The following is a 54,140-nucleotide window of genomic DNA, read 5'->3' as shown; positions in this document are numbered from 1 at the left end:
AGTGCTATGGCGGCCAGATTTTTGGCATAGGCTCGGCGCTGACGGAGGAACTGGTCATCGACCCGCGCACCGGCCTCATCGTCAACCACGATCTGGCGGAATACCACGTGCCGGTGAATGCCGACGTTCCGCAGCTGGAAGTGGTTCTCCTGCCGGAGCGTGATCTGGCGGCCAGCCCGCTCGCCTCCAAGGGCATCGGCGAACTGGCGCTGTCCGGAGTCGGCGCGGCGATCAGCAACGCCATCTACAATGCCACGGGCGTGCGCCTGCGGGACTATCCGATGACCTTGGACAAGGTCCTCGCGGGCTGGGCAGCGGCGCAGAAAGCCGCCTGACACGCGGCGATCGGATCAGTGAGAAGGGCGGTGGGGGCAACCTCGCCGCCCTTTTCTTTGCCATGGGGCCGGGCCGCTCTGCCTCAGCCGTGCAGCTTCAGCGCCGGGCCTCTTGTCGGCGAGATCACGTCGGCCAGAATGGCGACGGAGCCGCGCAAGGCTCCGAGCACCTGCCATTGGTGGCGGCGCTGCAGAGCGTGATAGGCGGCCTTGGCGAACTGGCCGTCGACGAAGAAATCATTGCGGGAAATGCCGACGAGCCCGACGGTGCCGGCCCCGCCCAGCGAGACGAGCTTGCCCTTGTCCTTGAAGCGGAAGGGTTTGGCAGCGCGGTCCGCGAGACTCCTGGCGAGATAGGCCGCCTCCTGGCTGGCGATCTGCGCGGTGGGCGGCAGCGGCTGCGGCGCCCCTTCCGGCGTCAGGCTGGCGGCGTCGCCGAGGACATAGACGGTGGGGTCGACCGTGCTGCGCAGGAAGGCGTCGACCACGATGCGGCCCTTGCGGTCGATGGCAAAATCGCCGAGCGTCGCCAGCACGGGGAGGCCGACGAGGCCGGCGGCCCAGACCGTGACATCGGCGCGCCAGCTCTCGCCGGAGGCGGCGCGAACGGCGTCCGGCTCGACGGCGGTGATCCGGGCGCTGGTGACGACGGTGACGTCCAGTTCGGCAAGGCGCCGCACGACGCCCGCGCGCAGCTCTTCATCAGCGCCGGGCATGACCTCCGGCGCCGCTTCCAGGAGCGTGAGATCGAGCAGTCGCGGCTGATCGGCTGTCTCCGGGCGGTCGAAAAAGGCCGTCTCGGCCAGGCGCAGATGGGCGGCGAGTTCCGTCCCGGTGGCCCCGGAGCCGACGATGACGACATGGGCGGGCACGCGCGTCTGCCGGGCATTGATCAGGAGCGCGACGAACCGGTCGCGAAAACCGTCGGCGTCGAGCTTGGCATCGAGGCGGACGGCATGTTCGCGCACCCCGGGAATGCCGAAGTCGGCGGTGATGCCGCCCAAGGCGACGACGCAGGTATCGTAGCCGATCCGGCGCTCCGAACCGGCCGCGCCGGGAACGTCCGGGGGCGCCAGGCGCACCTCCCGCGCGGCCCGGTCGATGCCGGTGACGCTTCCCTGCTCGAAGCGAAACCCGCGCATCCGCGCCAGCATGTAGAAGCTGATTTCCGAAAGCGTCGAGGTCACAGTTCCCGCGGCGAACTCGTGCAGGCGCGGCTTCCAGATATGGGCACCGACCCGGTCGACGAGCGTGACGTCGAGGCCCGGGCGATGCGCCAGGGCCGAGGCGAGCTCGAGCCCGCCGGCCCCGCCGCCGAGAATGACGATTCGTGTCGTGGCCATGCTGTCCCTTCCTGCGCTCGCTCGCGGCGCCGTCGGCCGAGACACGCGGCGCCGTCCCGGGTCTCGGCCTTCGAAGCCTCGGGCATGATCTTGAACGGTTTTCCCTCGGAAAGGATCAGGCGAAAGCCGGGAGCCAAAGCGGGATGGCGATGCGGGGAAAGCCCCGCGTCAGCCGAGATTGTTGAGCGCGCCGCTTCCCAGAAGGCCCGTGATGCCGATGAAGATGAGGTAGATCGCCACGATGATGTTCAGGAGGCGGGGCATGACGAGGATGAGGACGCCGGCGATGAGCGCGACGACCGGCTGGATGGTGATGATTTCCATGAAACTCTCCTGATGCGAAGGCTTACGCCATGTGCCAGCCGTGGCTGACGAGGATCGACTGGCCGGTCAGGGCGTTGGAGCCGAAGCCGGCGAGGAAGACGGCGACGTCGGCGACGTCCTTGATGGTGGTGAATTCCTGGTCGACGGTGTCGCCCAGCATGATTCGAGCGACGACTTCTTCTTCGGAAATGCCGAGACTGCGGGCTTGTTCCGGAATCTGCTTCTCGACCAGCGGCGTCTTGACGAAGCCGGGGCAGATCACGTTGGACCGCACGCCGTGCTTGGCGCCCTCCTTGGCCATGACGCGGCCGAGCCCGAGCAGGGCGTGCTTGGCCGCGACATAGGCGCTCTTCAGCGGCGAGGCCTCGTGGCTGTGGGCCGACCCCATATAGATCAGGGCGCCGGACTTCTGCGCATACATGTATTTGACGCAGGCCTTGGTGAGGAGAAAGCCGCCGCCGACATGGATGTCCATGACTTTGCGGAAGTCCGCATAGGGAAAGTCCTCGATTGGATGGACGATCTGGACCCCGGCATTGGAGATCATGGTGTCGATGCGGCCGAAGCGGGCGAACGCCTTGTCGACGCCGGCATTGACCGCCGCCTCGTCGGTGACGTCCATCTCGATGGCGATCGCGGAGCCCCCGGCCGCCTCGATCTCGGCGACGGTGTCGTGGGCGCCCTGCATGTTGATGTCGCAGATCGCGACCTTCGCGCCCGCGCGGCAGAATTCCAGCGCGATCTCCCGGCCGATGCCCGAGCCGGCGCCGGTGATGACGGCGACATTGTCCTTGAGTTTCATGGCGTGTGTCCCGAAGTTCTGGCAGCGCCGGATGGCGCCTGACGCGGCGCACTATCGTTCGGGAGACGGGTCGGCGGCAAGCGGCGGCCGGGCGGCCAGCGCCGGGGGGCGGGTTCGGCTAGGCAGCCGGCCCCTGCGGCCGGCCGCTTGGGCCACGTTCCGCCGCGGCGTCAGGCGCCCTCGGGCGGGAGATCGTTGCCCCCGTCCCCTGAACGGGGACGGGGCGCCGGGAGGCTCAGAATTCCTCCCAGCCCTCGGCGGCGGCGGTCGGGCGCGGGGCGGCGCCGCCCTGGCCGGTGGTGCGCAGCTGCGTCACCGGGCGGGCCGGGGCCCGCGGCGCCGGGCGGAATGCGCGGGCGGGCTGGTGGCGGACTGTCGGGGCGGCATGGCCGCTGGCCGCATGGCCGGTGTTGGTGGTGAAGCGTTCGACCATGGCGGCGAGCTCGTCGGTCTCGTCGGACAGCGTCTGGGCGGCCGCGGTGGCTTCCTCGACCATGGCGGCGTTCTGCTGCGTGACCTTGTCCATCTGGTCGGCCGCGCCCGAGACTTCGCGCAAGGACACCGCCTGCTCGCGGGCGCTCCTGGCGATCTCGGCGACCACCGCCGACATCTCGCCGACCTGCGCGACGATTTCCTCCAGCGACTTGCCCGAGGCCGTCACCAGCTCGACGCCCTCGCCGACCTGTTTCGACGAGGTCGAGATCAGGTTCTTGATCTCCTTGGCCGCTTCCGCCGAGCGCTGGGCGAGCCCGCGCACTTCCTGCGCCACCACCGCGAAGCCACGGCCGGCTTCACCGGCCCGTGCCGCCTCGACGCCGGCATTCAGCGCCAGGAGGTTGGTCTGGAAGGCGATCTCGTCGATGACGCCGATGATCTTGCCGATCTCTTCCGAGGAATGCTCGATCTCGGCCATCGCGGCGACGGCCCGGGCGACGATCTCGCCGCCCTTTTCCGCGTTCTTCTGCGCCGCGCTGGCGCCGACCTGCGCGCGGGCCGCGCCCTCGGCCGTCTGGTTCACGCCGGTGGTCACTTCCGAGAGCGCTGCGACCGTCTGCTCAAGGCTCGCCGCCTGCTGCTCGGTGCGCTGGGCGAGGTCGTTGGACGCGACGGAGATTTCGGCAAGGCCTGTGCGAAGGGTCGCGACGCCGCCGGCGACGCCGGAGATCGCGGCCTCGAGCTCGGCGACGCTGGCATTGAACTTCTGCCGGATCGGTTCGAATTCCGGCGCCACCGCCTGGTCCATGCGCACCGTCAGATCGCCCGCCGACAGCGCGTCAAAGCTCTGTTCCACCGCCTCGACGAAGGCCCGGAGATCCTCCTCCTTGGAATGATCCAGCGCCGACTGCCTCTCCCGCTGGCTGGCCTGCGCCGCCCGCGCGGCTTCCGCCTCCGATTCCAGGCGGTCCTGGTCGATCGCCGCCTGCTTGAAGGCTTCGACGGCGCCGGCCATCAGGCCGATCTCGTCGCCGCGCCCGGTGGCGGGAACGTCGATGCTCTTGTCGCCCGCCGCCAGGCGCCGCATGGCCTCGGTCATGGCGACGACCGGCGTCGCGATGCCGCGCGCCAGCAGCCAGCCCAGGGCGACCGAGAACAGGATGAGAAAGCCGATGCCGCCCACCAGCGCCGTCACCGACGTGGCATTCGCCTCGACCTCGATCGCCCAGGCCTCGGCCACCGCGGCCTGCTCCGACGTCACGATCGCATCGATGGCGTTCTCGGCATCTTCGATCGCCTTGTCGGCCACGTCGCTGGCGAAGAGCGCGAGCGCCTGGGGCAAGGTGGCCGGGTCGCGCGACAGGGTGACGATGGGCGCCGCGATATTGCCGCGCCAGGCGGCGACGCCGGCCGTGACCGCGTCCAGATCTCCCGCGAGATCCGGCGCCAGGGCCCGGATCTTGTCGACATCGGCGGCGATCGCCGCGGCGCGCTTGTCCATGGCCAGGGTATAGCGGTCGTTGCGCGTCAGCATGAAGGCCCGCAGGGCCGCCTCCATCCGCGACAGGCCGAGCCGCGTCGCGGTGCTGATCGCGGTGATTTCCGTGTGGTGCTTGATGTTGTCGGTCGCCGCGCTCATCTGGCCGAGCTGCGCGTAGACGATGCCGCCCATGCCGGCCGCGGCCAGGACAAGGCAGACGAACGCCGCCGAAATCTTCTGCGAAATCTTCAGATTGGACAAAAACATCATTCTACCCCGCCGTGATGATGCTCCGCCTGCTACGATGCATCGCTGAGCTTCCGTAGGGCAAAGAAGCTAAGGCTTTCTTGCTGATGAATGGAAGATCCCGGGCCGGAGCGCATGCCGTGGCGACCGCGCGGCGGCCGGCGTCGCAGCGGTGCGAGCCGGCAACGCGTCGACCGACCGCCGGCAAGCCTGCGGTCGGTCGAAATGTCTGCGCCGGCCCGGACGGGATCGGCAAGCGCCGCGGTCGTCCTGTCTGCCGGGCAAAAGCGCTCAGAATTCCGACCAGTTGTCCTCTTGCGGCGAAGCCTGCGGCGCGACGCCCTGACGGCCGCTGTGGCGCAACTGGGCGACCGGGCGCGCTGCGGCCGGCCGCTTGGACACCGGACCGCTTGGACCCCTGGCGTGCGTCGCGGTGGCGCGGGTCGAAAACCGCCCGATCAGCGCCGCCAGATCCTCGGTCTCGTCGGAAAGGTTCTGCGCGGCGGCCGTCGTCTCCTCGACCATCGCTGCGTTCTGCTGGGCGACGATTTCCTGCAGCGACTTGCCGGACGCAGTGACGAGGTCGACGCCCTCGCCGACCTGTTTCGAGGAGGTCGAGATCAGGTCCTTGATCTCCTTGGCCGCCTCGGCCGAGCGCTGCGCGAGCCCGCGCACTTCCTGCGCCACCACCGCGAAGCCACGGCCGGCTTCACCGGCCCGTGCCGCCTCAACGCCAGCGTTCAGGGCGAGAAGGTTGGTCTGGAAGGCGATCTCGTCGATGACGCCGATGATCTTGCCGATCTTGTCGGAGGAGTCCTCGATCTGGCTCATCGCCGCGACGGCGCGGGCGACGATATCGCCACCCTTTTCGGCGTTCTTCTGCGCTGCCGTGGCGCCGATCTGGGCACGCGCGGCGCCCTCGGCCGTCTGGTTGACGCCGCTGGCGACCTGGCTCAGGGCTGCCACGGTCTCTTCCAGGCTCGCCGCCTGCTGCTCGGTGCGCTGGGCGAGGTCGTTGGAGGCGACGGTGATTTCGGTGAGGCCGGTACGGATGGCGGTGATCGACTGGACAACCGATCCCATCGCTTCCTCGAGCTTGCCGACGCTGTCGTTGAACAATTCGCGCATGCCCTCGTAGTCGGCGGAGAAGGGCCGGTCGAGGCGGGTGAGGAGATCGCCCGCGGCCAGCCGCTGGAAGCCGGTGGTGACCTCGCTCATGAAGAAGGCGTGCGCGGCGACGTAGCCCTCGCCGAGGCTTTCCTGCTCCAGGCGCTCGGCTTCTCTCGCCGCCACGGTCGCCGCCTGCTCTTCCTTCAGCCGCTTCTGCTCGATCATCGCATGGCGCAGATGCTCGACCGATCCGGCCATGCGGCCGATCTCGTCGCCGCGATGCCGGCCGACGACCTCGACATCGGTCTCGCCGTCGGCGACCGCCGCGACGGTCTTGGCCAGGCTTTCCAGCGGCGCGAACATGCGGCGGGCGAGCCAGAGCGCGACGAGACCGATAACGAGCGCGGCCAGGGCCGAAAGGACGCCCATGCGCCACTGGAGATCGTTGATGGACGAGACGAATTCGGCCTTGGGGATGCCGACATAGAGGACGCCGATGGTCTTGCCGGCGGCATCCTTGATCGGATCGTAGGCGGTGTAGAAGGGGGTGCCGAGAATCTCGGCCTCGCCGCGGAAGGGCTGGCCGGCGACGAACAGGGCGTCGTGCACGGGGCCGGGGGCGAGCTTGGTGCCGACTGCCCGGCTGCCATCCGGCTTCTTGACGTTGGTGGCGATGCGGGTATCGCCCATGAACACCGTGGCGGTGCCGCCGACCAGTTCCTTCACCTTGTCCACTGGCTCGAAGAAGTCGTTGAGCTTCTGCCGGCCGGCGTACAGGCTGTCCCCCTCAATGCGGAAATCCCGGCCATAGGTCGTCAGCACCTGCCAGGCGACGCCCATATTGGTCATCTGGCGGGCCGCGGCCCGATCGGCGCCTTCGCCGCGCAGGAGAAGACTGCCGCCGATGCCGAACAGCAGCGTCAGGATCGCCAAGGATCCGACGACCATCAGCGAGACCTTGGCGGACAGAGAGAGCTTGCGCATGTCGGGGGCCCTGGAGCTGTGCCGTCGCTAATCATGACGCGATCGCGGCAGGTCAGAAGAAGTCAGCCGCAGCCGAGGTCTTTCTCCTCACGCAACGGTCATTTAACCTGTAGTGATGGTCGAAACACCTTAAGATTGTCCTTGTGCCCGCCCCCTCGAGCGGCAGCCAAGCGGAGGCGACGGCTTCGGGCGACCCTGTCGCGGAAGGTCTGCGACCGCCGGATGCCGCGTTTGCGCGCCCGCCCCTCGCGCTTTCGTGGAACATGCCGCTATACAGGCGGACGGCCGAAGGGAGACCCTCATGACGACAGCGACGCGGATCGACGGCAAGGCGATGGCCGCCGGCATCATCGAGACGGTGAAGGCGGCGACGGCCGCGCTGGCGCCGCACACCGTTCCGGGCCTCGCCGTGGTGATCGTCGGCGAGGATCCGGCCAGCCAGGTCTATGTCGGTTCCAAGGCGCGGATGGCCGAGGATTGCGGCTTTCACTCGGTCAAGCACGTGCTGCCGGCCGAGACGGCCGAGGCCGACCTTCTCGCCCTCATCGCCGACCTCAATGCCGACGCGGCAATCCACGGGATTTTGGTGCAGCTGCCGTTGCCGCCGCAGATCGACGCCAACCGGGTGATCCAGACCATCGACGCCGATAAGGACGTCGACGGCTTCCACCTGCTCAATGTCGGGCGGCTGGGCACCGGCGCCATCGACGCGGCCTTCGTGCCCTGCACGCCGGCCGGATCGATGCTCATGCTGCGCAAAATCCTCGGCGACGACCTGTCGGGCAAGACGGCGGTCGTCGTCGGGCGCTCCAACATCGTGGGCAAGCCGATGGCGCAGTTGCTGCTCGCCGCCAACGCCACGGTGACCATCGCCCATTCCCGCACAAAGGATCTCGCCGCCGTCTGCCGGGGCGCCGACATCCTCGTCGCCGCCGTCGGCCGCCCGGAAATGATCCGCGGCGACTGGGTGAAGGAGGGGGCGGTGGTCATCGACGTCGGCATCAACCGCGTCGACGCGCCCGAGCGCGGCACCGGCAAGACGCGGCTCGTCGGCGACGTCGCTTACGAAGAAGCCGCGGCGCGGGCGGCGGCGATCACGCCGGTCCCCGGCGGCGTCGGACCGATGACCATCGCCATGCTGATGGCCAACACGGTGACGGCCGCGTATCGCGCGGCGGGGAAGGCAGCGCCGCGGATCTGAGGGAGCTGCACCCCCGTCTCAGATCGTCATCCTCGGGCTCTGACCCGAGGACCCATGCCGAAGCGGTCGAACGCCGCTCTGGATCAGGATCCCGTCTATTCCCATCCTGCTGAGGGACGATCGGTTTCCCCGTCACGGCATGGGTTCTCGGGTCAAGCCCGAGAATGACTATCGTCACAGGGCGGCGCCTTTCGGAGGGTGCCGCCGCTGCTCAATGCGAGTTCAGAGTGGAGCGGCACCTCCGTCTCAGATTAGTCATCCTCGGGCTTGACCCGAGGACCCATGCCGAAGCGGTCGAACGCCGCTCCGGATCAGGATGCCGTCCATTCCCATCCTGCTAAGGGACTACCGCTTCCCAGTCACGGCATGGGTTCTCGGGTCAAGCCCGAGAATGACTATCGCCAGAGGTCGGCACCTTTCGCAGGGCGCCTTCCAGCAGCGGCGCGGGCGTTCGCCTGCTTCAACCGCGCGGCTGGCCTCAGGCGGCGCCGTCGGTCTCGTCGGCCGGCTTCGGCTCCGCCGCGACTTTCGGGCCTCCCTTGGCGACGCCGACCATGGCCGGGCGCAGCACGCGGTCGCCGATGGCATAGCCGTCCTGCACGACCTGAACGACGGTGTTGTTCGGCACTTCCGCGTTCGGAACCTCGAACATCGCCTGGTGGAAATTCGGGTCGAAGCGCTGGCCCTCGGGGTCGAGCTTTTTGACGCCGAATTTTTCCAGCGTCGCCAGCATGCCCCGCTCGGTCAGCTCGACGCCGTCGAGCAGCGTGCCGAGGCCGGTCTCGCCGCCCTCGCGGGCGCCCTCGGGCACGGCGGCGATGGTGCGGCGCAGATTGTCCATGACCGACAGCATCTCGCGGGCAAAGCCGGTGACGGCGTAGGTGCGCGCGTCCTTGACCTCGCGCTCGGTGCGCCGGCGCAGATTCTCCATATCGGCGGCGAGCCGCAGCATGCGGTCCTTGAGATCGGCGTTCTCGCTCTCGAGGCCCTCGATCCGCTCGGCCGCGACGCTGGCGATGAACGCTTCGGCCTCGTCCTCGGAATAGTCCGGGCGGTCGAACGGCGAGCGCTCGCGGGCGCCTTGCGATGCGGCCTCCGTCGCCGGGTCGAAATCGGTCTCGTTGCCGCGGTCTTCGGTGTCGCTCGTCATGATGCTCAAGGTCCTCGCGTTTCGCACCCCTTCCGCCGATGCTCGTCAGAGGATCGGGAGTGAAGGGATCGTTGCATGTGCTGTGCCGCGGATATCGAATGCGGCGAGCGGAAAATCAAGGCTTGCGGCGATTCCATCGGGCCGCGCCGCGCTGTCGCGGGCCCTCCCCGGGTGCCGGATCAGGTCACGAGCGCCGCGCCGCGGCGCCTTGGGCCAGGAGACGCGAGACGAGGCGGGCGGTGTAGTCGACCATCGGCACGATGCGGCGATAGTTCAGCCGCGTCGGTCCGATCACCCCGACGGCGCCGATGATCTTCTGCTCGCCGTCGCTGTAGGGCGCGACGACGAGCGAGGAGCCCGACAGCGAGAACAGCTTGTTCTCCGAGCCGATGAAGATTCGGACGCCATTGCCGGTTTCGGCGAGATCCAAGAGTTCGATGATGCCGCTCTTGGTCTCCAGCTCGTCGAACAGGAGCCGCAGCCGTTCGAGGTCGTCCGACGCCGTGACGTTTTCGAGGAGATTGGCGCGGCCGCGCACGATGAGGCGCGCCGGCTGGCCGGCGGCGGCGCCCGACCAGACCGCGAGGCCCTTTTCCACCAGGCCCTGGCTGAGGATGTCGAGCGCCGTCGCCGCCTCGTCCTTCAGCGCCTGCACCCGGTCGCGCGCCTCGCCGAGGGTGCGGCCGACGACATGGGCGTTGAGAAAGTTCGAGGCTTCGACGATCTGCGCGGCAGTGACGCCCGAGGGCAGGTCGATGACGCGGTTCTCGACGTCGCCGTTCTCGCCGACGAGGACGGCCAGCGCCTTCGTCGCCTCCAGGCGGATGAACTCGATGTGCTTCAGCCGCATGTCGGCCTTGGCCGTCAGAACCAGGCCGGCGCCGCGCGACAGGCCCGACAACAGCTGGCTCGCCTCGGTAAGGAGCGAGTCGAAGGGCCGGAGGTCGCCGGTCGCCTTGACCTTTTCCTCGATCGCCTCGCGCTCGCCCTGCGGCAGGTCGCCGACCTCGAGAAAGGCGTCGACGAAGAAGCGCAGGCCGAGTTCGGTCGGCATGCGGCCAGCGCTGACATGGGGCGAGTAGATGAGGCCGAGCGTCTCCAGATCGCTCATCACGTTGCGCACCGAGGCCGGCGACAGGGCCGTCGTCAGCAGCTTCGACAAAGCGCGCGAGCCGACGGGTTCGCCGAGGTCGAGATAGGATTCGACGATCAGGCGAAAGATGTGCCGCGACCGCTCGTCCAGCATCGCGGGGAAATCCGGTGCGGGAAGTCTGAACTCGTTCATCGGTCGTTCTCTCAACATCGCCCATCACTATACGGGGGTTGAAGAAACTGTCCAAGGCCGACGATGCGGAAAGCCGGCGTCGCCGTGCGGCGGCCCCAAGCGGGAGGGGCCGTCACCCGCTTTCAGGATCCTGTTGCCGGAATTATTTTGCGCCACCCCCTCCGGCGTGGTTAAAGGCCGGTTCGATGGGAATCGCACGAGCCAAGCGCCCACACGGCATATCGACGACAGGATCTGAACCATGCGGCCTTCCAAACGCGCCAATGACGAATTGCGCGCCGTCTCGCTCGAACGCGGCGTCTCGCTTCACGCGGAAGGCTCGTGCCTCGTCAAGTTCGGCAACACGCACGTCCTGTGCATGGCCAGCCTCGAGGAGCGCGTGCCGCCCTTCCTGAAGAATTCCGGCAAGGGCTGGGTGACGGCCGAATACGGCATGCTGCCGCGCGCCACCGGCGACCGCATGCGGCGCGAGGCCTCGAGCGGCAAGCAGTCCGGCCGCACGCAGGAGATCCAGCGGCTGATCGGCCGCTCGATGCGCGCCGTCGTCGACCTCGAAGCGCTCGGCGAGCGCCAGATCACCATCGACTGCGACGTCATCCAGGCCGATGGCGGCACCCGCACGGCCGGCATCACCGGCGCCTTCGTCGCCCTCAACGACTGCCTCGCCTGGATGGAGGGTCGCGGCATGGTCACGCGTTCCAAGGTCCTGAAGGACCACATCGCGGCGATCTCCTGCGGCATCTACAAGGGCGAGCCGGTGCTCGACCTCGATTATCTCGAGGATTCGGCGGCCGACACCGACGCCAATTTCGTCATGACCGGTCGCGGCGGCATCGTCGAGATCCAGGGCACCGCCGAGAAGGAGCCGTTCAGCGAAGCGGAGCTGGCGAGCCTGCTCGCGCTCGCCAAGGGCGGCATCGGCACGCTGGTGGAACTGCAGCGCCAGGCGATCGCCTGAGGGATTTTGAGATGCGCAGGATCGACGGCAATAGGCTTCTCGTCGCCAGCCACAACAAGGGCAAGATCCGCGAACTCGACTTCCTGTTCGGGGGCCTTGCCATCGAACTCGTGACCGCCGGCGAGCTCGGCCTGCCCGAGCCCGAGGAGACCGGCACGACCTTCGTCGAGAACGCCCGCATCAAGGCTCTGGCCTCGGCGACGGCCGCCGGCGAGGTGGCGCTCGCTGACGATTCCGGCCTCTGCGTCGATGCGCTGGGCGGGGAACCCGGCGTCTATACGGCCGACTGGGCCGGTCCCAATCGTGACTGGTCGATGGCCATGCGCCTCGTCGAGGAGAAGCTGCAGCAGGCCGGCGCGACCCGCTCCGACCAGCGCGGCGCGACCTTCGTCTCGCTGCTCTGCCTCGCCTGGCCCGACGGCCACACCCAGGAATATCTCGGCGAGCGCCGGGGCACGCTGGTCTGGCCGGGACGGCACGGCGAGATGTCCTATGGCTACGATCCTGTGTTCATGCCGGACGGCGAGACGCGCACCTATGGCGAAATGACCGCGGCGGAGAAGCATGGCTCGATCTGGACCGCGCCGGGGCCGCTGTCGCACCGCGCCCGCTCGGTGCAGAAGCTCGTGACCAAAGCCTTTCCCGAGGGAATTCGCCCTGCTGCTCTTCCGGCCGGATGAGCGTGGGATGACCGAGTTTCCCGCCCCGCCGCCGGCCCTTGCTGCCCCGACCGCGACGGTCCGCAGCTTTCCGCCCGTGGCGCGCGAGCCGGGTTTCGGCGTCTACGTGCACTGGCCGTTCTGCGCGGCCAAATGTCCGTACTGCGACTTCAACAGCCATGTCCGCCACCAGGCGATCGACCAGGAACGCTATGCCGCGGCGTTTACGCGCGAGATCGCGGAGATGGCGAAGCGCTCGCCCGGCGAACGGGTGACCTCGATCTTCCTCGGCGGCGGCACGCCCTCGCTGATGCAGCCGCGCACCGTCGGCGCCATCCTCGACGCGATCGCCGCCGCCTGGACGGTCGACGCGAATGCCGAGATCACGCTGGAGGCCAATCCGTCCAGCGTCGAGGCCGAGCGTTTCCGAGGCTATCGCGCCGCCGGCGTCAACCGCGTCTCGCTCGGCGTCCAGGCGCTGAACGACCGGGACCTCAAATTCCTCGGCCGGCTGCACAATGTCGACCAGGCGAAACAGGCGATTGGCCTTGCCCGCGAGATCTTTCCGCGCCTGTCCTTCGACCTGATTTACGCCCGTCCCGGCCAGACCGTCGAGGCCTGGGAGACCGAGCTGACCCAGGCGATCGACATGGCCGCCGACCATCTGTCGCTCTACCAGCTGACCATCGAGGAGGGCACGCCCTTCTACGCCCTGCGCAAGGCCGGCAAGCTGCCGGTGCCGGACGGCGAGCTGTCGGCCGCGCTCTACGAAGCGACGCAGACTTTGACCGCCGCGCGCGGACTGCCGGCCTACGAGATTTCCAACCATGCGGTGCCGGGTGCGGAATCGCGCCACAACCTCACCTACTGGCGCTACGGCCTCTATGCCGGCGTCGGCCCAGGCGCGCATGGGCGGCTGATGGGCCCGGACGGGCGCCAGGCGATCGCCACCGAGCGCCATCCCGAAACCTGGCTGAAAATGGTCGAGGACTGGGACCACGGCATCGTCACCGACGACACGCTGTCGCCATCCGAGGAAGCGGACGAGCTGCTGCTGATGGGGCTGCGCCTCAGCGAGGGCATCGACCTCGCCCGCTGGCGCCGGCTCACCGGCCGCGACATCGACCCGGTCAGCGAGGCCGATCTGAAGGCGCACGGCATGGTCGAGCGCCTCGGCCCCGATCGCCTTCGCGCCACGCCCGCCGGCATGCTGGTGCTGGACGCCGTCGTCGCCGATCTCTGCTAGAACAGGGCATGAGCGACATTTCTGACGACGCCGACCCGGCGGAAATTCCCGACAGGCCCGAGATCGACGCGATCCCCGCGGGCGGCGATGCCAGCCTCGGCTTTCGCGTCCGCGACCGCGAATTTTCCGGGCACCGGCCGGAGCCCGCGCTCTATCTCGTGGCGACGCCCATCGGCCATCTCTCCGACATCACGCTGCGGGCGCTGGAAGTGATCGGGGGCGCCGACCGGCTCGCCTGTGAGGACACGCGCGTCACCGCGACGCTTTTGTCGCGCTACGGCATCAAGCGGCGGATGACGCCCTATCACGAGCACAATGCCGAGGAATCGGGCGCGGGCCTTCTCGCCGAACTCGTCGCCGGAAAAAGTGTCGCGCTGGTCTCCGACGCCGGCACGCCGCTCGTCTCCGATCCCGGCTTCCGGCTCGTCGGCCAGGCGATCGAGGCCGGTATCCCGGTGATCCCGATTCCCGGGGCCTCGGCGGTGATGGCGGCGCTTCTGGCCTCCGGCCTGCCGTCCGATGCCTTCTTCTTTGCCGGCTTCACCCCGCAGAAGCAGGGCGCGCGGCGGGCGCGGCTGACGGAACTGACGCGCATTCCCGGCACGCTCGTCCTGTTCGAGGCGCCGCACCGCATTGCGGACGCGCTCGCCGACATGGCCACCGTCTTCGGCGCCGACCGCCCGGCCGCCGTCTGCCGCGAGCTGACGAAGGCCTATGAGACGATCTACCGCGGCACGCTGTCGGCGCTGGCGGCGGAGTTCGCGGCGATGGAGCGGGTGCGCGGCGAGATCGTCGTCTGCATCGCGCCGCCGCCGGCGGAGGCGGCCGCGAGTTTTGAAGACACCGACGCTATTCTGACCGGGCTGCTCCAGGAGATGAAGCCGACGCAGGCGGCGCAGGAGGCCGCGCGCCTCACCGGCCTGCCGCGCCGCGACCTCTACGCCAGAGCCCTGGCTCTGAAGGCGCCGCGTTAGCGCCATGGCGCGGCCGGCGGCGCCTCGAGGACCGGAGGAACGCCGCCGGCGCTTCGCCCGCGGCCATCGCGGCGAGTTTTTCGCCGCCTGGGCGCTTCGCCTGAAGGGCTTTCGCATCCTCGCGGTCCGCCATCGCACGCGGCTCGGCGAGATCGACCTCATCGCCCGCCGCGGCGACCTCGTCGCCATCGTCGAGGTGAAGGCGCGCCCGACGCTGGAAGAAGCGATGGACGCCGTCGGGCCGGACACGCAGCGCCGCATCGAGCGCGCCGCCGACCTCTGGCTCGCTCGCCAGAAGGACCATGCCCGCCTCAGCCTGCGCTTCGACATCGTCGCCGTGCTGCCGCGGCGCTGGCCGGTGCATGTGCAAGATGCGTGGCGGGGGCGGTAGAGATAAGGCTATGACGACCAGGGATTGACCGTCGGGACGCCCGTCGGCGCGAAGTCGCGGATGTTCCGCGTCAGGACCGTCAACCCGTGGCGAAGGGCGGTCGCCGCGATCAGCCCATCTGCGGTCGGAATCTGCCGGCCCCGCTTTCGGGCTTCCACCGTCAGTTCTGCCCAGAGCCGAGTCGTGGCAAGATCGACATCAAGCGTTTGCGTGGCCAAGACGCTCTCAAGAGTTTCGGCCCAGTCGGTCAGGGTCGCGCGTTGCCGACCCTCGCGCAACATCAGGATGCCTCTGCGGATCTCGCCAAAGGAGATCACGCTGACATAGAGATCGCGGTCATCGATCGCATCGACAGCTATCTTGACCGCCTGATCGCCGTTCGGATGGCGAATTTCGGATAGGACACAGGTGTCGAGCAGGAAGCGCGGCATCAGATGTCCCCGAAGTCCACCTCCCGCGGCAGCGACTTGTCTCTCGACAGGTCGAGCCCCTCCAGTGAAGGACCCTCGAAGAGGGCCTTCTTGATGTCGGACCGCTGGCCGCCCCGCCGGGCGAAATCAGCCGCTTTCACGACCACCACCGCCTCACCCTCGCGGACAATCGTCTGCGGTCCCTCGTTGAGGGCCCGGTCGATGATCTCGCCGATCCGGGTCTCGGCATCCTTCATGCGCCAGTCCATATGCGCCTCCTTGGCCCAAGCCGCCGGGGGATGATCGTCCGTGGTGTAGCACATCCGCCGCGACCGTTCACCGCCGGCGCGATTGCCAGCGGCCCGCTTCCCGGCTACCTCCCCATCTCCCGATGCCCGAAGGAGCGCCCCATGGCCCTTACCGTCGCGGTCCAGATGGACCATGTCTCGTCGATCTCGATCAAGGGCGATTCCACCTTCGCCCTGGCGCTCGAAGCCGAGCGGCGCGGACACAGCCTCTACCACTACACGCCGGACCGCCTGTCGATGCGCGACGGCCGGGCCACGGCCCGGGCCGAGCCGATGACCCTGCGCGAGGAGGAGGGCAACCACTTCACCCTCGGCCCCCAGGAGAAGATCGACCTCGCCGACACGGACGTCGTCCTGCTGCGCCAGGATCCGCCCTTCGATATGGCCTACATCACCTCGACGCATATTCTCGAGCGCGTGCATCCGAAGACGCTTGTGGTCAACGACCCGGCCTCGGTGCGCAACGCGCCGGAAAAGATCTTCGTCACCGAGTTTCCCGACCTGATGCCGGAGACGCTGATCACCAAGGACCCGCTGGAGGTCGCCGCCTTCCGTGCCGAGTTCGGCGAGATCGTGATGAAGCCGCTCTACGGCAATGGCGGCGCCGGCGTCTTCCACATCACCAAGGAGGACCGCAACCTCACCTCCTTCATGGAGACCTTCGCGCTGCTCTTCCGCGAGCCCTTCATCGTGCAGCGCTATCTCAACGACGTGCGCCAGGGCGACAAGCGCATCATCCTCGTCGACGGCGAATTCGCCGGCGCGATCAACCGCGTGCCCTCGGAAACCGACGCGCGCTCCAACATGCATGTCGGCGGCCGGGCCGAGGCGACCGAATTGACGGAGCGCGAGCGCGAGATCTGCGCCCGCATCGGTCCGTCGCTGAAGGAGCGCGGCCTCCTCTTCGTCGGCATCGACGTCATCGGCGACTATCTGACCGAGATCAACGTCACCTCGCCGACCGGCATTCGCGAGGTCAAGCGTTTTGGCGGCGCCGATATCGCCAGCCTTCTCTGGGATGCGATCGAGGCGAGGGTCGGCACCGGTCGCTGACAGGCAAAGTTAATTTGCTTTTCATCTTTCGTCACGAATTTTCCGCATAACCGATTCGGCTGGTTTTGTTCCCTTCTCGTTCTTGTTTTATCTCTTAACGTAAGATAGGATGACGTTAGGAGAACATTCACGGGGTTGCCCGCGCGCCAGCGCGGGCGGTTTGGGGGCGCCGGCATGGTGTCGCGGGTGAAGACGGTTGCTTTCCAGGGGGTCGAGGCTATCCCCGTCGATGTCCAGGTGATGATCGCGCCGGGCAAGATGGGCATGCAGATCGTCGGCCTCGCCGACAAGGCGGTGGCCGAGAGCCGGGAGCGGGTCCAAGCGGCGCTGCACGCCTCCGGCCTGTCGATGCCGCCGAAGAAGGTGACCGTCAATCTCGCCCCGGCCGACCTGCCCAAGGAGGGCAGCCATTACGACCTTGCCATCGCGCTCGGCCTGATGGCGGCGCTCGGCGCCCTTCCCTCCGATGCGCTGGCCGGCTTCGTCGTCGTCGGCGAGCTCTCGCTCGACGGCATGATCGCCGCCGTCGCCGGCGTCCTGCCGGCGACCATGGGCGCCAACGCGATTGGCCTCGGCCTCATCTGTCCTGCCGCCTGCGGCTCGGAGGCCGCCTGGGCCAGCGCCGACATGCCGATCGTCGCACCGCGCAGTCTGATCCAGCTGGCCAATCATTTTCGCGGCACGCAGGTTCTCGGCCGCCCGGAGCCGGCGATCCGCAGCGGGCCGGAGGGCGGCGCCGACCTGTCGGAGATCAAGGGGCAGATCGTCGCCAAGCGCGCCCTCGAGGTCGCCGCGGCCGGCGGCCACAACCTCCTGATGATCGGCCCGCCCGGCTCGGGCAAGTCGATGCTGGCGCAGCGCCTGCCCTCGATCCTGCCGAGTCTGAGCCCGCGGGAGCTTCTGGAGGTGTCGATGATCGCCTCGATCGCCGGCGAACTGGCGGGCGGCAAGCTGTCGGACCGGCGGCCGTTCCGCGCCCCGCACCACTCCGCCTCGATGGCGGCCATGGTCGGCGGCGGCCTGAGGGCCCGGCCGGGAGAAGTCTCGCTCGCCCATCGCGGCGTCCTCTTCCTCGACGAGTTTCCTGAGTTCCACCCGGCCGTCCTCGACTCGCTGCGCCAGCCGCTGGAGGGCGGCGAGAGCGTGATCGCCCGGGCCAATCACCGCGTCACCTATCCCGCGCAGTTCCAGCTGATCGCGGCGATGAACCCCTGTCGCTGCGGCATGGCGGGCGAGCCGGGGCATTCCTGCCCGCGCGGGCCGCGCTGCGCCGCGGACTACCAGGCCCGCCTTTCCGGCCCGCTGCTCGACCGCATCGACCTCCGGGTCGACGTTCCCGCCGTCACCGCCTTCGACCTGATCCGGCCCGCCCCGGCGGAGACCTCGGCGACGGTCAAGGCGCGCGTCGCCGCGGCGCGCACACTGCAGGCCGGGCGCTACGAGGCCCTCGGCCTTGCCTCGACGACCCTCAACGCGCAGTGCTCGGCCGCGCTGATCGAGACGGTGGCCGCGCCCGACGAGGGCGGCGCGCGCCTGCTGCGCGACGCGGCCGAGCAGATGAAGTTCTCGGCCCGGGCCTACCACCGCATCCTCAAGGTCGCCCGCACGCTCGCCGATCTCGAGGGCGAGGAGACGGTGCGGCGGGTCCATCTCGCCGAGGCGATCGCCTACCGCATGGCGGGTGAGAGGCGCGCCGTCGCGGCATGAGGCGCGACGGCGAGCCAGCGCCAGGGGAACCAGCGCAAGGGGAAGCATCCGCCAGCCTCGGCTATGACGCGATCGCCGACCGGTTCGATGCGGCACGGGGGCCGAAACCGTGGGAATGGCGGCTCTTCGAGGAACTGGCCGCCGTTCTCCCGGCCGGCGCGGCGGTGCTCGACTGCGGCTGTGGCAGCGGGCATCTCGGTCTGGCTCCCCTCCTGGCGCGGGGATGCCGAATCCAGGGCGTCGACGGGTCGGCGGCCATGCTGGCGCTGTTCTCCCGCCGATATGCCACGGTGCCGGTCCGTTGCTGCGACATGCGGCAATTCGAGCCGGCCGAACCGTTCGATGCCATCATCGCCTGGGACAGTCTCTTTCACCTGACGCAGGCCGATCAGGCCCGGATGCTGAAGCGCTTCGGCAAATGGCTGCTGCCCGGCGGCCGGCTCATCTTCACCTCCGGGCCAAGTTGCGGAAGCGTGACCGGAGACATGTTCGGCACGCCCTTCCGCTATTGGAGTCTCGACGAGGCCGGATATCGCGACCTCCTCGCCGAGCATGAATTTGTGAACGTGTCCTGCTGTTTCGACGAACCGGCGGGCGACAACCACAGGGTCTGGACAGCCGCGAAGCGGTGACGGCCTTTCCAAGTCCCCGTCGATCTTCGGCCCGGGAGGTCAATCTCCAGCCCGGGAGGGCGACCGCCCGCCGCCCCGGGCCCATCCGCGGGACGGATCAGCTCTTGCCTTCCGCGGCCACCGGGGCGACGCGCATGATCTCGCCCCCGGCGCCGTCGGTCAGCACGTAGAGCGCGCCGTCGGGGCCTTGTTTCACGTCGCGGATGCGCTGGCCGAGATCGCCGAGGAGCCGCTCCTCGCCCGTGACCTTCCGGCCGTCGAAGGCGACGCGCACGAGGTCGCGGCTGGCGAGGCCGCCGAAGAAGGCGCTGCCCTGCCACTGGGGAACCGCGTCGGCGGTGTAGAACGCCATGCCCGATGCGCCGATGACCGGTGTCCACTGGTGCACCGGCTGAGTCAGGCCCTCGCCCTCGGCCCGGCCCTCGCCGACCGGCGTGCCGTTGTAGTTGACGCCGTAGGAGACCAGCGGCCAGCCGTAATTCTTGCCGGCCTCGACCACGTTCACCTCGTCGCCGCCCTTGGGGCCGTGCTCGGAGAACCAGACCTCGCCGGTCTCGGGGTGAAGCGCGCCGCCCTGGATGTTGCGCTGGCCGTAGGACCAGATCTCCGGCAGGGCGCCGGCCTCGCCGACAAAGGGATTGTCGTCCGGCACCGAGCCGTCGCGGTTGATCCGGATCACCTTGCCGAGGTGGTTGTCGAGCTTCTGGGCCCCTTCGCGGATGGGCGTGTCGGAGCGTTCGCCGAGACCGAGGAAGAGATGCACTTCGCGATCGAAGACGATGCGCGAGCCGAAATGCTTGTTGCCGTCGTATTTCGGCAGCTGGGTGAAGATTTTTTCGAAACCTTCGAGCCGGGTGCCGTCGTCCGAGAGCACGCCGCGGCCGGCGGCGGTCGAGTTGCCGCCGTCGCCCTCCTCGGAATAGGTGAGATAGACGAAGCGGTTGGAGGCGAAGTCGGGGTCGAGCGCGACGTCGAGAAGCCCGCCCTGGCCGCCGGCATCCACGTCCGGCACGCCGGTGATGGCCGGGCCGACGGTTCCGTCCGCCGAAACCAGGCGCAGCGTGCCGCCCTTCTCGGTGACGATGAGCGAGCCGTCAGGAAGAAATTCCATCCCCCAGGCCGACTTCAGCCCCTCGGCCAGCGTGGTGACCTGGAGATCGCCGGCCTCGCTCTGAACGACCTGGTCGACCGCAAAAGCTGTGGTGGGAAGACTGGCGGCGGCAAGGGCGGCCAAATAGCGCGTCGGTGTCATCGTGGGTCTCCTCGGGGGATGGTGTCCGAGAGACAAGGTCGGGTCGCGCTGTGGGAAGGCCAAGCATTCTGACGTCAACGTGATGGCGCGGCGTCCGGAGACGACGCCGCGCTCACCGATCCGTCAGGCGGGAACGGCTGCCAAAATGGCGGCGGCCGCCGGCAGAAGCTTCAGCGCCTGCTGCGGACGCGGACCGATCTGCTCGATGATGTGGCCGGCCGCGATGGCGCCCAGGGCCGCGCTGTCGGCATGCGTCAGGCCGGCGGTGTAGCCGCGCAGGAAGCCCGCCGCGAAGAGGTCACCGGCGCCGGTGGTGTCGAGCAGGCGGGCGAGCGGCACGGCGGCCACCGGGATGCGCGTCTCCCCCTCGACGATGACGCAGCCCTTTTCGCTGCGCGTGACGGCGGCGAGGACCTTGGTGTCGGCGCCGAGCTTCTCCAGCGCCAGGTCGAAATCCTCGGTCTCATAGAGCGCCAGCGCCTCGCTCTCATTGGCGAAGACGATGTCGACCGTGCCCGAGCGCATCAGTTCCAGGAACTCGTCGCGGTAGCGGTGGACGCAGAAGGCGTCCGACAGCGTCATGGCGACCTGGCGCCCGTTCGCATGGGCGATCTGGGCGGCCTTGCGAATGGCCTCCTTGGCGCGCGGCGGATCCCAGAGATAGCCCTCGAAATAGGTCACCTTCGCCGCCGCCACGAGCGCCTCGTCGATGTCGTCGGGCCCGAGCTCGACGCAGGCGCCGAGAAAAGTCGACATCGACCGCTCGCCGTCCGGGGTGACGAGGATCATCGAGCGCGCCGTCGGCGGGTCGCCAGCCAGCGGCCCGGTCTCGAAGCGCACCTTCTGGGCGCGGATGTCGTGGGTGAAGATGGTGCCGAGCTCGTCGCTCGAAACCTTGCCGATATAGGCGCCGGTGCCGCCGAGGCTGACGACGCCGGCGACCGTGTTGGCGGCCGAGCCGCCCGAGGTCTCGACCGCCGGTCCCATGGCATCGTAGAGCTGGCGCGCGCGCGCCGTGTCGATCAGCGTCATGCCACCCTTCTGGACGTCGTGGGTGGCGAGGAAGGCGTCATCAGTCTGCGCGATGATGTCGACGATGGCGTTGCCGATCGTCAGGACGTCGTAGTCGGTCATGAAAACTCCGGGAATGGTTCCTGTCGCCTCATAGCGGCTTTGGCCCGCCATGACGAGCGTTCGACGGCGGCAGGGGAGCCGGCGCGCCGGGATTGATGGCCGGGGCGTCGACGCCTATCTGCCGGAAGCAAAGGGAGCCCATCCATGATCCTCGCCTCCGCCAGCCGCGCCTTGCGCGACATCCTCTCCGCGCCGTTCCGGGCCGCGTTGTGGAAATCGCTCGGACTGACGCTCGTGGTCCTCATCGCGCTCTGGTTCGCGCTCGGCGCCGGTTTCGAAACCTGGATCCTGCCTCTCTTGACCGGGCTCTTTCCCGACCTGCCGGCCTGGATCGATGGTCTCGGCACCGTGGCCGGCTGGGTCGCGGGCCTCGCGCTGGCGGTGCTCCTCGCCTTCCTCATCGGCCCGATCTCGGCGGTCATCGCCAGCCTCTTCCTCGACGACGTCGCGGAAGTGGTGGAGCGCGAGAGCTATCCGGCGGTGCGGCCGGGCGAAGCGCAGCCCTTCGTCGCGGGTCTGGTGATGTCGGTCAAATTCTTCGGCATCGTCATCCTCGGCAATCTTCTGGCGCTGTTCCTGCTGCTGATCCCCGGCATCAACCTCGCCGCCTTTTTCCTCGTCAACGGCTACCTCCTCGGGCGGGAATATTTCGAATTCGCCGCATTGCGCTACCGGCCGGAGGCCGAGGCGAAGGCGCTGCGCAGCCGCCATGCCGGCACGGTGTTTCTCGCCGGCCTCGTCATCGCCGCCTTTCTCGCCGTGCCCTTCGTCAACCTGCTGACGCCGCTGTTTGCCGCGGCTCTGATGGTGCACCTGCACCAGCGCGTGGCCGCGCGCGATGGCGGCCTGCCGCCGGCACGCCGGGCCGAGGGCGTCACGCGATCGGCGGGGCCGGCGGTCCCGGTTCCGACGGAAAGGGCCCGTCCGGGATCGGCACCAGCAGCGCCGGAACATCCGTCGTCTTGACCGCGGCCTTGCAGAGATCGGCAATGACGCAGATCGCGCATTCCGGCTTGCGCGCCTTGCAGACATAGCGCCCGTGCAGGATCAGCCAGTGATGCGCATGGCGCAGGTATTCTGGCGGGATGATCTTCAAAAACCCCTGTTCCACCGCCTCGGGCGTCGTGCCCGGGGCGAGCTTCAGCCGGTTGCCGAGGCGAAAGATGTGGGTGTCGACGGCGAGCGTGTGCTGGCCGAAAGCGGTGTTGAGGACGACATTGGCGGTCTTGCGGCCGACCCCCGGCAGCGCCTCCAGCGCCGCGCGGTCCGGCGGCACTTCGCCGCCATGCTGCTCGACGAGAAGGCGCGACAGCGCGACGACGGCCTTCGCCTTGTTGCGGTAGAGGCCGATGGTGCGGATGTGCTCGCGCACCGCGTCCTCGCCGAGCGCCAGCATTTTAGCCGGCGTGTCGGCGGCAGCGAAAAGGCCGCGCGTCGCCTTGTTGACGCCGACGTCCGTCGCCTGGGCCGAGAGCACGACGGCGACCAGCAGCGTGAAGGGGTTGGAGAATTCCAGTTCCGGCCGCGGCTCGGGCCGCTGCACCTCGAAGCGCCGGAAAATCTCCGCAATGGCGGCCTTGGTATAGGGGATGCGCCGGCGCGGCGCCGCACTGCCCGCAGCCGCCACGGCGACGGGGCGGGGCGATCGGCCGCGGGCGACGGGGCTGGCGGATGGTTTGGCGGGGGGAATGTTTTCTGCCATGCTGACGACATAGCGAGCAGAGCCCATGGATGACAACGCCTCCGGCAGCCTTTCCGACACGTCGCCGACCGGCGCGGCTTCGCCCGACGAGACGGCGGCCGACGCCCCGCTGTTCCGGGCGCTGCTGGTGCCGCACCGCTCTCTTGGGCGCAGCGGTTTCCGCAACCTGATGCTGTTCGTCGGCGCCGTCAGCCTCGTCACCGGCGTCGGCTTTCTCCTCAAGGGCGCCTGGCCGGTCTTCGGCTTCTTCGGGCTCGACGTCCTCCTCGTCTTCGTGGCTTTCCGCGCGAGCTACCGGGCGGCGCAGGCGCGCGAGGAAGTGTCGGTCTCGCGCACCGATCTCCTGGTGCGCAAGACCTCGCCGAAGGGAAAGGTTGAGGAGAGCCACTACAACCCGTTCTGGGCGCGCTTCCGCGTCGCCCGGCACGCGGAGATCGGCATCACCCGCATGGCCGTCACCGGCCAGGGACGGACGACGGAGATCGGCGGCTTTCTCAACCCGGACGACCGCGAGAGCTTTGCCACCGCCTTCGGCGAGGCCCTCGCCACGGCCCGCCGAAGCTAGGCGGGTCGCGCGGGAGATCCGACAGAGGGATGCCCTCTTTTCCCCAGGAGATCGACAGCCCGTGAGGCCGGAACCGACCTGTTCCGGAAAACGGGTGGCGCTGCAGGCCGTCCCCTGCTGTGATCGGGACAACAGACGAGGTTCTCCATGTCCAGCATCATCGCAGCGACCCTGCCGCAGGCGCGCCGTGCGCCGATCCTCCACGCCGCGGAGGGCACCCCCGCGGATGCCGACACCGACTACGGGATCGTCCGCCGCGCGATCGAGTTCATCTCGACGGAGTACCGCGACCAGCCGTCCCTGGCGGCCATCGCCGGGGCGGTCGGCCTCGAGCCGGAGGCGCTGCAGGCGCTGTTCCAGCGCTGGGCCGGCCTGTCGCCCAAGGCTTTCCTGCAGGCGGTGACGATCGACCATGCCCGCCGGCTCCTCGGCGACGGCGCGACGCTGTTCGACGCCGCCTACGATGTCGGCTTGTCCGGCCCGTCGCGGCTGCACGATCTCTTCGTCAAGCACGAGGCGATGTCGCCGGGCCTCTACAAGGCGCGCGGCGCGGGCATCGACTTCGTCTACGGCTTCGACGAATCACCCTTCGGCCGCGCGCTGGTCGTGGCGACCGACCGGGGGCTCGCCGGCATCGGCTTTTCCGAGGGCGGCGAGGCGGGTGACGTGATCGCCTTCCAGGACATGCTGCGGCGCTGGCCGATGGCCAGCTTCGTCCGCGACGATGCACGCATCGCCCCACTGTCCGGCCGCGTATTCCGGCCGAGCGAGTGGCTGGAGGACCGGCCCCTGCAGATCATCCTGATCGGCACGGATTTCGAGATCCGCGTCTGGCAGGCGCTTTTGACCATTCCGGTCGGCCGGGCGGCGACCTATTCGACGGTCGCGGGCGCCGTCGGCGTGCCCAAGGCGGCGCGGGCCGTCGGCGCGGCGGTCGGGCGAAACCCGATCTCCTTCGTCGTCCCCTGCCACCGCGTCGTCGGCAAATCCGGCGCGCTCACCGGCTATCACTGGGGCATCGCCCGCAAACGCGCCATGCTGGGCTGGGAGGCCGGGGTTTTGGCGCGGGCGTGAGCCGGGGCCGTCTGACCGCGGCGGAGAGTGCGGAGGCGTTCCGGCGGCTCGAAGCTGAGATGCCGGGCCGCACCGCGACGGCCAAGGGGCCGAAAGACCAGCCGGATCCGTTCCGCTCGGTCGTCGCCTGCATGCTTTCGGCCCAGAGCCGCGACGCCAACACCGCGCTCGCGACGGAGCGCCTGTTCGCGCTGGCGGATACGCCCGACGCGATGCTGCTTCTCGGCGAGGCCGCGATCGCCCGGGCGATCAAGCCCTGCGGCCTCTACAACATGAAGGCGAGGAACATCGTCCGCCTCTGCGGCGACCTCACCCAACGTCTGGACCGAAACGTGCCGGCGACGCGCGAGGGGCTGATGGCGCTGCCGGGCGTCGGGCGCAAATGCGCCGACATCGTCCTCAGCTTCACCTACGGCCAGGACGTCATCGCGGTCGACACGCATGTCTTCCGCGTCGCCAACCGGCTCGGCCTCACGGAGGCGCGGACCGCCGACGAGACCGCGCGGCAGCTGGAGCGGGACGCACCCGGCTTCGCCCGCCGCGACGGGCACTTCTGGCTGATCCAGTTCGGCAAGGCCGTCTGCACGGCGCGGCGGCCGCAGTGCGAGACGTGTTTTCTCGCCGACCTCTGCCGCTGGTTCGCCGCCACGCGGGGTGACGGCGAACCGGCGTAGAACCTCAGTGGCTGAGGACGGTCTTCTCGGCCACGGTCGAATCGGCGTTCAGCCGGTAGACGATAGGGATGCCGGTGGAGATTTCCTCGGCGACGATGTCGGCCGGCGACATGCCTTCCAGCGCCATCACCAGGGCCCGCAGCGAATTGCCGTGCGCGGCGACGACGACGTTGTCGCCCGACAGCACTTTGGGCAGGATGCGGTGGATGTAGAAGGGCCAGACGCGGGCGCCGGTGTCCTTCAGGCTTTCGCCGCCGGGAGGGGCGATGTCGTAGGAGCGGCGCCAGAGCAGCACCTGCTCCTCGCCCCATTTCGCCCTGGCATCGTCCTTGTTGAGGCCGGAGAGGTCGCCATAGTCGCGCTCGTTCAGCGCGGCGTCGCGGACCGTGGGAATGTGCGGCTGGCCGAGTTCTTCCAGAAGGATGCTGAGCGTGCGCTGAGCGCGGTACAGCTCGCTGGTGAAGGCGGTGCCGAAATGCAGCCCGTATTCCTTCAGGCGGTGGCCGGCGATGCGGGCCTCCTCGATGCCCTTGTCGGTCAGGTCGGGGTCTTTCCAGCCGGTGAAGAGGTTCTTCAGATTCCACTCGCTCTGGCCGTGGCGGACGAGGACAAGGGTACGGGTCATCAGGGGCTCCCGGGATGGTGTCGGTGGGTCGCGGCCGTCGTACTCTCGAACCGTTGCGCGGCAGTCGCCAATGCCTTGTGACGCAACCCGGGCGAAGATGGAAGAGGCTCGGCACGGCCCGCCCTGGAGACGTCAGCCTCGGGCAAGTTGCTCGGCAAAATCAGGATGATAAGCCCGGCGATGGGTGGTGCGGAAAGGCCCGTCGCCGGCTCCCGGACGCTTCAACCCGGCCGGGGCGCGGAGAGCCCGAGGACGTCCTGCATGGTGTAGAGCCCGGCCGGCCGTTCCCGCGCCCAGAGCGCCGCGCGCAGGGCGCCGCGGGCGAAGATCGAGCGGTCCTCGGCGCGGTGGACGAGTTCCAGCCGCTCGCCGTCCGCGGCGAAGATGACGCTGTGCTCGCCGATTACCGAGCCGCCGCGCAGCGCGGCAAAGCCGATGGCGCCGGGCGGCCGGGCGCCCGTGTGCCCCTGGCGCGACAGCACCTCGACATCGCCGAGATCGACGCCGCGCCCGGCGGCGGCGGCATGGCCGAGGAGCAGCGCCGTGCCGGAGGGCGCGTCGACCTTGTGGCGGTGATGCATTTCGGCGATCTCGATATCGAAGCCTGCCGCCGGCAGCGCCCTGGCGGCGAGTTCGACGAGGCCGGCGAGAAGGTTCACGCCGAGGCTCATATTGCCGGACTTGACGATCCGAGCGCCCTGCCCCGCGGCGCGGGCGATCGCCGCATCGTCCTCGGCCGAGCAGCCGGTGGTGCCGATGACGTGGACGAGGCCGGCCTCTGCGGCGCGTGCGGCCAGGGCGACGCTGGTTGCCGGGGCGGTGAAGTCGATGATGCCGTCGGCACCCGCGAGCGCGGCATCGAGATCCTCGCCGACGCTAAGGCCGAGATGCCCCGCGCCGGCGAGAATGCCGGCGTCGAGCCCAAGCGCGAGGGCCCCGGAACGCTCGACGGCGGCATGCAGCACGACCCCGTCCGTCTCCTTGATCAGCGCCACGAGCGTCCGGCCCATCCGCCCTGCGGCGCCGACCACCACCAGCCTCATCGCGTTCATCTTCCGCCCCTCTCTCCGGCCGGCCGCGTCGACGCGCCTGCCGCGTCCGCTGCCATCGTCTTGCCTACGCCCGCATCCGCCTGCCGCGATCGTGCTCAGGGCGAGCCGGTCGCTGTCCCGGCGCCCTGCATGCCGTGGAAGGAAGAATAGAGCCCTTCCTTGCGGGCGAGAAGCTCGCCATGCGTTCCCCGCTCCACCACCTCGCCGCCATCGATCACGAGGATCTGATCGGCCGAGGCGATGGTCGACAGGCGATGCGCCACGACGATTGTCGTGCGCCCCTTCATCACACTCTCCAGCGCCGCCTGCACCAGCGTCTCGGAACGCGTATCGAGGGCGGACGTGGCTTCGTCGAGGAGCAGAATCGGGGCGTTGCGGACCAGCGCGCGGGCGATCGACAGGCGCTGGCGCTGACCGCCCGAGAGGCTCGTGCCATTCTCGCCGAGCGGCGTGTCGAACCCCTTGGGCTGCGTCCGGATGAATTCCGTCGCCTGGGCAAGCTCGGCCGCCGCCTCGATCTCGGCATCGGTCGCGTCCGGGCGGCCATAGCGGATGTTGTCGCGGATCGTGCCCTCGAACAGGTAGGGCTGCTGCGAGACATAGGCGATGTTGCCGCGCAGCGAAGCCTTGGTCACGCCGGCGATGTCCTGCCCGTCGACGAGGATGCGGCCTTCCCAGCTGTCGTAGAAGCGTTGCAGGAGAGCGATCACCGTCGATTTGCCGCCACCGGAGGCGCCGATCAGCGCCGTCGTGGCGCCGGCAGGCGCCGTGAAGCTCAGCCCCTTCAGCACCGGCTCGCCCGGATGATAGCCGAAGACGACCTTGTCGAAGACGACCTCGCCGCGGCTGACATTCAGCGTCGGGGCGCCCGGCGCGTCGGGCTGGCGCGGCTTGAGGTCGAGGATCTCGTAGATCATCTGCGCGTTCACCAGCGCCCGCTCCAGCTGCACCTGCAGCTTGGCCAGCCGCCGCGCCGGATCGTAGGCGAGCAGCAGCGCGGTGATGAAGGCGAACATCGAGCCGGGGGAATAGCCGTATTCGATGGCGCGGTAGCCGGAATAGCCGATGACCGCGGCGATGGCGACGCCGGCGACCGTCTCGGTGACCGGACCGGAGCGTTCGGTGATCGCCGCGATCCGGTTGGAGCGCTCCTCGGCGGCGAGAATCAGCGTCTCGATCCGGGCCCGCAGCGTCTCCTCCATGGTGAAGGCCTTCACCACGGTGATGCCCTGGGCCGTCTCCTGCATCGAGGCGAGCACGCGGGCGTTCAGGTCGATCGACTGGCGCGTGGCGACGCGCAGCTTGCGGGCGAGGCTCGCGATCATCCAGGCGACGGGCGGGCCGGCCAGAAGCGCGATCGCCGACAGGACCGGATCCTGCAGGATCATCACGCCGATCAGGAAGACGAGGGTCAGGAGATCGCGGGCGATCGAGGTGACGGTGAGGTTCAGAGTGTCGCGGATGCCCGAGACATTCTGGTTGATGCGCGCGGCCAGATGCGCCGACCGGTTCTCGCCGAAGAAGTCGACCGAGAGTTCGGTGAGATGGGCGAACAGCCGGCGCTGGTAGCGCGCCACGATGTTGTTGCCGATCCGCGACAGGATCACGCCCTGGAAATAGGTGGCGATGCCGCGCACCAGGAAGGAGGCGAAGACGGCCAGCGGCAGCGTGAACAGGATGGCGCGGTTCTGCTCGACGAAGATCTTGTCGATGACGTCGCGCATGATCCAGGCGAGAAAGGCGGTAGCCGCCGACACCACGACGAGACAGGCGACGGCGACGGCATACTGGCCGAGATAGTCGCGGCCGTTCTCGGCGAAGACGCGCTTCAAGAGCCGCAGCACGAGGCCGCGCTCATGCACGTCGGTCAGGGAGATCTTCTGCTTTTTCACGCTGGGCTTCGCCGATCGGAACTGTCGTTCGGGCGTCTATAGACCGTCGAGCCGCCCCTGCCTATGGCACGAGGCCGCGCCGGCGCGCCGGACGATGGATGCGGATCGCCCGATCCCCGTGTCTCGTGTCGCCACGCCGGCGCTGACGACGCAGCAAGCGCCGGCTTTGACGTCAGGCCGAAACGGTCCAGCGCCGGCCCGTCGTCTCGATGCCGAAGAAGCGCGGGGAGCGGGCGAAGGTGGCCAGGCCCGTCAGCGCCGCCAGCGGCTCGGTGATGACGTAGAGCGGGATGCCCTGCAGCAGGGCGGCGTGCGGCGCCTTGTCCTCGAACGCCTGCCGGAGGGCCTCGGGCTTCACCATCGGCAGGAGGCGCTGGAAGATGCCGCCGGCGATGTAGACGCCGCCGCGCGCCATGAAGATCAGCGCCAGATCGCCGGCGACGCGGCCGAGATAGGTCGAGAACAGCTGGACGGCCTCGGCCGATTGCGGGTCGCCGGGCGTCATCGCCGCCTCGGTGATCTCGGCGGGATCGACGCGCACCGGCTCGATGCCGTCGGCCCGGCAGATCGCCTCGTAGAGATTGACGAGGCCGCGGCCGCACAGGACCTGCTCGGCCGAGACGCGGCCCTCGATGGTCTTCAGGTGTGGCCAGATCGCCCGGTCGCGTTCCGTTCGGGGCCCGAGGTCGATATGGCCGCCTTCGCCGGCGACAGGGATCCACATCTTGCGCGCCCGGACGAGACCGGCGACGCCCAGGCCCGTGCCCGGTCCGACGACAACACGGCTGGCGCCCTCATGCGGGGTGCCGCCGCCGATCTTGCGGCGCGACGTCTCCGGCAGGGACGATACGGCCAGCGCCTGCGCCTCGAAATCGTTGAGGACGATGATCTCGTCGAGACCGAGCGTCTCTAGCATGGCGCGCGGCCGCACCACCCAGGGGCAGTTGGTCAGGTCGATCTCGTTGCCGTCGATCGGGCCGGCCACGGCCAGCACCGCCGATTTCGGCTGCAGCGAAGTCTTGTCGAGCACGCAGGCCTGGATCGCGTCGTCGAGCGTGGCGTAGTCGGCGGTCTGGGCGACCGGAAAGGTCTTGGGATCGGCAAAGGCATCGATGAGGATCGCGAACCGCGCATTCGTCCCGCCGATATCCCCGACCAGGATCGGAAACTTCAACGCTTGGCCGCTGTCGAGGGTCAGGGACATGCACCACCTGTTTCAATCGATTTATAGTCGGCTGCCGGTTACCGCATTATGGCGTCGAAAGCAAAGGCCGGACGGTCCTCGGGCGCCAGCCCGGGGATCAAGGCAGCGGGCGCGGGGCCGGAATCGGCACGGACGTCGGCAGGTCCGGAAAGGATGCAGCACCGACCGGCGCCATGGCCGCGAGCGTCGGCGCTGTCGGCGCAACCTGGCGCGATCCGCCGTCCATGGCCGCCAGCACCGTCTGGCAGGCGCGCGGCAGCGCCGCCATGGTCATCGGCGCCCGCGGCTTCGGCGGCTTGGCGCTGGGCTTGGCGGGCTTCAGCGCGACGTTGAACCAGTAGTCGAGTTCGTCGCAGCCGTCTTTCTCGGCCACCGGCGCCTGCGGCGTGCAGCCGGTGGAGCCGGGCTGGCAGAACAGGCGGATGTGAAAATGCTCGTCGTGCCCGTACATCGGCCGGACCTTCGAAAGCCAGGCGCGGTCGCGGCCGGCGATCCGGCAGAGCTTTTCCTTCAAGCCGGGATGCACGAAGATCCGCTGCACCTTGCGGCTTTCGGCGGCGAGCTTGATCACTTCGCCGTAACGGTCGTCCCAGCGGCCTTCATCCACATGCAGGCTGCCCCGCTTGAGGACCGAGCGGAAGGGAAAGTCCTCGCGCTCTTCCGGCGACAGGCGGCGGGCCGGCATCGGCTGGGCCCAGATGTCGACGTCGAGCCCGATCTGGTGCGAGGCATGGCCCGAGGCCATCGGGCCGCCGCGCGGCTGGCTGAGATCGCCGACGAGGAGCCCCGGCCAGCCGGTGGCCGCGGACGCGCGCTGCGAAAAATCCTGCAAAAAGGCCACGAGGCTCGGATGGCCCCAGCGGCGGTTGCGCGACAGGCGCATGGCCTGCCAGGTCGGGCCGTCCGCCGGCAAAGCGACGGCGCCGGCGATGCAGCCCTTGGCATAGGAGCCGAGGCTCTCGCTCGGCAGCGCCGCCGGCCGCTCCATGGCCCCGAACAGCTGCTTCGCCGGAACGCTCTGCGCGGCGGCCGGCAGGCAGGCAAGGCCCGTGCCCAGCAACACCGCCGCGACATATGCAAGCTTCATCGAACTCAAACCCCGTGCGAACCCTCGGCCGAACCCTGCCACAGCCGATGCGGCGGTTTCGTGACCGCCCAGCAAAGGGCATCAGCCCTGCGCCAGGCTGGCGCGGCGGCCAAGGGGCGTCCGGCTCCGTTCAGCCGCGCAGCACGCCGCCCGTCGCCTTGCCGACCTGGGCGACGATTCTCGCCGAGACCGCCTCGAGCTCCTCCTCGGTCAGCGTGCGCTCGCTCGGCCGCAGCGTCACCTCGATCGCCACCGACAGTTTGCCCTCGCCGAGCGACGGGCCGGTGAAGAGATCGAAGACGCGGACCTCGGAAACCAGCTTGCGGTCGGCGCCTTCGGCGGCGCGCACGATCTTCTGCGCCTCCGTGCCGGCATCGACGACGAAGGCGAAGTCGCGGCGCACCGGCTGGAAGGCGGAGAGGGACAGAACCGGCTTGGTCCGCGTCGCCTTCTTCTTCGGCTCCGGGATCTCGCCGAGGAACACCTCGAAGCCGGCAAAGGCGCCGGCGGCGTCCAGCGTCTTCAGGGCGCGCGGGTGGAACTCGCCGAACTCGGCCAGCACGACCTTCGGCCCGAGCTTGATGCGCCCCGAACGGCCGGGATGGTACCAGGCGCTTGCCCCCTGCTCGATCTGCAGGTTCGCCACCGGCGCGCCGGCGGCCTCGAGCGCGGCCAGCGCATCGGCCTTGGCGTCGAAGACGCCGACCGGATCGGCATGGCCGTTCCAGGCCCGGCCCGATCCGGCCAGGCCGGCGGTGCCGCGGCGGATGCCGGCGGCGACGCGGCGCTGGCCTTCCGGCTCGGGCGAGGCGTAGACGTGGCTCACCTCGAACAGCGCGACGTCGGGGTTGCCGCGCGCGGCATTGCGGGTCGCCGCCGCGATCAGGCTCGGCAGCAGCGAGGGACGCATGTCGGAAAGGTCGGCCGAGATCGGGTTGGCAAGCTTCAGCGCCGCCGACCCGCCGCCAAAAGCTTTCGCCTGCGATTCGGCGATGAAGGAATAGGTGACCGTCTCGACCATGCCACGAGCGGCCAGTGCCCGGCGCGAAGCCTTGTCGCGGATCTGCGCCGTGGTGAGGATGCGCTTCGACACCGCGCCGAGGCGCGGCAGCGGCTGCGGCTCGATCAGGTCGACGCCCTTGAGGCGCATCACCTCCTCGACGAGATCGGCGCTGCCCTCGATATCCGGCCGCCAGCTCGGCGCGACGACGTCGGCACCTTCCGCATCGGCGGTGACGGCAAAGCCGAGGCGGCGCAGGAGATCCACCTGCTCGTCGGCGGCGGCGGCAAGGCCCGTCAGTCGCTCGACTTCGGTGAAGGCGAGGCGGATCGTCGCCGTTTCGCGCGCGGGCGCCGCGATGACCGTCGCTTCCGAGGCCGTGCCGCCGCAGATCTCGAGAACCAGCTGCGTCGCCAGGTCGAGGCCGGGCACCATGAAGTCCGGATCGACGCCGCGCTCGAAGCGGTAGCGCGCATCGGTGATGATGCCGAGCGCGCGGCCGGTGCGGGCGATGTTCAGGGGCTCCCACAGCGCCGATTCGATCAGCACTTCGGTGGTCGAAGCGTCGCAGCCGGAAGCCTCGCCGCCCATGATGCCGGCAATCGATTCGACGCCCTTGTCGTCTGATATGACGGCCATGCCCGGCTGCAGCGCATAGGTCTTGCCGTCGAGCGCGAGAATCTCCTCGCCGGCGCGGGCCGAGCGCACCACGAGGTCGCCCGTCACCTTCTGCGCGTCGAAGACGTGCAAGGGACGGCCGCAGTCGAAGGTGAGATAGTTGGTGATGTCGACGAGGGCGCTGATCGGGCGAAGGCCGATGGCGATGAGCCGCTTCTGCATCCACTCCGGCGACTTGCCGTTCACGACGCCCGTCACCTTGCGCAGAGCAAAGCCGCGGCAGAGGCTTTCACCCTCGGCAAAGTCGAGTTTGACGCCGACAGGGCAGGCGCCGGCAGCGCCGATGGCGCGGATCTCCGGCGCCTTCAGCGTGCCGAGGCCGGCGGCGGCCAGATCGCGGGCGATGCCGTGGACGCCGGTCGCGTCCGGCCGGTTCGGCGTCAGGCCGATCTCGATCACGGGGTCGGCGAGGTTGGCGTAGTCAGCGAAGGCCGTGCCAACCGGCGCGTCGGCGGGCAGGTCGATGATGCCGTTGTGCTCGTCGGACAGTTCCAGCTCACGCTCGGAACACATCATGCCGTTGGATTCGACGCCGCGGATCTTGCCGACGCCGAGCGTCACGTCGAGGCCGGGGACGTAGGTGCCGGGCAGGCCGAGCACGCCGACGAGGCCGGCGCGGGCGTTCGGCGCGCCGCAGACGACCTGCAGCGGCTTGCCGTTGTTCACGCCAGGGCCCGCATCGACCATCAGCACCTGCAGCTTGTCGGCATCGGGATGGCGCTCGGCGCTGACGACGCGGGCGATCGTGAAGGGCCGCATGGCCGCCTTGTCGTCGATGCCGTCGACCTCGAGGCCGAGCGCGGTCAGCCGGTCGGCGATCTCGGCGAGGGGGGCCTCGGTCTCGAGGTGATCCTTCAGCCAGGACAGGGTGAACTTCATGGCAACGACCTTGGGTCTCGGCGGCCGGAAGGCCGTCTCGCGGGAACGGGATGGGAAAGGGTCCTAGCGGCGACGGCGCCGGAAGGAAAGACCGGCGGCGTCGCCGGCGCATCGGCCCGGTATCTACAGCGGCTCGCCGGGACGGCGCGGCGGTGCCGGCGGCACGGGCGGCATAGGCGACACGGGCGACGCGGGCGACGCGGCGTCCTGCTGACGCCGAACGAGGTCCGGGCCGATGTCGCGCCCGGAGATCGAGGCGAAGACGAAGCGGTAGACGAGGAGAGAGGCCAGCGAGAATACGCCATAGGCGATGAGCGCGCCGGCGGTCGTCGCCTCGCCGCCGATGACGATGCCGGCGGCGATCGCCGGCAGCAGGACGCCGGTGAAGAAGGAGGCGAGCGCCGCCGGCGTCTGGCTGAGATAGTGGTAGTAGACCGCGAAGATGATCACCGTCACCAGCGCGACGATGACGCCGGACAGCCCGCCCGTCGACACCGCGCCATTGACCAGCAGCCAATGCGCCACGAGGAAGACCAGCGCGCCGATAATCGCTCCGCTGACGACGGCGATGGCTTCGAGGAAGAACAGCTTTGCGGTCATCACGATCTTCCCGAATGCGTTGCTTTGGTCTCTGCTGGAGGCACGGCGCCTGGCGCCTTCTGACCCTTGAGGATGCTGGCGACGGAGATGTCCTCATCCAGCGCTGGCCAGTGAAGCCCCAGGGGCGAGAGTTCGATCGGGACGAGCCTGTCGGCATCGGCCGTAGCGAGGCGCTGATACCACCAGAGAGGCGCGCCGATTTCGCGCCCGTCCTGCAGTCGGACGTGCAGGAAGCCGTTTTGGCAGCTTGCAGCGACAGGCCGGCTTGCTTCGATCTCGTCATCCGAAATGATCATGCCACGCCTCCAGAAACACATCCTGCTTGTCCCGGACCATCCGCAGGATCTCGCTCAGATCCCGCATGGAGTACCCGGCATTGGCCGCCAGGCCGATGTCGCCCAGCCAGACCTTCGCTTCGCGGCCGTCCTTGACGACATGAATATGGGGCGGCTCTCACCCATCTGCAGAGTAGAAGAAGAAACGGTATCCCCTCCGCCGCAGGACCGTCGGCATGTCAGTTCGACAGGCCGCCGAACAGCGTCGGCACGTCGAGCGGCCGGAATCCGTAGTGTTCGATCCAGCGCACGTCCGCCTCGAAGAAGTCGCGCAGGTCCGGCATGCCGTATTTCAGCATGGCGATGCGGTCGATGCCCATGCCCCAGGCAAAGCCCTGGTATTCCGCGGGGTCGAGGCCGACGCCGCGCAAGACGTTCGGGTGCACCATGCCGCAGCCGAGGATTTCCAGCCAGTCCGTGCCCTCGCCGAAGCGGATTTCCGAGCCGGAGCGGTCGCACTGGATGTCGACCTCCATGCTCGGCTCGGTGAAGGGGAAGAAGGACGGGCGGAAGCGCATGTTGAGGCTCTCGACCTCGAAGAAGGTCTTGCAGAACTCGGTCAGCACCCACTTCATGTTGGCGACATTCGCCGTCTTGTCGATGACGAGGCCCTCGACCTGGTGGAACATCGGCGTGTGCGTCGCGTCGGAATCCTGGCGATAGGTCTTGCCGGGGATGACGATGCGGATCGGCGGCTTCTGCTTCTCCATGGTGTGGATCTGCACCGGCGAGGTGTGGGTGCGCAGGAGTTTTCGCTCGCCCTTCTCGTCCGCCTCGAGGAAGAAGGTGTCGTGCATCTCGCGCGCCGGGTGGCCTTCCGGAAAATTCAGCGCTGTAAAATTGTAGTGGTCGGTCTCGATATCCGGACCCTCGGCGATGGCGAATCCCATGTCGGCGAAGATTGCGGTGATCTCGTCGATCACCTGGCTGATCGGGTGGATGCGGCCGCGCGAGGCGGGCGAGGAGCGCACCGGCAGCGAGACGTCGACCGTCTCGGCCTTCAGCCGGGCCGAGATGGCGATGTCCGCCAGCGCCTCGCGGCGCTCGGCGAGCGCGGCCTGGACGCGGTCGCGCAACCCGTTCAGTTTCGGGCCCTCCTCGCGGCGCTCGTCCGGGCTCATCTTGCCCAGGCCCTTCAGGAGCTCGGAGATCTCGCCTTTCTTGCCGAGCGCGTCGAGGCGCACGGCCTCGAGCGCGGCCTCGTCGCCGGCGGCCTCGATCGCCTGCGTCAGTCTCGTCTCAAGCGCCGTCAGATCGGTCACATCGCACTCCATGGCAATCAAAGCGGTCGCGGCGAGTTCGCCCGGCTATCGCGTCTGGCCGCCTTCTAGCGCGGGGTGGCGCCGATGAAAAGCGCGGGGGCAAGTGCCCCGGGCGGCAAGGCCAGGGCGAACGGAGCGGAGCCCCCACGCGGCCCAAAAGCAAAAGGCCCGCCGGCGGATGCCAGGCGGGCCTTTGATGGTCGGTCAGGCGATGCCTTAGGCGGCGACGGTCGTGACCGGCTCGCGAACGGCGCGCTCGTAGGAGCCGGGGTTCTGGCCCTTCAGATAGTCCAGCGCGGCCTTGGCCGACTCGACCAGCGCGGCGAAAGCCTCGGGCTCGTGGATGGCGAGGTCGGACATGACCTTGCGGTCGACTTCGATGCCGGTCTTCGACAGGCCGTCGATGAAGCGGGCGTAGGTCAGGCCGTGCTCGCGAACCGCGGCATTGATGCGCTGGATCCAGAGAGCGCGGAAATTCCGCTTCTTCACGCGGCGATCGCGCGTCGCATACTGCTTCGAGCGGTCGACGGCGGCGAGCGCCGTGCGGATGGTGTTCTTGCGGCGGCCCCGGAAGCCCTTGGCCTGCTCGAGAACCTTCTTGTGCTTGGCGTGCGAGGTGACGCCTCTTTTAACGCGTGCCATGATCTTGCTCCTTGATTTTTAAAACTGCCGGACCGCTCAGCGGTTGTACGGCATGTAAATCTTGACGATCCGCTCGTCGGGCTTGGACAGAATCATCGTCCCGCGCGCATTGCGAAGAAAGTCGTTGGAGCGTTTGATCATGCCGTGGCGCTTGCCGGCGGCACCGGCCTTGACGCGGCCGTTGGCGGTGAACCGGAACCGCTTCTTGGCGCTGGCCTTGGTCTTCATCTTGGGCATTTTGCTCTCCTTGATCGGAAGCGCGACGGCGGCCACCGCCAAGAGCGGTTGGACGCCTGCAATACGAAAGGCTTCGGATTGACGCGCATAGCGTTGGGAGCGAACACGGCATGCCCTGCCGGCCCGCTCGCTAGACGGCGGTGCTATAGCCGATTTTTGCCGGACAAGGCAAGACCGGTTTGAAGCGTTGCGCCCATCGCGCGCCGCCAGCGAGCCCGTCGTCGGGGCGATCGATGGCAGGGGCGATGGACGCAAGCGCGGCGGTTCATGCCCGAGGGGCGAGAACCATCATCATCTGACGGCCTTCGAGCTTGGGCTCGGCCTCGACCTTGGCGATCTCGGCGGTCTCCTCGCGGACGCGGTTCAGCAAGACCATTCCGAGGTCCTGATGCGCCATTTCACGGCCGCGGAAGCGCAGCGTCAGCTTGACCTTGTCGCCTTCCTCGAAGAAGCGACGGACCGCCTTCATCTTGGTCTCGTAGTCGTGATCGTCGATGTTCGGCCGCATCTTGATCTCTTTGACCTCGACGGTCTTCTGGCGCTTGCGCTGCTCGGCGGCCTTTTTCTGGCCTTCGTATTTCAGCTTGCCGAGATCGAGGATCTTGCAGACGGGCGGGTTGGCGGTCGGCACGATCTCGACGAGGTCGAGTCCGGCTTCCTCGGCCATGGCGAGGGCTTCGGCCGTCGGCGTCGGTCCGCGATTCTGTCCGTCGGTGTCGATCAACTGGACAAAGGGAATCCGGATGTCCTTGTTGGAGCGCGGCCCCTCCTTCTGGGCGGGCGGCGCGCGAAATGGTCTGCGAATGGTCGTTGTCTCCTGGCTATTGACGGTATGGTCTGGCTTCTGCCCTCTCGGGCTGGCATGTCTCGGCTTGGCTTTCCGGACCGACCTGCCGTGAAGCTGCCTGCCCGGATGGATGGGGACCCGATCGCCACGGCGGACCGGCGCGTTGTGCCGGATGGTCGCAGCACCCGCGCCATGAAAACCGAAGATTTTCGGCGCGCCGAGCCCGTATCCCCTGTGATATAGCACGTCCGAACCGGGTTTTCACCACGTCGCGCCAAGAAATGGCTGCGCCCCGCGAAGGGAGCTCCCCTGTCCTTGCCGCTCGCGCCGCCTGAACCGCCCACCGGGGCGCCGAAATTCCTGGAAATCGGCGCCGGCCCCGCGCAGCGCTCCATCGCCTATCGCGCCGCGGCCGGTGCGGCACCGTCGGTGCTCTGGCTCGGCGGCTACGCCTCCGACATGCGGGGCACCAAGGCCGAGCGCCTGGCCGCGTGCACCGCGCGGGAAGGATGGGGCTTCTGCCGCTTCGACTATTCCGGCCACGGCGAGTCCGGCGGCGAATTCGTCGAGGGCACGATCAGCCGCTGGCTCGAGGAGGCCGAGGCGGTCCTCGATGCGACGCTCACCGGCCCGGTCGTCCTCGTCGGCTCCTCGATGGGTGCCTGGATTGCGCTTCGCCTCGTCGCGAAACTGCGCCGAAAGGGCAGCGACCGCGTCGCGGGCCTGCTGCTGCTGGCGCCGGCGCCCGACTTCCCCCGCCGCCTGGTGGTGCCGAACCTCTCGCCCGCCCAGCGCCAGGACTTGGAAACCAAGGGCTTTTGCAGCGAGCCCTCGGCCTACGGCGCGCCGATGATCTACAGCCGGGCGCTGATCGAGGACGGCGAGAGCAATCTGGTGATGGAGGGGCTGATCGAGACCGGCTGCCCGGTGCACATCATCCAGGGCATGCAGGATCCGGACGTTCCCTATGCGCACGCGCTCGATCTCGTCACCCTTCTGCCCGCCGACGGCGTGACGCTGACCCTGGTGAAGGACGGGGATCACCGCCTGTCGCGCGAGAGCGATCTCGTCTTGATCGAGAGGGCCCTCGGCGCCCTCGTCACCGAAGCCCGACTGACGATGTCGCGTTAGGTTCCCGGCGGCCCGGTCGCTTTTGCGAATCGTCTTCGCTTCGTGACAAATTTGTTACAAATCGGCAGGGGATTACTCCAGGCCGTTGATTAGACAGGGGAAAGCGCGACCCCCTGCCCTCCGGCCCCGGCGGGCTCGGCCGATGGTCGAGGCAGACGGGCCTACTCCACCCTGCCAGCTTGCGTGAATCCTGCGTCACAACCCGCACCCCGAAATTGCGGGCGTTGACAGTTTTTCGCATCGCACCCAACATCCTTCAACACGCATCAATCCGCTCTTCGGAGGGTATGAGAATGCACCAGATCCGCGCGTCCGGCGCCGGGTTAGCGCTCGCGCTTTGCCTGATCCTGCCCTCCGCTCCAGCGGCGGCGGCGGATTTCATGACCGCCGGGGCCGTGGCCGTGGCGCCGCTCGGACACCGGCTCTTCTGCAAGGCGCAACCCAGGGACTGCGCGGCCGAGGGGCCGGCTGCCGCCGAGCGCCTGGAACTGGAACCCGAGGTCATCGCCCTGATCGCCTCGATCAATACATCGGTGAATGCGACGATCCGGCCGCAGTCCGACCAGGAGCAATATGGGGTCGAGGAACACTGGACCTATCCCGCCGAGCGCGGCGACTGCGAGGACTACGCGCTCCTGAAGCGCCGCAAGCTGCATGCCGCGGGCATCGCCCTGTCCGACCTCCTGATCACCGTGGTGCGCAAGAGGAATGGCGAGGGACACGCGATCCTGACGCTGACGACCACCTCCGGCGACTATGTCCTCGACAATCTCGACTGGCGCGTCCGGCCCTGGCGCGACACGCCCTACACCTTTCTGAAACGGCAGAGCAGCGCCGATCCGGCGACCTGGCAGGCGATCAGCACCGACACCAATGTGCTGGTGAGCGCCGTCGCCCCATAGCCGCCGGCGCCACTCGGCGGACGGCGATTGGGGGCGGGCCGGATGCCGGGCCTCGCCGGCGATCCATGCGCCAAGCGGCAGGCCGGAAATAAGCACGGCTTTATAAAGCAGGTTAAAGGCGTGCCGCGCGCACGGCCCTATAGTGCCGCTTTGTCATCCCGCCGGGATGCGAGGCGTCGAGGATGGGCAAGCCAATGACCGACGACCGATTCGACGAGGACATGCTGAGCGACGCGCAGCTGGCGCAGACGGTGGAGGAGGCTCTGCGCGGCCTTCGCATCGCGTCCAGCGGCCGGAGCGAGGCGAAACTGCGCTCCGCCGTGGCCGAACTCGGCCGGAGATCCACGCCGCTGCTCGTGGCGCCGAAGCTGGCCGTCGATCCACAGTGCGTGAAGCGCGAAGACGTCGCGGCCAGGGGCGATCGGCGCGCCGGGGCCCCTACCAACGGCGCCCGGTAGGATCGCGGCCGGAACGCTCGGCGGAGGTTCCGCCGTCCGACCGCGTCAGTCCTCCTCCGAGGCCTCGTCGACAGGGCCGGGAATGACGTAGCGGCCGGACAGCCAGCGGCCCAGATCGGCGTCCTTGCAGCGGAAGGAGCAGAAGGGATAGGCCTCGCGGTCCGACGCCCGGCCGCATTCCGGGCATTTCCGCTTCGGCCGCAGGGGCGTGACGACGCCGTCGCTCACGAGGCCGCCGCCGCCTTGCCGGCCTCGCGCCAGGGCGCGTGGATGTCGAAACCCTCGCCGCCGATCAGCGCGATCGTCTCGTACAGCGGCAGCCCGACCACATTGGTGTAGGAGCCGACGAGGCGAACGACGAAACTGCCGGCCAGGCCCTGGATGGCATAGCCGCCGGCCTTGCCGCGCCATTCCCCGGAGGCGATGTAGGAATCGATGTCGTCCCGCGACAGCCGCTTGAAGCGCACGCGCGTCTCGACGAGGCGCTGGCGCTGGGCGCCGCTGGGCGTAATCAGGCAGAGGCCCGTATGGACGCGGTGGGTGCGGCCGGAGAGGATGCGAAGATTGGCGAGCGCCTCGTCGGCAAGTTCCGCCTTCGGCAGGATCTGGCGGCCGACGGAGACGACGGTATCGGCAGCCAGCACCAGGCGACCCTCGCCCTCGCCGCGCTCGCCGAGCACCGCAAAGGCCGTCTCGGCCTTGGTCTTGGCGAGCCGCTTGGCAAGGGAGCGCGGATGCTCGCTCTTCTGCGGCGTCTCGTCGATATCGGCCGGCAGCAGGCGTTCGGGCTCGATGCCCGCCTGCTGCAGCAGCTCCACCCGCCGCGGCGAGCCGGAAGCGAGAACCAGGTGAATGCGTTGTGCCATCGCGCCCTGCGGCCCGCCGCTACTTGAAGCGGTAGGTGATGCGACCCTTGGACAAGTCGTAGGGCGTCATCTCGACCAGGACCTTGTCGCCCGTCAGCACGCGAATGCGGTTCTTGCGCATCCGGCCGGCCGTGTGGGCGATGATCTCGTGGTCGTTCTCGAGCTTGATGCGGAAGGTCGCATTCGGGAGGAGTTCGGTCACCAGACCCGGGAATTCGAGAACTTCTTCTTTCGCCATAAGCGTCTTAACCTCAAAGGGGCCGTGGTCGGGGCGTGCCCGCGCGGCAAGGAAACGCCGCGTCACGTCGCGGCCCTGTATATCAGAATTGGCCCTAGATCAGATGGATCGTCTGAAAAAGCAAGGCGCGATGGGGGAATACACCGTCGCGCCCCTGAAATTCGCCGCCATCGACCCGCTGTCTCGGGCGGGCCCGGATGGGCCTGCTAGCCCGAAATCCGCTCCACTTCGGCGCCGCAGGCGACAAGCTTCTCCTCCAGCCGCTCGAAGCCGCGGTCGAGATGGTAGACGCGGTTGACCGTCGTCTCGCCTTCCGCGGCAAGGCCGGCGATCACCAGCGACACCGAGGCGCGGAGGTCCGTCGCCATCACCTGGGCGCCCGCCAGCCGCTCGACGCCCTCGATCCGGGCCACCTGGCCGGAAAGCGAGATCTTCGCGCCGAGCCGGGCGAGCTCCTGCACGTGCATGAAGCGGTTCTCGAAGATCGTCTCGGTGATGTGCGAGATGCCCGACGAGCGTGTCATCAGCGCCATGAACTGCGCCTGCAGATCGGTCGGGAAGCCTGGGAAGGGATCGGTGATCACGTCCACCGGCTGCACGCCGCCGCCGTTGCGGGTGACCCTGATGCCGTTCGGCGCCTGGCTGATCTCCGCGCCGGCCTGGCGCAGGGCGGCAAATGCGCTCTGCAGCAGGGCCGCGTCGGTGCCTTCCAGCACGACGTCGCCGCCGGTCATCGCCACGGCCATGGCATAGGTGCCGGTCTCGATGCGGTCGGGCAGGACGCGGTGGCGGGCGCCCGACAGCGCGGTGACGCCCTGGATGGTGATGGTCGGCGTGCCGGCACCGGTGATCTTCGCGCCCATGGCGTTGAGGCAGGTCGCGAGGTCGACGACCTCGGGCTCGCGTGCGGCGTTTTCGAGGACGGTCTCGCCCTTGGCCAGCGAGGCGGCCATCATCAGAACATGGGTCGCGCCGACCGAGACCTTCGGAAAGACGAAGCGGTTGCCGACGAGGCCGCCCTTGGCCTCGGCATGGATATAGCCCTGGTCGATGTCGATGGTGGCGCCGAGCGCGCGCAGTCCGTCGATGAACAGGTCGACCGGGCGCGTACCGATGGCGCAGCCGCCGGGCAGCGAGACCTTGGCCTTGTGCATGCGGGCGAGCAGCGGGCCGATGACCCAGAAGCTGGCGCGCATCTTCGACACCAGTTCGTACGGCGCGGTCGTGTCGACGATGGTGCGGGCGGTGAAATGGATGGTGCGGCCATTGGCCGGCGTCTGGCTCAGCCGCTTGCCGGAAACGGAATAGTCGACACCGTGATTGCCGAGGATGCGGATGAGCTGCTCGACATCGGCCAGATGCGGCACGTTTTCGAGCGTCAGCGTGTCGTCGGTGAGCAGCGAGGCGATCATCAGCGGCAGAGCCGCGTTCTTGGCGCCGGAAATCGGGATCACCCCGTTCAGCGTGTTACCGCCCCTGATGCGAATACGATCCATGAAGTCGGGTCCAAGCTTGCCGAGAGTGAGTTGCCGCTGCGGGCGGCTGAATGCGGTGCGTGAGGCGCGGGCTTTTCGCCGGCGACGGTCCAGGCAATCCTGTCCGACGCGGCGGGCGCCTCAGCCTCCGCGGTCGCCCGATCTACACCAGAGCTGCCTTACATTCAAATGGCTTGCGCGTTGTCCCCGGTCCGGGCCGGCGGCATGCCGGTGGCTCAGGGCCGGATGAGGATGGTGAGGCCGAAGACGACGAAGGCAAAGACCGCCAGCTTCCAGAAGTCGCCGCGCCGGCGCAGTCCGGGCAGGCCGAGCGGCCGGATCAGCTGGATCAGCATTAAAAGAATGAAGAGGGCGGAGAAGAATTTGGTCATCGGCCGCCCGTCTTAGCGAAGGTCGAGGCGCTTAGCCAGACGGCGCGCCCCGGCCCCTGCCCGCGGGAACGCGGCTAAAGCAGGATGGCTTTTCTCGAATCGTCGTCCCGCTTTAATTCATGTCCTTGCATGATCTTTTCCGAAAGCCGGAAGCCCCCTTCCGGGATCGGGCTCTAGATCGACTGCAGCGCGCCCTTGGCGACGACCGGGCCCGTCGGCTTGCCGGACGGCGAGCCGCCGGGCGGCTCACGGGTGATGGCCAGAACGCCGCCCTTGGCGAGCAGCGCCGGCGGAATGGTGACCCTCAGCGTGCCCTCCTGCGCCAGGACGCCAAGCGACAGCGGCTCGCCGTCCGGCGCGAGCAGCCAGAGCTCGTGCGCGTGCAGCGGGTCGGCGCCGACGGCGACCGGCACCAGCGTCGCGCTCGTCGCGCCGGGATAGACGACGGCGGTGTAGAGCGGCGGCCCGGTTTCGCCGGCGAGCGAGGCGGTCAGCGGCTCGGCCGGCGGACCGGGCTGCGCGACGACGAGAAGCGCCGCAAGGCTCGCCGTGGCGAGGCCAAAGGAGCCGAGGCCGAACCAGCGCCAGAGGCCGGAGACGCGGCCGTCCCGGGCACGCGCCTCGGCCCGCGGCGCCAGCGCCGTCTGCACCCTGAGAACCCGGCCGAGATCCGCGTCGATCCTGTCCCAGAGGCCGGAAGGCGCGGGCACGGGCTCGACGGCGGCCAGCATCGGCCCGAGCCGGTCCTCCCACTCCTCGACGGCGCGGGCGAAGACGGGGTCCTGGCGCCGTCGGCGGTCGGCCCGGACGCGTTCGGCGCCATCCAGCACGCCGAGGGCGAGTTCCGCGGCCAGGACGTCGTCGTCCGGAGGATCGGTGCGATCGCTCATGGCTGCAGACAGTTCTTCAGGCGCTGCAGGCCACGGCGCACGAGGCTCTTCATCGTGCCGAGCGGCACGCCCTCCTCGGTGGCGAGCGCCTCGTAGGTGCGTCCGCCGAAGAAGGCGGCGACGATGGCGCCGCGGGTGCGGGCGTCGAGGGCGTCGAGGCAGGCCGAGAGCTGCCGGTTCTCCTCGCCGCGCTCCAGCTGCGTCAACGCATCCGGGGTGTCGGCGGCGATGTCGGCGGCATCGTCGACGGAACGGTCGAAGGCGCGCGGGCCGATGGCGCGCTGGCGGTCGATCGCCCGGTTGCGGGCGATGGTGGCGAGCCAGGTGATCGGGCTCGCGCGCGCGGGATCGAACCGCTCCGCCTTGTTCCACACCGTCAGATAGACATCCTGCAACACGTCTTCGGCCTCTTCCCTGTCGGGCAAGATACGCAGGCAGACGCCGAATAGCTTCGCGGACGTCCGCTCATAGAGATCGCGCAGGGCCGCACGGTCGCCCGCGGCGACGGCCTGCAGCCGATCCACCAGATATTGCCGTCCCTCGTCCGGGCTCACCGCGTCACTGTCTCTATCGTCTCCATCCCGGCGCCAGCCCAACAGGGCGCCCCGGCAAAAGTCAACCGGCGCGCCCGGGACGAAGTGCTCAGTAAGGGGCCTCGGCCGTGCCCATCTCGACATAGACCGACTTCAGCTGCGTGTAGTGCTCGATGGCCGCCCGGCCGTTCTCGCGGCCGAAGCCGGAGCGCTTCATACCGCCGAACGGCATTTCGACCGGCGTCAGATTGTAGGCGTTGATCCAGCAGGTGCCGGCCTTCAGCTTCGCCACGACGCGGTGGCCGCGGGCGATGTCGCGGGTGAAGACGCCGGCGGCGAGGCCCATCTCCGTATCGTTGGCGCGGGCGATGACCTCGTCCTCCCCGTCGAAATCGAAGACGCACATCACCGGGCCAAAAATCTCCTCGCGGCCGATGCGCATGGTGTCGGTGACGTCGGTGAAGACCGTCGGCTCGACGAAGAGGCCCTCGGCGAAGTTTTCCGGCCGAGCCGCCTGGCCGCCGGTGGCGAGCGACGCACCCTCGGCTTTGCCGAGGTCGAGATAGGCGAGGACGCGGTCGTATTGGGCGCGCGAGACCAGCGGGCCCATCTCGGTCGCCTCGTCCAGCGGGTCGCCGAGGCGGATCTTTTCGGTGCGGGCGACGAGCCGTCTCACGAATTCGGCACGCACCGAGCGCTCGACATAGACGCGCGTGCCGTTGGAGCAGATCTGGCCGGTCGAGTAGAAATTGCCGAGGATGGCGCCGGAGACGGCGGCGTCGAGGTCGGCGTCGGCAAAGACGATGATCGGCGACTTGCCGCCGAGTTCGAGCGTGACGGGCTTCAGGCCCTCGCTCGCCGCCTGCATGACGCGCACGCCGGTGGCGATCGAGCCGGTGACGGAGACCTTCGACACGAGGGTGTGGCCGACGAGCGCCGCGCCGACGGCGCCGTCGCCCTGCACGACGTTGAAGACGCCCCGGGGCAGGCCGGCCTCGATCAGGATCTCGGCGAGCTTCAGCGCCGAGAGGGGCGTGACTTCCGAGGGCTTGAAGATCATCGCATTGCCGCAGGCGAGCGCGGGCGCCGCCTTCCAGCAGGCGATCTGGATCGGATAGTTCCAGGCGCCGATGCCGACGCAGATGCCGAGCGGCTCGCGGCGGGTATAGGCGAAGGAGCCGCCGAGATCGATGTATTCGCCCTTGAGGTCGGCCGCCAGCGCGCCGAAATATTCCAGGCAGTCGGCGCCCGAGGCGGCGTCGGCGACGAGCGTCTCCGACAGTGCCTTGCCGGTGTCGAGCGTCTCGAGCTCGGAGATTTCCCGGTTGCGGGCGCGCAAAAGCTCGGCGGCGCGGCGCAGAACCCGGCCGCGCTCGGCGCCGGTGAAGGCGGCCCATTCGGCCTGGCCGCGGGCGGCGGCAGCGACCGCGGCTTCGATCGTGGCGGGCGAGGCCGCCTGCAGCCGGGCGATGGTCTCGCCGGTGGCGGGATAGAGGCTGTCGAAGGGGGCGCCGGCGGGATCGTCGGCATAGGCGCCGTCGATGAAATGGGAGGCTGTCGGCTGTGCACGCATGGCGGGGCCCTTTCGGATGGGTGTCGACGCCCTTTTACAACGCCGGGCGCGCCGTTCTACCCCAATTGCGACAGGCGCCCTCCGGCGCAGCCCCGGCCTGGAACTCCTGGCGCGGCGCCCGGTTGAAGATTTATCACCGCAACCTGGAGACCGACGATGAGCATGCTGAAGGAAAAGCCGTACATCACCATCACGCCAGAGCCGCGGCCGGTGAACGTCTATTTCAACGACAACGTCCTCGCCACGACCAAGGAGGCGCTGATCCTCCAGGAGGGCAGCTATCCGCCGGTGGTCTACATCCCGAAGGAGCATGTCGCGATGGAGTTCCTGCTGCCGACGGACAAGCACACGACCTGCCCGCACAAGGGCAAAGCCAGCTACTGGACGATTTCGGCCGGCGGCTCGGCCGCCGAGAACGCCGTCTGGGGCTACGACACGCCGAAGGAGGGGGTCATGGCGATCGCCGGGCATGTCGCCTTCTACCCCGACAAGGTGCGCATCGAAATCGGCTGAACCCCGCCGCATCCTGCCGGTCGCCGGGGTCAAGGGCACCGCGCGGCCGGAACTCTCCCGGCTGCGCCGGGTTGTCGGTGCGAAGGACATCACACCGCAAGGAAGTTTTCGATGCGCCAGTTTCTCTTTACCACCGTGGCCTTGGCCGCTCTCGGGGCCGGCCCGGTCCTGGCCGACCAGATCATCGTCCGGGACAGCGGGTCCGTGGCCGGATCCGTCGTGACGGTCGTGCCGGCCCCCGAGCCGGTCCGCAGCTATGTCATCGCCAATCCCCGGCCGGCCGTGCAGCTCGAGGGCGAGCTCAGCCAGGGTTATATCGTGCCCGACAGCGTCGAGCTGGTGCCGGTCCCCGACAACCCGGACTATGTCTACTTCTACGCCGGCGACGATCGTCCGGTGATCGTGCGGGCTCAGGACCGTTCGGTCGTCTATGTCGACGCCGACACCGTGGTCGATGGCGCCCCTGTGGTTCAGGACGGCATCCCGGACGAGCTGATCGGCTATGTCCGCGACAATCCGGTCGATCCGCTGACGATCGAGGGCGATATCGACGTCGGCTATGAAGTACCCGTGGATGCCCGCCTGCAGCCGGTCGACGGCTACAAGGGCTACAGCTACTTCTACCACAACGGCCAGCCCTATGTGGTCGACCAGACCAGCCGGCGCGTCGTCTACTATCCTCGCTGACCTGCCGCCCATCGACCGAAACGCCGCCTCCGGGCGGCGTTTTGCTTTTTGGCCCTTGGTTCAGCTCAGCGGTCGCTGTGGCCGAGATCGCGGCCGGGGTCCATGACGTCGCGCACGCGCTGTTTCAGCACCTTCGCCTCGGGAAAGCCGCCGTCGCGCTGGCGCTCCCAGATCAGCGTGCCGTCGCAGGCGATCTCGAAAATGCCGCCGGTTCCCGGCACCAGCGCCACCTCGCCGAGATCGGCACCGAAGGTCGACAGGAGCTCCTGTGCCATCCAGCCGGCGCGCAGCAGCCATTGGCACTGGGTGCAGTAGGTGATGGTGATCCGCGGTCCGGTCATGTCGGCTCCTTGCTGCCCAGGCAACAGACATGGACAAGCCCGGCGCCGCTGGCAAGCGGGCCGGGCCGGGCGAGGAGAGGCCGAGGGTCGGCGACGGTCGGCCTGCCGCCGCCCCTTGCCGCGACGTTTCCCGCCGCGCGGCGGTGGGCCTCAGCTCTTGGCGCTGGCGACCAGAGCCGGCTCGGCGCGGAACTGCTGCGGAAACACTTGCTTCAGATTGTCGATCTTCGGCTGGTCGTTGATGACGATGTAGGGATAGGTCGGGTTCTGGAAGAGGAAATCCTGGTGATAGGCCTCGGCCGGGAAGAAGCGCGCCCCGTCCTCGATCTTGGTGACGATCTTCTCCCCGTAGACGCCGGTCCCGTCGAGCTGGCCGATATAGGCCTTGGCGATCTTCGCCTGCTCGGGCGTGGTCGGGAAGATCGCCGAGCGGTACTGCGTGCCGCTGTCGGGTCCCTGGCGGTTCAGCTGGGTCGGGTCGTGCGCCACGGAGAAGTAGATCTGCAGGATCTCGCCATAGGTCACTTGCTTCGGATCATAGGTGATCTGCACCGCCTCGGCATGGTCGGATCCGCCCCCCGAGACGATTGGGTAAGTGGCCGTGTCGGCCGTGCCGCCGGCATAGCCCGAGACGGCGTTGCTGACGCCCTTCACGTGCTGGAAGACGCCCTGCACCCCCCAGAAGCAGCCGCCGGCAAGGATCGCCGTCTCTGTGCCCGTGCCGCCCTTGGCGTCGAGCGTCGGTGCCGGAATGATGAAGGCGGCTTCCGCGGCCTGGGCCGGGAGCCGGCTCGCCAGGGTTGCCCCGCCGGCCAGGACCAGCGTGGCCAGGCCGATCGAGGCGGCAAGGCGGAAAGGACGGGAACGGCGGGCGGGTGTCGAAGGCATCGATGATTTCCCTTGTCCGATAGGCGGTTGATGGATCGAGCGAAAAAGCCGCGCTGCGCCGTATCTGGCAGAACGCCGCCGGCCGATGACGACCGGCCGCTCCGGTCCGCGACCGCGCTTGGCTCCTAGATGCGCATGCCCTGCCTCCCGTGCAAATCACACCTGCGGCAATGGCGGGGCGACAGCGGCCCGATACGCTCCCCCTTCGATTGCCTCAGGGCCAGCGGAGGGGCAGCGAAGGGGGCGGCACGCCCTCAGCCCCGGGCGCTGGGCGCGGCGACGCCGCCGACACGCCTGAAACCACGAAAACCGCGTCGCGGGCGTTCCAACGCGGCGACGACCGGTCTATTTCAGGCGAGCTTCTGGCGCGGGGACGGCGCGGCTGCTAGCGTTTCGCACCGCAATGGACTGATCACCGATGGCATCGCTCTACAAATATGCCTGGAAGCATACCAAGCGCGACCAGCTGTGGATGCTGTTCGTGGTGGCCCTGTCGATCCCGGCGCTGTTCTTCTCGCTGAACCTGCCCAAGCTCATCGTCAACGGGCCGATCCAGGGCCAGGGTTTCGAGCGCGGCATGAGCACCCAGACCTATCTGGGAATCTCGCTGCCCGACTGGCTGCCGGTCTTCAGCGGCTTTTCCCTGTTCGACGGCTTCACGCTCGACCGGCTCAGCGCGCTCTACGTCCTCAGCGGCCTGTTCCTGCTGATGGTCATCGTCAACGGCTGGTTCAAATACTACCTCAACACCTACAAGGGCCGGCTCGGCGAGCGCATGCTGCGCCGCATGCGCTTCGAGTTCGTCGACCTCGTCCTGCGCTTTCCCATCCTGCGCTTCCGCCAGCTCCGCTCGCCCGAAGTCGCCTCGATGATCAAGGACGAGCTGGAGCCGATCGGCGGCTTCATCGGCGAGGCCTTCGTCACGCCCGTCTACCTGATCAGCCAGGTGCTGACGGCGATCGTCTTCATCTTCATCCAGAGCGTTCAGCTCGGCATGGTGGCGATGGCGGTGATGGTCATCCAGATCGTGCTCATTCCGCGCATGCGGCGGCGGCTGCTCGTGCTCGGCCGCCAGCGCCAGCTGACGGCGCGCATGTTCGCCGGCCGGGTCGGCGAGATCGTCGAGGGCATCGCCAGCGTCCACACCAACGATACCTCGAACTACGAGCGCGCCGGGGTCGCCGAGGAACTCGGCCGCATCTACCTGATCCGCTTCGACATCTACCAGTGGAAGTTCCTGGTCAAATTCCTGAACAATTTCCTCAGCCAGGTGACGCCCTTCATCTTCTACCTGTTCGGCGGCTATTTCGCGATCCGCGGCCAGCTCGACATCGGCCAGCTCGTCGCCGTCATCGCCGCCTACAAGGACCTGCCCTCGCCGCTGAAAGACCTGATCGACTGGGACCAGAGCCGGCTCGACGTGACGGTCAAGTACGAGCAGGTGGTCGAGCAGTTCGACGTCGACAACATCGCCGACGACGTCCTGCAGAAGCCGGTGATGGAGCGCGTTCCCGCTTTGGCCGCCGGCTACGCCCTGACCAATCTCGGCGCCAGCGACGAATCCGACGGCCGGCTGTTCGAGCAGGTGACGATCGAGCTGCCGCTGGACGAGAAGGTCGCCGTCGTCTCCGGCATCGGCGAAGGGGCCGAAAACGTCGCCGAGGTGCTGGCGCGGCTGCGGCCGACCGATACCGGCCAGGTGCTTCTGGCGGGCGAGCCGCTCGGCAAGCTGCCGGAGGCGGTCACCGGGCGGCGCGTCGCCTATGTCGACGCCGTCACCTATTTTCCCCGCGCCACGCTGCGCGACACCCTGCTCTACGGCCTGCGCCACTACCCGGTGACTCCGGGGCCGCGGGGCAAGAGCACCGTGGAGACCAAGATCCGGCACGAGACCAAGCGCTCGGGCAACACGCTGCTCGACGTGCGCGACGACTGGATCGACTACGAGGCGCTTGGCCTTTCCTCGAAGGAGGAGCTCGGCCACCGCATCGCCGAAATCCTGAAGCTCGTCATCCTCGATCGCGACGTGCATCTGTTCGGGCTGCGCACGCGGGTTCCGCCCGAGTTCCAGGACCAGGTCGCCGACACGGTTCTGCAGTCGCGCCACAGCTTTCGCGATCTCCTGGCGGCGGAGAACATGGAGGCCTATGTCGAGCCCTTCGACCCAGACCGCTACATCGCCAATGCCTCGATCATGGAGAACATCGTCTTCGGCGCGCCGGTCGACCACCGCCTCGGCCTGTCGCAGTTCTATGTCCACCCCTATGCGCGCGATACGCTGCGCGCCACCGGTCTCGCCCCCGACCTGTTCGAGATCGGCCGCAACATCGCCGCGACGATGATCGAGCTGTTCGGCGAGCTGGAGCCGGGCAACCCACTGCTGCAGCGCATTTCGGTGATGACGCCGGAAGAGCTCGGCGAATACCGTCAGGTGCTCTCGCGCGCCGCCGGGCGCAGCTACGAGCAGGCGGCGCAGGCGGAGCGCGCCGCTCTGGTGCGCCTCGCGCTCAGCTACATCGAGCCCAGCCACCGCCTCGGCTTCATCGACGAGGCCTTCATGCAGCGCGTCGTCGAGACGCGCCAGATCTTTCGCGAAAAGATCCCGGAGGAACTGGCCGAACTCCTGGTCTTCCACGACGCCGACGCCTTCAACCCGGCCGCCTCGATCCAGGACAACATCCTCTTCGGCCGCATCGCCTATGATCTCGCCAATGCGACCTCGGCGGTGGAGGGGCTCCTCCTGCGCACCTTCGACGAGCTCGGCCTCTCCGACATCGTGCAGGCGACAGGCCTCTATTACGACGTCGGCGCCGGCGCCAAGCGTCTGTCGGTCGGCCAGCAGCAGAAGCTGGCGCTCGCCCGGGCCCTCCTGAAGGCGCCCGACTACCTCATCGTCAACCGCGGCCTGTCGGCGCTCGACATCGACAGCCAGGCGCGCATCGTCGAGGCGACGCTCGCCTATGGCGCCCGCGCCGAGGCGCCCTTCGGCACCTTCTGGGTGCTCGCCTCGGCTCAGCATGCGCAGTTCTTCGACCGGGTGATCGAGTTCAAGGGCGGAAGGGTCGTCGCCGATGCCCCGGTCGGCGGCGAGGCGCCGGACTTCGTCGAGGAGGTCGAGGAGGCCGAGGCGGCAGCAGGATCGGGGGCGCCGGCGCCGCGGCCGGTCGGCGAGGATGGCCCCAGCCTGCAGGAGGACGAGGCGGAAAAGCCCGGCGAGACGCCGCTGCCGCCGGCGCCGCACGGCGAGCGCCTGGCAACGTCCGGTTGATCACCCCCTCTTCTAGGCCTTTCGGCGACGAAGTTGCGGCTCTAAGCGCCCTCGAGGGCTTGTCACTGCCGGCGGGATGACGGACAGTCACGCCGATACCATATGAAAAGACATTCCTCCCGTCGGGGAGGATCGAAGGCTTCGAGTACAGCACGGCATTCCATCTCTTGCGGAGATCGTAGTCGACATGAGCCAGTTGAAGAACGAGGTGGACATCCTGCGGCGGGTGCCGCTGTTTTCGGGCGTCGATTCGCCGAAACTGAAGCTCCTCGCCTTTACCTCCCAGGTCGTGCGCTACCGCAAGAACGAGACGCTGTTCGAACAGGGCGATGTCGGCGACAGCGCCTATGTCATCCTCAGCGGCAATGCCCGGGTCTTCGCCAACAGCGCCAATGGCCGCATCGAACTCGCCGAAGTCGGCGAGACCGATTTCGTCGGCGAGATCGCCATTCTCTGCGACGTGCCGCGCACCGCGACCGTCGAGGCGACGTCGGACCTGACCGCGCTGAAGGTCAACAAGGAATGCTTTGGCGAGCTCCTGACCACCTTCCCTTCCATGGGCATCGCCATGCTGCGCGAACTCGGCTTCCGCCTCAGCCGGACGACGGCCGACCTCGTCGCGGCCGAGAGTCGGAACGCCCGTGGGTGATGCCGGCGCCGCGGGCGGATCGCGGGCGACCGGACTGGCGGCCGCGGCGGGAACTCCGCGGTGACGGATGATGATTTCACCCTCAAGGTCTGGGGCGCCCGCGGCACGCTGCCCGGCTGCGGCGAGAGCCAGACGGCCTTCGGCACGGAAACCTGCTGCGTCGAGATGCGGATCGCCGGCCACCGGCTGATCTTCGACGCCGGCACCGGCATCGTGCCGCTCGGGCGCGAAATGGCGGCCGAGGGGGTCGCTGCGGCAGACCTGTTCTTCAGCCATGTGCACTACGACCACATCATGGGCTTTCCCTTCTTCGTACCGCTGTACAAGCCGGGCTGCGCCATCTCGGTCTCGGCCGGGCACATGCTGGACGGGCGTTCCTGCGCCGAGACCGTCACCGACTACATGCGCGCGCCCTTCCTGCCGATCACGCCGAAGGTGTTTTCCGCCGCCGTCGACTATCGCAGCTTCCAGCCGGGCGAGGTGCTGACGCCGCAGCCGGGGATCCGGATATCGACGGCGCGGTTGCGCCACCCGAACGGGGCCGTCGGCTACCGCGTCGAGCACCGCGGCCGCGTCGCCGCCTACGTTACCGATACCGAGCACGAGCCCGGCGAGACGGACGAGGCGGTGCTGGCACTGTTTGCGGGAGCCGACATCGTCTTCTACGACACCACCTACACCGATGCCGAAATGGCCAAGCACCGCGGCTACGGCCATTCCTCCTGGGAGGAGGGCGTGCGCCTCGCCCAGCGCGCCGGCGCAAGGCAGCTCGTGCTGTTCCACCACTCTCACTACCGCGACGACGCCGAACTCGCCCGCATCGAGGCGGAGGCTCGCGCCGTCTTCCCTGATGTCGTCGCCGGCCGCACCGGCCTCGCCTTCCGCCTGGCGGCACCGGTCGACCGTCTGGAGGGGGTCGATGGCGCTCACGACTGACGAGGAGGACGGGGGCCGGGTGACGGGCTGGATCCGCCCGTCCGAGATCCTGGCCCAGCTTCGCGGCGCCGACCTCGCCAAGGCCCTCTCGCCCAGCATCAGGGCCCAGGTGGTCCGCCGGGACGATGTCGGCGAGGTGCTGGTGAAGATCATCCAGATCTTCATCGTCTCCTTCGTCGCCCTGCTCTACGTGCTGGCTCCGCGGCCGACCGACATCGGCATGCTGTCGTCGCCGACGCCCTATTTCCTGTCCGCCTATCTGATTTTGACCTTTGCGGGCCTGCTCTGGGCGCTGCATCCGCCGGTTCCGGCCTTCGCCATCTACGCCTCGATCGCCCTCGACTTCATCCTGCTCTATGCCCTGATCTGGAGCTTCCACAAGCAGTACGGACAGCCGCCGAGCTTCGTCCTGAAATCGCCGACGCTGCTCTACGTCTTCCTGTTCATCGCCATCCGCACCCTGCGCTTCGAGGTCCGCTTCGTCGTCGCCGCCGGGGCGATGGCGGCGATCGGCTGGATGGCCATCCTCGCCTGGGTCATTCTCTTCGACCCCGAGCACGCGATCATCACCCGCAACTACGTGACCTATCTGACCAGCAACACGGTGCTGCTCGGCGCCGAGATCGACAAGATCCTCCTGATCACCATGGTGACCGGCGTGCTCGCGCTGTCGCTGACCCTGGCCA

At 68.5% G+C, this 54,140-nt stretch carries 58 protein-coding genes (2 of these 58 running past the window's edge); 23 read left to right on the top strand and 35 right to left on the bottom strand.

What is annotated here, in order from left to right; genetic code table 11:
* Positions 1–335 carry the 3' end of a xanthine dehydrogenase family protein molybdopterin-binding subunit gene (locus tag IEX88_RS02080; RefSeq protein ID WP_188848891.1) on the top strand. 1,900 nt of this gene lie to the left of the window's left edge, so the window shows 335 of its 2,235 coding nt (coding positions 1,901–2,235); its start codon lies beyond the left edge, outside the window; the stop codon is at positions 333–335.
* 83 nt (positions 336–418) lie between these two features.
* Here the strand turns inward: IEX88_RS02080 and IEX88_RS02075 are convergent, their stop codons facing one another.
* From IEX88_RS02075 to IEX88_RS02055, 5 genes are all read right to left on the bottom strand, one after another.
* The gene (locus tag IEX88_RS02075) at positions 419–1,678 is read right to left on the bottom strand and encodes an NAD(P)/FAD-dependent oxidoreductase (protein WP_188848890.1); all 1,260 of its coding nucleotides are present in this window, start codon (positions 1,676–1,678) and stop codon (positions 419–421) included.
* A 168-nt stretch (positions 1,679–1,846) separates the two neighbouring features.
* Positions 1,847–2,002 (bottom strand): DUF3096 domain-containing protein, encoded by a 156-nt coding sequence (locus tag IEX88_RS02070; RefSeq protein WP_188848889.1) that lies wholly within the window; start codon positions 2,000–2,002, stop codon positions 1,847–1,849.
* A 22-nt stretch (positions 2,003–2,024) separates the two neighbouring features.
* Positions 2,025–2,804, bottom strand: a complete 780-nt coding sequence (locus tag IEX88_RS02065; protein WP_188848888.1) for a 3-hydroxybutyrate dehydrogenase — start codon at positions 2,802–2,804, stop codon at positions 2,025–2,027.
* A 235-nt stretch (positions 2,805–3,039) separates the two neighbouring features.
* On the bottom strand, positions 3,040–4,986 hold the full coding sequence (locus IEX88_RS02060) for a methyl-accepting chemotaxis protein (protein WP_188848887.1): 1,947 nt from the start codon (positions 4,984–4,986) through the stop codon (positions 3,040–3,042).
* A 270-nt stretch (positions 4,987–5,256) separates the two neighbouring features.
* On the bottom strand, positions 5,257–7,059 hold the full coding sequence (locus tag IEX88_RS02055) for a methyl-accepting chemotaxis protein (RefSeq protein WP_188848886.1): 1,803 nt from the start codon (positions 7,057–7,059) through the stop codon (positions 5,257–5,259).
* Positions 7,060–7,360: 301 nt separating this feature from the next.
* Between IEX88_RS02055 and folD the strand changes: the two genes are divergently transcribed.
* Positions 7,361–8,260, top strand: a complete 900-nt coding sequence (gene folD / locus IEX88_RS02050; RefSeq protein WP_188848885.1) for a bifunctional methylenetetrahydrofolate dehydrogenase/methenyltetrahydrofolate cyclohydrolase FolD — start codon at positions 7,361–7,363, stop codon at positions 8,258–8,260.
* Between the two features lie 478 nt (positions 8,261–8,738).
* On the opposite strand, the gene grpE is transcribed toward folD, so the two are convergent.
* Together grpE and hrcA are read right to left on the bottom strand one after the other, a co-directional pair.
* The gene (gene grpE / locus IEX88_RS02045; RefSeq protein WP_188848884.1) at positions 8,739–9,410 is read right to left on the bottom strand and encodes a nucleotide exchange factor GrpE; all 672 of its coding nucleotides are present in this window, start codon (positions 9,408–9,410) and stop codon (positions 8,739–8,741) included.
* Positions 9,411–9,594: 184 nt separating this feature from the next.
* Entirely contained in the window at positions 9,595–10,695 is a 1,101-nt protein-coding gene (gene hrcA / locus IEX88_RS02040) for a heat-inducible transcriptional repressor HrcA (RefSeq protein ID WP_188848883.1), read from the bottom strand.
* Between the two features lie 241 nt (positions 10,696–10,936).
* On the opposite strand from hrcA, the gene rph reads away from it, so the two are divergent.
* The 5 genes from rph to IEX88_RS02015 are packed head-to-tail and all read left to right on the top strand — an operon-like array spanning position 10,937 to position 14,923.
* Positions 10,937–11,653 (top strand): ribonuclease PH, encoded by a 717-nt coding sequence (rph, locus tag IEX88_RS02035; protein WP_188848882.1) that lies wholly within the window; start codon positions 10,937–10,939, stop codon positions 11,651–11,653.
* An 11-nt stretch (positions 11,654–11,664) separates the two neighbouring features.
* Positions 11,665–12,333: a non-canonical purine NTP pyrophosphatase gene (locus IEX88_RS02030; RefSeq protein ID WP_188848881.1), complete on the top strand. Its 669-nt coding sequence runs from the start codon at positions 11,665–11,667 to the stop codon at positions 12,331–12,333.
* 7 nt (positions 12,334–12,340) lie between these two features.
* Positions 12,341–13,558: a radical SAM family heme chaperone HemW gene (gene hemW / locus IEX88_RS02025; RefSeq protein WP_188848880.1), complete on the top strand. Its 1,218-nt coding sequence runs from the start codon at positions 12,341–12,343 to the stop codon at positions 13,556–13,558.
* A gap of 8 nt (positions 13,559–13,566) precedes the next feature.
* Positions 13,567–14,532: a 16S rRNA (cytidine(1402)-2'-O)-methyltransferase gene (gene rsmI / locus IEX88_RS02020; RefSeq protein WP_188848879.1), complete on the top strand. Its 966-nt coding sequence runs from the start codon at positions 13,567–13,569 to the stop codon at positions 14,530–14,532.
* 4 nt (positions 14,533–14,536) lie between these two features.
* Positions 14,537–14,923 carry a YraN family protein gene (locus IEX88_RS02015; protein ID WP_188848878.1) on the top strand — a complete coding sequence of 129 codons (387 nt, stop codon included), beginning with the start codon at positions 14,537–14,539 and terminating at the stop codon, positions 14,921–14,923.
* An 8-nt stretch (positions 14,924–14,931) separates the two neighbouring features.
* On the opposite strand, the gene IEX88_RS02010 is transcribed toward IEX88_RS02015, so the two are convergent.
* Positions 14,932–15,354, bottom strand: coding sequence for a type II toxin-antitoxin system VapC family toxin (locus IEX88_RS02010; protein WP_188848877.1), 423 nt, complete (start codon positions 15,352–15,354; stop codon positions 14,932–14,934).
* Positions 15,354–15,602, bottom strand: a complete 249-nt coding sequence (locus IEX88_RS02005) for a type II toxin-antitoxin system prevent-host-death family antitoxin (RefSeq protein WP_188848876.1) — start codon at positions 15,600–15,602, stop codon at positions 15,354–15,356. The genes IEX88_RS02010 and IEX88_RS02005 overlap by 1 nt, the downstream gene beginning before the upstream one ends.
* 141 nt (positions 15,603–15,743) lie before the next feature.
* On the opposite strand from IEX88_RS02005, the gene gshB reads away from it, so the two are divergent.
* The 3 genes from gshB to IEX88_RS01990 all read left to right on the top strand — a co-directional run bounded on the left by gshB (position 15,744) and on the right by IEX88_RS01990 (position 19,033).
* Positions 15,744–16,694, top strand: coding sequence for a glutathione synthase (gene gshB, locus IEX88_RS02000; protein WP_188848875.1), 951 nt, complete (start codon positions 15,744–15,746; stop codon positions 16,692–16,694).
* 174 nt (positions 16,695–16,868) lie between these two features.
* The gene (locus IEX88_RS01995; protein ID WP_188849282.1) at positions 16,869–18,401 is read left to right on the top strand and encodes a YifB family Mg chelatase-like AAA ATPase; all 1,533 of its coding nucleotides are present in this window, start codon (positions 16,869–16,871) and stop codon (positions 18,399–18,401) included.
* Entirely contained in the window at positions 18,398–19,033 is a 636-nt protein-coding gene (locus IEX88_RS01990; RefSeq protein ID WP_188848874.1) for a class I SAM-dependent DNA methyltransferase, read from the top strand. The genes IEX88_RS01995 and IEX88_RS01990 overlap by 4 nt, the downstream gene beginning before the upstream one ends.
* A 97-nt stretch (positions 19,034–19,130) precedes the next feature.
* Here the strand turns inward: IEX88_RS01990 and IEX88_RS01985 are convergent, their stop codons facing one another.
* Positions 19,131–20,285, bottom strand: coding sequence for a PQQ-dependent sugar dehydrogenase (locus IEX88_RS01985; RefSeq protein WP_188848873.1), 1,155 nt, complete (start codon positions 20,283–20,285; stop codon positions 19,131–19,133).
* 123 nt (positions 20,286–20,408) lie between these two features.
* Positions 20,409–21,419, bottom strand: a complete 1,011-nt coding sequence (locus IEX88_RS01980) for an adenosine kinase (protein ID WP_188848872.1) — start codon at positions 21,417–21,419, stop codon at positions 20,409–20,411.
* 144 nt (positions 21,420–21,563) lie between these two features.
* Between IEX88_RS01980 and IEX88_RS01975 the strand changes: the two genes are divergently transcribed.
* A complete protein-coding gene (locus IEX88_RS01975; protein ID WP_188848871.1) occupies positions 21,564–22,385 on the top strand; it encodes a sulfate transporter family protein in 822 nt (273 codons plus the stop codon).
* Here the strand turns inward: IEX88_RS01975 and nth are convergent.
* Positions 22,294–23,148, bottom strand: coding sequence for an endonuclease III (gene nth / locus IEX88_RS01970; RefSeq protein ID WP_244639764.1), 855 nt, complete (start codon positions 23,146–23,148; stop codon positions 22,294–22,296). The genes IEX88_RS01975 and nth overlap by 92 nt on opposite strands.
* On the opposite strand from nth, the gene IEX88_RS01965 reads away from it, so the two are divergent.
* The 3 genes from IEX88_RS01965 to IEX88_RS01955 all read left to right on the top strand — a co-directional run bounded on the left by IEX88_RS01965 (position 23,147) and on the right by IEX88_RS01955 (position 25,434).
* Positions 23,147–23,686: a DUF2244 domain-containing protein gene (locus IEX88_RS01965; protein ID WP_188848870.1), complete on the top strand. Its 540-nt coding sequence runs from the start codon at positions 23,147–23,149 to the stop codon at positions 23,684–23,686. The two genes, nth and IEX88_RS01965, sit on opposite strands and share 2 nt — an antisense overlap.
* Positions 23,687–23,833: 147 nt before the next feature.
* Positions 23,834–24,760 (top strand): bifunctional helix-turn-helix domain-containing protein/methylated-DNA--[protein]-cysteine S-methyltransferase, encoded by a 927-nt coding sequence (locus IEX88_RS01960; protein ID WP_188848869.1) that lies wholly within the window; start codon positions 23,834–23,836, stop codon positions 24,758–24,760.
* A 59-nt stretch (positions 24,761–24,819) separates the two neighbouring features.
* Positions 24,820–25,434 carry an endonuclease III domain-containing protein gene (locus IEX88_RS01955; protein ID WP_188848868.1) on the top strand — a complete coding sequence of 205 codons (615 nt, stop codon included), beginning with the start codon at positions 24,820–24,822 and terminating at the stop codon, positions 25,432–25,434.
* 4 nt (positions 25,435–25,438) lie between these two features.
* Here the strand turns inward: IEX88_RS01955 and IEX88_RS01950 are convergent, their stop codons facing one another.
* The 13 genes from IEX88_RS01950 to infC all read right to left on the bottom strand — a co-directional run bounded on the left by IEX88_RS01950 (position 25,439) and on the right by infC (position 37,732).
* Positions 25,439–26,059 (bottom strand): 2,3-bisphosphoglycerate-dependent phosphoglycerate mutase, encoded by a 621-nt coding sequence (locus IEX88_RS01950; RefSeq protein WP_188848867.1) that lies wholly within the window; start codon positions 26,057–26,059, stop codon positions 25,439–25,441.
* A 221-nt stretch (positions 26,060–26,280) separates the two neighbouring features.
* Positions 26,281–27,102: a 4-hydroxy-tetrahydrodipicolinate reductase gene (gene dapB / locus IEX88_RS01945; protein ID WP_373289544.1), complete on the bottom strand. Its 822-nt coding sequence runs from the start codon at positions 27,100–27,102 to the stop codon at positions 26,281–26,283.
* A gap of 104 nt (positions 27,103–27,206) precedes the next feature.
* Complete coding sequence (locus IEX88_RS01940; RefSeq protein WP_188848865.1) at positions 27,207–29,003, bottom strand: ABC transporter ATP-binding protein; 1,797 nt, start codon at positions 29,001–29,003, stop codon at positions 27,207–27,209.
* 172 nt (positions 29,004–29,175) lie between these two features.
* A complete protein-coding gene (locus tag IEX88_RS01935; protein WP_188848864.1) occupies positions 29,176–30,207 on the bottom strand; it encodes a glucokinase in 1,032 nt (343 codons plus the stop codon).
* A gap of 97 nt (positions 30,208–30,304) precedes the next feature.
* Entirely contained in the window at positions 30,305–31,294 is a 990-nt protein-coding gene (mepA, locus tag IEX88_RS01930) for a penicillin-insensitive murein endopeptidase (RefSeq protein WP_188848863.1), read from the bottom strand.
* Positions 31,295–31,424: 130 nt separating this feature from the next.
* The gene (gene pheT, locus IEX88_RS01925; protein WP_188848862.1) at positions 31,425–33,851 is read right to left on the bottom strand and encodes a phenylalanine--tRNA ligase subunit beta; all 2,427 of its coding nucleotides are present in this window, start codon (positions 33,849–33,851) and stop codon (positions 31,425–31,427) included.
* A gap of 123 nt (positions 33,852–33,974) precedes the next feature.
* The gene (locus tag IEX88_RS01920) at positions 33,975–34,451 is read right to left on the bottom strand and encodes a hypothetical protein (protein ID WP_188848861.1); all 477 of its coding nucleotides are present in this window, start codon (positions 34,449–34,451) and stop codon (positions 33,975–33,977) included.
* Positions 34,451–34,747: a DUF2442 domain-containing protein gene (locus IEX88_RS01915; RefSeq protein ID WP_188848860.1), complete on the bottom strand. Its 297-nt coding sequence runs from the start codon at positions 34,745–34,747 to the stop codon at positions 34,451–34,453. The genes IEX88_RS01920 and IEX88_RS01915 overlap by 1 nt, the downstream gene beginning before the upstream one ends.
* Positions 34,731–34,844: a hypothetical protein gene (locus IEX88_RS26745; RefSeq protein ID WP_244639812.1), complete on the bottom strand. Its 114-nt coding sequence runs from the start codon at positions 34,842–34,844 to the stop codon at positions 34,731–34,733. Before IEX88_RS26745 ends, IEX88_RS01915 begins: the two co-directional genes overlap by 17 nt.
* A gap of 121 nt (positions 34,845–34,965) precedes the next feature.
* Entirely contained in the window at positions 34,966–36,060 is a 1,095-nt protein-coding gene (pheS, locus tag IEX88_RS01905; RefSeq protein WP_373289530.1) for a phenylalanine--tRNA ligase subunit alpha, read from the bottom strand.
* Positions 36,061–36,264: 204 nt separating this feature from the next.
* On the bottom strand, positions 36,265–36,690 hold the full coding sequence (rplT, locus tag IEX88_RS01900) for a 50S ribosomal protein L20 (protein WP_188848858.1): 426 nt from the start codon (positions 36,688–36,690) through the stop codon (positions 36,265–36,267).
* Between the two features lie 36 nt (positions 36,691–36,726).
* Positions 36,727–36,927, bottom strand: coding sequence for a 50S ribosomal protein L35 (gene rpmI / locus IEX88_RS01895; RefSeq protein WP_188848857.1), 201 nt, complete (start codon positions 36,925–36,927; stop codon positions 36,727–36,729).
* A 265-nt stretch (positions 36,928–37,192) separates the two neighbouring features.
* Positions 37,193–37,732 carry a translation initiation factor IF-3 gene (infC, locus tag IEX88_RS01890; RefSeq protein WP_188849280.1) on the bottom strand — a complete coding sequence of 180 codons (540 nt, stop codon included), beginning with the start codon at positions 37,730–37,732 and terminating at the stop codon, positions 37,193–37,195.
* Positions 37,733–38,029: 297 nt separating this feature from the next.
* Here infC and IEX88_RS01885 point away from each other — a divergent pair, with 297 nt between their 5' ends.
* The 3 genes from IEX88_RS01885 to IEX88_RS01875 all read left to right on the top strand — a co-directional run bounded on the left by IEX88_RS01885 (position 38,030) and on the right by IEX88_RS01875 (position 40,205).
* On the top strand, positions 38,030–38,845 hold the full coding sequence (locus tag IEX88_RS01885) for an alpha/beta hydrolase (protein ID WP_373289529.1): 816 nt from the start codon (positions 38,030–38,032) through the stop codon (positions 38,843–38,845).
* 293 nt (positions 38,846–39,138) lie between these two features.
* Complete coding sequence (locus IEX88_RS01880; RefSeq protein ID WP_188848856.1) at positions 39,139–39,747, top strand: transglutaminase-like cysteine peptidase; 609 nt, start codon at positions 39,139–39,141, stop codon at positions 39,745–39,747.
* A gap of 194 nt (positions 39,748–39,941) precedes the next feature.
* Entirely contained in the window at positions 39,942–40,205 is a 264-nt protein-coding gene (locus tag IEX88_RS01875) for a hypothetical protein (RefSeq protein WP_188848855.1), read from the top strand.
* A gap of 45 nt (positions 40,206–40,250) precedes the next feature.
* On the opposite strand, the gene yacG is transcribed toward IEX88_RS01875, so the two are convergent.
* From yacG to betB, 8 genes are all read right to left on the bottom strand, one after another.
* Positions 40,251–40,433 (bottom strand): DNA gyrase inhibitor YacG, encoded by a 183-nt coding sequence (gene yacG / locus IEX88_RS01870; protein WP_188848854.1) that lies wholly within the window; start codon positions 40,431–40,433, stop codon positions 40,251–40,253.
* Positions 40,430–41,071 (bottom strand): Maf-like protein, encoded by a 642-nt coding sequence (locus tag IEX88_RS01865; protein WP_188848853.1) that lies wholly within the window; start codon positions 41,069–41,071, stop codon positions 40,430–40,432. The genes yacG and IEX88_RS01865 overlap by 4 nt, the downstream gene beginning before the upstream one ends.
* A 19-nt stretch (positions 41,072–41,090) precedes the next feature.
* Positions 41,091–41,309, bottom strand: a complete 219-nt coding sequence (gene infA / locus IEX88_RS01860; protein ID WP_056509387.1) for a translation initiation factor IF-1 — start codon at positions 41,307–41,309, stop codon at positions 41,091–41,093.
* A gap of 206 nt (positions 41,310–41,515) precedes the next feature.
* Positions 41,516–42,805: a UDP-N-acetylglucosamine 1-carboxyvinyltransferase gene (gene murA / locus IEX88_RS01855; protein WP_188848852.1), complete on the bottom strand. Its 1,290-nt coding sequence runs from the start codon at positions 42,803–42,805 to the stop codon at positions 41,516–41,518.
* Between the two features lie 215 nt (positions 42,806–43,020).
* Entirely contained in the window at positions 43,021–43,176 is a 156-nt protein-coding gene (locus IEX88_RS01850) for a hypothetical protein (protein ID WP_188848851.1), read from the bottom strand.
* Between the two features lie 173 nt (positions 43,177–43,349).
* Positions 43,350–44,066: an anti-sigma factor gene (locus IEX88_RS01845; protein ID WP_188848850.1), complete on the bottom strand. Its 717-nt coding sequence runs from the start codon at positions 44,064–44,066 to the stop codon at positions 43,350–43,352.
* A complete protein-coding gene (locus IEX88_RS01840) occupies positions 44,063–44,620 on the bottom strand; it encodes a sigma-70 family RNA polymerase sigma factor (RefSeq protein ID WP_244639763.1) in 558 nt (185 codons plus the stop codon). Before IEX88_RS01840 ends, IEX88_RS01845 begins: the two co-directional genes overlap by 4 nt.
* Positions 44,621–44,708: 88 nt before the next feature.
* A complete protein-coding gene (betB, locus tag IEX88_RS01835) occupies positions 44,709–46,172 on the bottom strand; it encodes a betaine-aldehyde dehydrogenase (RefSeq protein WP_188848848.1) in 1,464 nt (487 codons plus the stop codon).
* A 156-nt stretch (positions 46,173–46,328) separates the two neighbouring features.
* Between betB and IEX88_RS01830 the strand changes: the two genes are divergently transcribed.
* Both IEX88_RS01830 and IEX88_RS01825 read left to right on the top strand, forming a co-directional pair.
* Positions 46,329–46,685, top strand: a complete 357-nt coding sequence (locus IEX88_RS01830) for a DUF427 domain-containing protein (RefSeq protein ID WP_188848847.1) — start codon at positions 46,329–46,331, stop codon at positions 46,683–46,685.
* Positions 46,686–46,796: 111 nt separating this feature from the next.
* Entirely contained in the window at positions 46,797–47,372 is a 576-nt protein-coding gene (locus IEX88_RS01825; RefSeq protein WP_188848846.1) for a DUF1236 domain-containing protein, read from the top strand.
* Between the two features lie 65 nt (positions 47,373–47,437).
* On the opposite strand, the gene IEX88_RS01820 is transcribed toward IEX88_RS01825, so the two are convergent.
* Together IEX88_RS01820 and msrA are read right to left on the bottom strand one after the other, a co-directional pair.
* Entirely contained in the window at positions 47,438–47,713 is a 276-nt protein-coding gene (locus tag IEX88_RS01820; RefSeq protein WP_188848845.1) for an Rdx family protein, read from the bottom strand.
* A 150-nt stretch (positions 47,714–47,863) separates the two neighbouring features.
* Positions 47,864–48,601, bottom strand: coding sequence for a peptide-methionine (S)-S-oxide reductase MsrA (gene msrA, locus IEX88_RS01815; RefSeq protein ID WP_188848844.1), 738 nt, complete (start codon positions 48,599–48,601; stop codon positions 47,864–47,866).
* A 418-nt stretch (positions 48,602–49,019) separates the two neighbouring features.
* Here msrA and IEX88_RS01810 point away from each other — a divergent pair, with 418 nt between their 5' ends.
* The 4 genes from IEX88_RS01810 to IEX88_RS01795 form a co-directional block, all read left to right on the top strand.
* Complete coding sequence (locus IEX88_RS01810; protein WP_188848843.1) at positions 49,020–51,869, top strand: ABC transporter transmembrane domain-containing protein; 2,850 nt, start codon at positions 49,020–49,022, stop codon at positions 51,867–51,869.
* A 187-nt stretch (positions 51,870–52,056) separates the two neighbouring features.
* On the top strand, positions 52,057–52,518 hold the full coding sequence (locus tag IEX88_RS01805) for a cyclic nucleotide-binding domain-containing protein (RefSeq protein ID WP_188848842.1): 462 nt from the start codon (positions 52,057–52,059) through the stop codon (positions 52,516–52,518).
* A gap of 60 nt (positions 52,519–52,578) precedes the next feature.
* Positions 52,579–53,454 carry an MBL fold metallo-hydrolase gene (locus tag IEX88_RS01800; protein WP_188848841.1) on the top strand — a complete coding sequence of 292 codons (876 nt, stop codon included), beginning with the start codon at positions 52,579–52,581 and terminating at the stop codon, positions 53,452–53,454.
* A protein-coding gene (locus IEX88_RS01795; protein ID WP_188848840.1) for an adenylate/guanylate cyclase domain-containing protein crosses the window boundary here: on the top strand, positions 53,438–54,140 show its 5' portion. The gene runs 728 nt beyond the window's last position; only the first 703 of its 1,431 coding nucleotides appear in the window; its start codon is at positions 53,438–53,440; its stop codon lies off the right edge, out of view. Before IEX88_RS01800 ends, IEX88_RS01795 begins: the two co-directional genes overlap by 17 nt.

This window comes from Aureimonas glaciei (assembly GCF_014643375.1).
Classification (GTDB): Bacteria; Pseudomonadota; Alphaproteobacteria; order Rhizobiales; family Rhizobiaceae; genus Plantimonas; species Plantimonas glaciei.
This window is presented reverse-complemented; position numbering and strand designations above follow the sequence as displayed.

What these genes read in the sequence shown, in the direction of transcription:
- IEX88_RS02075 (WP_188848890.1), bottom strand. Translation starts at nt 1,678, where the DNA reads ATGGCCACGACACGAATCGTCATTCTCGGCGGCGGGGCCGGCGGGCTC.
- IEX88_RS02070 (WP_188848889.1), bottom strand. Translation starts at nt 2,002, where the DNA reads ATGGAAATCATCACCATCCAGCCGGTCGTCGCGCTCATCGCCGGCGTC.
- IEX88_RS02065 (WP_188848888.1), bottom strand. Translation starts at nt 2,804, where the DNA reads ATGAAACTCAAGGACAATGTCGCCGTCATCACCGGCGCCGGCTCGGGC.
- IEX88_RS02060 (WP_188848887.1), bottom strand. Translation starts at nt 4,986, where the DNA reads ATGTTTTTGTCCAATCTGAAGATTTCGCAGAAGATTTCGGCGGCGTTC.
- IEX88_RS02055 (WP_188848886.1), bottom strand. Translation starts at nt 7,059, where the DNA reads ATGCGCAAGCTCTCTCTGTCCGCCAAGGTCTCGCTGATGGTCGTCGGA.
- folD (WP_188848885.1), top strand. Translation starts at nt 7,361, where the DNA reads ATGACGACAGCGACGCGGATCGACGGCAAGGCGATGGCCGCCGGCATC.
- grpE (WP_188848884.1), bottom strand. Translation starts at nt 9,410, where the DNA reads ATGACGAGCGACACCGAAGACCGCGGCAACGAGACCGATTTCGACCCG.
- hrcA (WP_188848883.1), bottom strand. Translation starts at nt 10,695, where the DNA reads ATGAACGAGTTCAGACTTCCCGCACCGGATTTCCCCGCGATGCTGGAC.
- rph (WP_188848882.1), top strand. Translation starts at nt 10,937, where the DNA reads ATGCGGCCTTCCAAACGCGCCAATGACGAATTGCGCGCCGTCTCGCTC.
- IEX88_RS02030 (WP_188848881.1), top strand. Translation starts at nt 11,665, where the DNA reads ATGCGCAGGATCGACGGCAATAGGCTTCTCGTCGCCAGCCACAACAAG.
- hemW (WP_188848880.1), top strand. Translation starts at nt 12,341, where the DNA reads ATGACCGAGTTTCCCGCCCCGCCGCCGGCCCTTGCTGCCCCGACCGCG.
- rsmI (WP_188848879.1), top strand. Translation starts at nt 13,567, where the DNA reads ATGAGCGACATTTCTGACGACGCCGACCCGGCGGAAATTCCCGACAGG.
- IEX88_RS02015 (WP_188848878.1), top strand. Translation starts at nt 14,537, where the DNA reads ATGGCGCGGCCGGCGGCGCCTCGAGGACCGGAGGAACGCCGCCGGCGC.
- IEX88_RS02010 (WP_188848877.1), bottom strand. Translation starts at nt 15,354, where the DNA reads ATGCCGCGCTTCCTGCTCGACACCTGTGTCCTATCCGAAATTCGCCAT.
- IEX88_RS02005 (WP_188848876.1), bottom strand. Translation starts at nt 15,602, where the DNA reads ATGGACTGGCGCATGAAGGATGCCGAGACCCGGATCGGCGAGATCATC.
- gshB (WP_188848875.1), top strand. Translation starts at nt 15,744, where the DNA reads ATGGCCCTTACCGTCGCGGTCCAGATGGACCATGTCTCGTCGATCTCG.
- IEX88_RS01995 (WP_188849282.1), top strand. Translation starts at nt 16,869, where the DNA reads ATGGTGTCGCGGGTGAAGACGGTTGCTTTCCAGGGGGTCGAGGCTATC.
- IEX88_RS01990 (WP_188848874.1), top strand. Translation starts at nt 18,398, where the DNA reads ATGAGGCGCGACGGCGAGCCAGCGCCAGGGGAACCAGCGCAAGGGGAA.
- IEX88_RS01985 (WP_188848873.1), bottom strand. Translation starts at nt 20,285, where the DNA reads ATGACACCGACGCGCTATTTGGCCGCCCTTGCCGCCGCCAGTCTTCCC.
- IEX88_RS01980 (WP_188848872.1), bottom strand. Translation starts at nt 21,419, where the DNA reads ATGACCGACTACGACGTCCTGACGATCGGCAACGCCATCGTCGACATC.
- IEX88_RS01975 (WP_188848871.1), top strand. Translation starts at nt 21,564, where the DNA reads ATGATCCTCGCCTCCGCCAGCCGCGCCTTGCGCGACATCCTCTCCGCG.
- IEX88_RS01965 (WP_188848870.1), top strand. Translation starts at nt 23,147, where the DNA reads ATGGATGACAACGCCTCCGGCAGCCTTTCCGACACGTCGCCGACCGGC.
- nth (WP_244639764.1), bottom strand. Translation starts at nt 23,148, where the DNA reads ATGGGCTCTGCTCGCTATGTCGTCAGCATGGCAGAAAACATTCCCCCC.
- IEX88_RS01960 (WP_188848869.1), top strand. Translation starts at nt 23,834, where the DNA reads ATGTCCAGCATCATCGCAGCGACCCTGCCGCAGGCGCGCCGTGCGCCG.
- IEX88_RS01955 (WP_188848868.1), top strand. Translation starts at nt 24,820, where the DNA reads ATGCCGGGCCGCACCGCGACGGCCAAGGGGCCGAAAGACCAGCCGGAT.
- IEX88_RS01950 (WP_188848867.1), bottom strand. Translation starts at nt 26,059, where the DNA reads ATGACCCGTACCCTTGTCCTCGTCCGCCACGGCCAGAGCGAGTGGAAT.
- dapB (WP_373289544.1), bottom strand. Translation starts at nt 27,102, where the DNA reads ATGAGGCTGGTGGTGGTCGGCGCCGCAGGGCGGATGGGCCGGACGCTC.
- IEX88_RS01935 (WP_188848864.1), bottom strand. Translation starts at nt 30,207, where the DNA reads ATGTCCCTGACCCTCGACAGCGGCCAAGCGTTGAAGTTTCCGATCCTG.
- mepA (WP_188848863.1), bottom strand. Translation starts at nt 31,294, where the DNA reads ATGAAGCTTGCATATGTCGCGGCGGTGTTGCTGGGCACGGGCCTTGCC.
- pheT (WP_188848862.1), bottom strand. Translation starts at nt 33,851, where the DNA reads ATGAAGTTCACCCTGTCCTGGCTGAAGGATCACCTCGAGACCGAGGCC.
- IEX88_RS01920 (WP_188848861.1), bottom strand. Translation starts at nt 34,451, where the DNA reads ATGACCGCAAAGCTGTTCTTCCTCGAAGCCATCGCCGTCGTCAGCGGA.
- IEX88_RS01915 (WP_188848860.1), bottom strand. Translation starts at nt 34,747, where the DNA reads ATGATCATTTCGGATGACGAGATCGAAGCAAGCCGGCCTGTCGCTGCA.
- pheS (WP_373289530.1), bottom strand. Translation starts at nt 36,060, where the DNA reads ATGGAGTGCGATGTGACCGATCTGACGGCGCTTGAGACGAGACTGACG.
- rplT (WP_188848858.1), bottom strand. Translation starts at nt 36,690, where the DNA reads ATGGCACGCGTTAAAAGAGGCGTCACCTCGCACGCCAAGCACAAGAAG.
- rpmI (WP_188848857.1), bottom strand. Translation starts at nt 36,927, where the DNA reads ATGCCCAAGATGAAGACCAAGGCCAGCGCCAAGAAGCGGTTCCGGTTC.
- IEX88_RS01880 (WP_188848856.1), top strand. Translation starts at nt 39,139, where the DNA reads ATGCACCAGATCCGCGCGTCCGGCGCCGGGTTAGCGCTCGCGCTTTGC.
- IEX88_RS01875 (WP_188848855.1), top strand. Translation starts at nt 39,942, where the DNA reads ATGACCGACGACCGATTCGACGAGGACATGCTGAGCGACGCGCAGCTG.
- IEX88_RS01865 (WP_188848853.1), bottom strand. Translation starts at nt 41,071, where the DNA reads ATGGCACAACGCATTCACCTGGTTCTCGCTTCCGGCTCGCCGCGGCGG.
- infA (WP_056509387.1), bottom strand. Translation starts at nt 41,309, where the DNA reads ATGGCGAAAGAAGAAGTTCTCGAATTCCCGGGTCTGGTGACCGAACTC.
- murA (WP_188848852.1), bottom strand. Translation starts at nt 42,805, where the DNA reads ATGGATCGTATTCGCATCAGGGGCGGTAACACGCTGAACGGGGTGATC.
- IEX88_RS01850 (WP_188848851.1), bottom strand. Translation starts at nt 43,176, where the DNA reads ATGACCAAATTCTTCTCCGCCCTCTTCATTCTTTTAATGCTGATCCAG.
- IEX88_RS01845 (WP_188848850.1), bottom strand. Translation starts at nt 44,066, where the DNA reads ATGAGCGATCGCACCGATCCTCCGGACGACGACGTCCTGGCCGCGGAA.
- betB (WP_188848848.1), bottom strand. Translation starts at nt 46,172, where the DNA reads ATGCGTGCACAGCCGACAGCCTCCCATTTCATCGACGGCGCCTATGCC.
- IEX88_RS01830 (WP_188848847.1), top strand. Translation starts at nt 46,329, where the DNA reads ATGAGCATGCTGAAGGAAAAGCCGTACATCACCATCACGCCAGAGCCG.
- IEX88_RS01825 (WP_188848846.1), top strand. Translation starts at nt 46,797, where the DNA reads ATGCGCCAGTTTCTCTTTACCACCGTGGCCTTGGCCGCTCTCGGGGCC.
- IEX88_RS01820 (WP_188848845.1), bottom strand. Translation starts at nt 47,713, where the DNA reads ATGACCGGACCGCGGATCACCATCACCTACTGCACCCAGTGCCAATGG.
- msrA (WP_188848844.1), bottom strand. Translation starts at nt 48,601, where the DNA reads ATGCCTTCGACACCCGCCCGCCGTTCCCGTCCTTTCCGCCTTGCCGCC.
- IEX88_RS01810 (WP_188848843.1), top strand. Translation starts at nt 49,020, where the DNA reads ATGGCATCGCTCTACAAATATGCCTGGAAGCATACCAAGCGCGACCAG.
- IEX88_RS01805 (WP_188848842.1), top strand. Translation starts at nt 52,057, where the DNA reads ATGAGCCAGTTGAAGAACGAGGTGGACATCCTGCGGCGGGTGCCGCTG.